The 50,108-nt window shown below is 63.4% G+C and carries 44 protein-coding genes and 1 pseudogene; 28 read left to right on the top strand and 17 right to left on the bottom strand.

The annotated features are described in order from the left end of the window. Positions 1 to 296 precede the first annotated feature (296 nt). Complete coding sequence (locus B2V21_RS11155) at positions 297 to 1,790, bottom strand: CoA-acylating methylmalonate-semialdehyde dehydrogenase (protein WP_282348471.1); 1,494 nt, start codon at positions 1,788 to 1,790, stop codon at positions 297 to 299. A 24-nt stretch (positions 1,791 to 1,814) separates the two neighbouring features. After that, positions 1,815 to 3,161, bottom strand: a complete 1,347-nt coding sequence (locus B2V21_RS11150; RefSeq protein ID WP_090356070.1) for an aspartate aminotransferase family protein — start codon at positions 3,159 to 3,161, stop codon at positions 1,815 to 1,817. A gap of 121 nt (positions 3,162 to 3,282) precedes the next feature. Here B2V21_RS11150 and B2V21_RS11145 point away from each other — a divergent pair, with 121 nt between their 5' ends. The 5 genes from B2V21_RS11145 to B2V21_RS11125 all read left to right on the top strand — a co-directional run bounded on the left by B2V21_RS11145 (position 3,283) and on the right by B2V21_RS11125 (position 7,834). Continuing rightward, entirely contained in the window at positions 3,283 to 4,200 is a 918-nt protein-coding gene (locus tag B2V21_RS11145; RefSeq protein WP_286916879.1) for a LysR family transcriptional regulator, read from the top strand. Between the two features lie 138 nt (positions 4,201 to 4,338). Then, positions 4,339 to 5,724, top strand: a complete 1,386-nt coding sequence (locus B2V21_RS11140) for a nucleobase:cation symporter-2 family protein (RefSeq protein ID WP_286916878.1) — start codon at positions 4,339 to 4,341, stop codon at positions 5,722 to 5,724. Between the two features lie 91 nt (positions 5,725 to 5,815). Beyond that, positions 5,816 to 6,478, top strand: a complete 663-nt coding sequence (locus B2V21_RS11135; protein ID WP_286916877.1) for a TetR/AcrR family transcriptional regulator — start codon at positions 5,816 to 5,818, stop codon at positions 6,476 to 6,478. Positions 6,479 to 6,503: 25 nt separating this feature from the next. Beyond that, complete coding sequence (locus B2V21_RS11130; RefSeq protein ID WP_286916876.1) at positions 6,504 to 7,094, top strand: IMPACT family protein; 591 nt, start codon at positions 6,504 to 6,506, stop codon at positions 7,092 to 7,094. Between the two features lie 56 nt (positions 7,095 to 7,150). Continuing rightward, entirely contained in the window at positions 7,151 to 7,834 is a 684-nt protein-coding gene (locus B2V21_RS11125) for an SDR family oxidoreductase (protein WP_286916875.1), read from the top strand. A 93-nt stretch (positions 7,835 to 7,927) separates the two neighbouring features. On the opposite strand, the gene B2V21_RS11120 is transcribed toward B2V21_RS11125, so the two are convergent. Together B2V21_RS11120 and B2V21_RS11115 are read right to left on the bottom strand one after the other, a co-directional pair. Continuing rightward, the gene (locus B2V21_RS11120; protein WP_049861939.1) at positions 7,928 to 9,019 is read right to left on the bottom strand and encodes a calcium:proton antiporter; all 1,092 of its coding nucleotides are present in this window, start codon (positions 9,017 to 9,019) and stop codon (positions 7,928 to 7,930) included. Positions 9,020 to 9,113: 94 nt separating this feature from the next. Then, on the bottom strand, positions 9,114 to 10,031 hold the full coding sequence (locus B2V21_RS11115; RefSeq protein WP_056844312.1) for a LysR substrate-binding domain-containing protein: 918 nt from the start codon (positions 10,029 to 10,031) through the stop codon (positions 9,114 to 9,116). Between the two features lie 102 nt (positions 10,032 to 10,133). Between B2V21_RS11115 and B2V21_RS11110 the strand changes: the two genes are divergently transcribed. From B2V21_RS11110 to B2V21_RS11085, 6 genes are all read left to right on the top strand, one after another. Further along, the gene (locus B2V21_RS11110) at positions 10,134 to 11,507 is read left to right on the top strand and encodes an L-serine ammonia-lyase (RefSeq protein WP_286916874.1); all 1,374 of its coding nucleotides are present in this window, start codon (positions 10,134 to 10,136) and stop codon (positions 11,505 to 11,507) included. Positions 11,508 to 11,623: 116 nt separating this feature from the next. Beyond that, complete coding sequence (locus B2V21_RS11105; protein ID WP_286916873.1) at positions 11,624 to 12,544, top strand: Fe(3+) dicitrate ABC transporter substrate-binding protein; 921 nt, start codon at positions 11,624 to 11,626, stop codon at positions 12,542 to 12,544. Further along, positions 12,545 to 13,534 (top strand): iron-dicitrate ABC transporter permease FecC, encoded by a 990-nt coding sequence (gene fecC / locus B2V21_RS11100; protein WP_286916872.1) that lies wholly within the window; start codon positions 12,545 to 12,547, stop codon positions 13,532 to 13,534. Beyond that, positions 13,531 to 14,499 carry an iron chelate uptake ABC transporter family permease subunit gene (locus B2V21_RS11095; RefSeq protein ID WP_286916871.1) on the top strand — a complete coding sequence of 323 codons (969 nt, stop codon included), beginning with the start codon at positions 13,531 to 13,533 and terminating at the stop codon, positions 14,497 to 14,499. The genes fecC and B2V21_RS11095 overlap by 4 nt, the downstream gene beginning before the upstream one ends. Positions 14,500 to 14,503: 4 nt before the next feature. Then, positions 14,504 to 15,295, top strand: a complete 792-nt coding sequence (gene fecE, locus B2V21_RS11090; RefSeq protein WP_286916870.1) for a Fe(3+) dicitrate ABC transporter ATP-binding protein FecE — start codon at positions 14,504 to 14,506, stop codon at positions 15,293 to 15,295. Positions 15,296 to 15,415: 120 nt separating this feature from the next. Continuing rightward, the gene (locus tag B2V21_RS11085) at positions 15,416 to 16,369 is read left to right on the top strand and encodes an adenosine deaminase (RefSeq protein ID WP_286916869.1); all 954 of its coding nucleotides are present in this window, start codon (positions 15,416 to 15,418) and stop codon (positions 16,367 to 16,369) included. A gap of 48 nt (positions 16,370 to 16,417) precedes the next feature. Here B2V21_RS11085 and B2V21_RS11080 read toward each other — a convergent pair whose 3' ends face one another. Then, on the bottom strand, positions 16,418 to 17,113 hold the full coding sequence (locus tag B2V21_RS11080) for an ArsR/SmtB family transcription factor (RefSeq protein ID WP_049861946.1): 696 nt from the start codon (positions 17,111 to 17,113) through the stop codon (positions 16,418 to 16,420). A 415-nt stretch (positions 17,114 to 17,528) separates the two neighbouring features. On the opposite strand from B2V21_RS11080, the gene B2V21_RS11075 reads away from it, so the two are divergent. Next, positions 17,529 to 17,708 (top strand): hypothetical protein, encoded by a 180-nt coding sequence (locus B2V21_RS11075; protein WP_049861947.1) that lies wholly within the window; start codon positions 17,529 to 17,531, stop codon positions 17,706 to 17,708. On the opposite strand, the gene B2V21_RS11070 is transcribed toward B2V21_RS11075, so the two are convergent. Together B2V21_RS11070 and B2V21_RS11065 are read right to left on the bottom strand one after the other, a co-directional pair. After that, positions 17,705 to 18,898 (bottom strand): multidrug effflux MFS transporter, encoded by a 1,194-nt coding sequence (locus B2V21_RS11070; RefSeq protein ID WP_286916868.1) that lies wholly within the window; start codon positions 18,896 to 18,898, stop codon positions 17,705 to 17,707. The genes B2V21_RS11075 and B2V21_RS11070 overlap by 4 nt on opposite strands. Before the next feature lie 201 nt (positions 18,899 to 19,099). Then, positions 19,100 to 19,297, bottom strand: a complete 198-nt coding sequence (locus B2V21_RS11065) for a heavy-metal-associated domain-containing protein (RefSeq protein ID WP_286916867.1) — start codon at positions 19,295 to 19,297, stop codon at positions 19,100 to 19,102. A gap of 144 nt (positions 19,298 to 19,441) precedes the next feature. Between B2V21_RS11065 and B2V21_RS11060 the strand changes: the two genes are divergently transcribed. Both B2V21_RS11060 and cueR read left to right on the top strand, forming a co-directional pair. Then, entirely contained in the window at positions 19,442 to 19,828 is a 387-nt protein-coding gene (locus tag B2V21_RS11060; protein ID WP_056844319.1) for a hypothetical protein, read from the top strand. A 57-nt stretch (positions 19,829 to 19,885) separates the two neighbouring features. Then, a complete protein-coding gene (gene cueR / locus B2V21_RS11055) occupies positions 19,886 to 20,287 on the top strand; it encodes a Cu(I)-responsive transcriptional regulator (RefSeq protein WP_282348737.1) in 402 nt (133 codons plus the stop codon). A gap of 36 nt (positions 20,288 to 20,323) precedes the next feature. Here cueR and B2V21_RS11050 read toward each other — a convergent pair whose 3' ends face one another. After that, a complete protein-coding gene (locus B2V21_RS11050; protein ID WP_049861951.1) occupies positions 20,324 to 21,217 on the bottom strand; it encodes a PA4780 family RIO1-like protein kinase in 894 nt (297 codons plus the stop codon). A gap of 165 nt (positions 21,218 to 21,382) precedes the next feature. Next, the gene (locus B2V21_RS11045) at positions 21,383 to 22,165 is read right to left on the bottom strand and encodes an AraC family transcriptional regulator (protein WP_286916866.1); all 783 of its coding nucleotides are present in this window, start codon (positions 22,163 to 22,165) and stop codon (positions 21,383 to 21,385) included. An 87-nt stretch (positions 22,166 to 22,252) separates the two neighbouring features. On the opposite strand from B2V21_RS11045, the gene B2V21_RS11040 reads away from it, so the two are divergent. Then, entirely contained in the window at positions 22,253 to 23,284 is a 1,032-nt protein-coding gene (locus B2V21_RS11040; RefSeq protein ID WP_134723009.1) for a bile acid:sodium symporter family protein, read from the top strand. Here B2V21_RS11040 and B2V21_RS11035 read toward each other — a convergent pair. Further along, positions 23,271 to 24,560, bottom strand: coding sequence for an acetyl-CoA C-acetyltransferase (locus B2V21_RS11035; RefSeq protein ID WP_286916865.1), 1,290 nt, complete (start codon positions 24,558 to 24,560; stop codon positions 23,271 to 23,273). The two genes, B2V21_RS11040 and B2V21_RS11035, sit on opposite strands and share 14 nt — an antisense overlap. Before the next feature lie 105 nt (positions 24,561 to 24,665). Here B2V21_RS11035 and B2V21_RS11030 point away from each other — a divergent pair, with 105 nt between their 5' ends. The 7 genes from B2V21_RS11030 to B2V21_RS11000 all read left to right on the top strand — a co-directional run bounded on the left by B2V21_RS11030 (position 24,666) and on the right by B2V21_RS11000 (position 29,796). Further along, positions 24,666 to 26,006, top strand: coding sequence for a 3-oxoacyl-ACP reductase (locus B2V21_RS11030; protein ID WP_286916864.1), 1,341 nt, complete (start codon positions 24,666 to 24,668; stop codon positions 26,004 to 26,006). A gap of 1 nt (position 26,007) precedes the next feature. Then, positions 26,008 to 26,874: a MaoC family dehydratase gene (locus tag B2V21_RS11025; RefSeq protein WP_286916863.1), complete on the top strand. Its 867-nt coding sequence runs from the start codon at positions 26,008 to 26,010 to the stop codon at positions 26,872 to 26,874. 54 nt (positions 26,875 to 26,928) lie between these two features. Further along, positions 26,929 to 27,234, top strand: coding sequence for a MazG-like family protein (locus B2V21_RS11020; protein WP_049861957.1), 306 nt, complete (start codon positions 26,929 to 26,931; stop codon positions 27,232 to 27,234). Then, positions 27,231 to 27,980, top strand: coding sequence for a methyltransferase domain-containing protein (locus tag B2V21_RS11015; RefSeq protein WP_056844327.1), 750 nt, complete (start codon positions 27,231 to 27,233; stop codon positions 27,978 to 27,980). The genes B2V21_RS11020 and B2V21_RS11015 overlap by 4 nt, the downstream gene beginning before the upstream one ends. 20 nt (positions 27,981 to 28,000) lie before the next feature. Further along, positions 28,001 to 28,618, top strand: coding sequence for a DUF4136 domain-containing protein (locus tag B2V21_RS11010; protein ID WP_286916862.1), 618 nt, complete (start codon positions 28,001 to 28,003; stop codon positions 28,616 to 28,618). Between the two features lie 18 nt (positions 28,619 to 28,636). Further along, the gene (locus tag B2V21_RS11005; protein WP_286916861.1) at positions 28,637 to 29,200 is read left to right on the top strand and encodes a DUF4136 domain-containing protein; all 564 of its coding nucleotides are present in this window, start codon (positions 28,637 to 28,639) and stop codon (positions 29,198 to 29,200) included. 125 nt (positions 29,201 to 29,325) lie between these two features. Continuing rightward, a complete protein-coding gene (locus B2V21_RS11000) occupies positions 29,326 to 29,796 on the top strand; it encodes a prepilin peptidase (RefSeq protein WP_056844329.1) in 471 nt (156 codons plus the stop codon). A 31-nt stretch (positions 29,797 to 29,827) separates the two neighbouring features. Here B2V21_RS11000 and pbpC read toward each other — a convergent pair whose 3' ends face one another. Continuing rightward, on the bottom strand, positions 29,828 to 32,140 hold the full coding sequence (pbpC, locus tag B2V21_RS10995; RefSeq protein WP_286916881.1) for a peptidoglycan glycosyltransferase PbpC: 2,313 nt from the start codon (positions 32,138 to 32,140) through the stop codon (positions 29,828 to 29,830). 149 nt (positions 32,141 to 32,289) lie between these two features. Between pbpC and B2V21_RS10990 the strand changes: the two genes are divergently transcribed. Next, the gene (locus tag B2V21_RS10990; protein WP_043190966.1) at positions 32,290 to 32,583 is read left to right on the top strand and encodes a hypothetical protein; all 294 of its coding nucleotides are present in this window, start codon (positions 32,290 to 32,292) and stop codon (positions 32,581 to 32,583) included. 48 nt (positions 32,584 to 32,631) lie between these two features. Here the strand turns inward: B2V21_RS10990 and B2V21_RS10985 are convergent, their stop codons facing one another. Next, positions 32,632 to 37,533 carry an alpha-2-macroglobulin family protein gene (locus tag B2V21_RS10985; RefSeq protein ID WP_286916860.1) on the bottom strand — a complete coding sequence of 1,634 codons (4,902 nt, stop codon included), beginning with the start codon at positions 37,531 to 37,533 and terminating at the stop codon, positions 32,632 to 32,634. A 144-nt stretch (positions 37,534 to 37,677) separates the two neighbouring features. On the opposite strand from B2V21_RS10985, the gene B2V21_RS10980 reads away from it, so the two are divergent. Both B2V21_RS10980 and B2V21_RS10975 read left to right on the top strand, forming a co-directional pair. Continuing rightward, on the top strand, positions 37,678 to 39,015 hold the full coding sequence (locus tag B2V21_RS10980) for an MATE family efflux transporter (protein ID WP_286916859.1): 1,338 nt from the start codon (positions 37,678 to 37,680) through the stop codon (positions 39,013 to 39,015). Between the two features lie 370 nt (positions 39,016 to 39,385). Further along, positions 39,386 to 39,808 carry a hypothetical protein gene (locus B2V21_RS10975; protein WP_286916858.1) on the top strand — a complete coding sequence of 141 codons (423 nt, stop codon included), beginning with the start codon at positions 39,386 to 39,388 and terminating at the stop codon, positions 39,806 to 39,808. A 228-nt stretch (positions 39,809 to 40,036) separates the two neighbouring features. Here the strand turns inward: B2V21_RS10975 and B2V21_RS10970 are convergent, their stop codons facing one another. The 5 genes from B2V21_RS10970 to B2V21_RS10950 form a co-directional block, all read right to left on the bottom strand. Next, on the bottom strand, positions 40,037 to 40,921 hold the full coding sequence (locus B2V21_RS10970; RefSeq protein WP_286916857.1) for an alpha/beta hydrolase: 885 nt from the start codon (positions 40,919 to 40,921) through the stop codon (positions 40,037 to 40,039). 3 nt (positions 40,922 to 40,924) lie between these two features. Further along, a complete protein-coding gene (speA, locus tag B2V21_RS10965) occupies positions 40,925 to 42,838 on the bottom strand; it encodes an arginine decarboxylase (RefSeq protein WP_049861967.1) in 1,914 nt (637 codons plus the stop codon). A 132-nt stretch (positions 42,839 to 42,970) separates the two neighbouring features. After that, the gene (locus tag B2V21_RS10960) at positions 42,971 to 43,342 is read right to left on the bottom strand and encodes a translation initiation factor Sui1 (protein ID WP_049862097.1); all 372 of its coding nucleotides are present in this window, start codon (positions 43,340 to 43,342) and stop codon (positions 42,971 to 42,973) included. A 205-nt stretch (positions 43,343 to 43,547) separates the two neighbouring features. Continuing rightward, positions 43,548 to 44,090 carry an NUDIX hydrolase gene (locus B2V21_RS10955; RefSeq protein ID WP_049861968.1) on the bottom strand — a complete coding sequence of 181 codons (543 nt, stop codon included), beginning with the start codon at positions 44,088 to 44,090 and terminating at the stop codon, positions 43,548 to 43,550. Positions 44,091 to 44,094: 4 nt separating this feature from the next. Next, on the bottom strand, positions 44,095 to 45,165 hold the full coding sequence (locus B2V21_RS10950; protein WP_286916856.1) for a DUF2333 family protein: 1,071 nt from the start codon (positions 45,163 to 45,165) through the stop codon (positions 44,095 to 44,097). A 282-nt stretch (positions 45,166 to 45,447) separates the two neighbouring features. Here B2V21_RS10950 and B2V21_RS10945 point away from each other — a divergent pair. The 3 genes and pseudogenes from B2V21_RS10945 (at position 45,448) to accB (ending at position 50,108) form a co-directional block, all read left to right on the top strand. Then, positions 45,448 to 47,354, top strand: a pseudogene (locus B2V21_RS10945) (methyl-accepting chemotaxis protein). A gap of 129 nt (positions 47,355 to 47,483) precedes the next feature. Then, complete coding sequence (locus tag B2V21_RS10940; RefSeq protein WP_286916855.1) at positions 47,484 to 49,265, top strand: protein-disulfide reductase DsbD; 1,782 nt, start codon at positions 47,484 to 47,486, stop codon at positions 49,263 to 49,265. Positions 49,266 to 49,652: 387 nt separating this feature from the next. After that, positions 49,653 to 50,108 carry an acetyl-CoA carboxylase biotin carboxyl carrier protein gene (gene accB / locus B2V21_RS10935; RefSeq protein ID WP_049861972.1) on the top strand — a complete coding sequence of 152 codons (456 nt, stop codon included), beginning with the start codon at positions 49,653 to 49,655 and terminating at the stop codon, positions 50,106 to 50,108.

The raw sequence follows: 50,108 nt of genomic DNA, 5'->3' as shown, positions 1-50,108 counted from the left end.
ACACTTGACTCGCTTCGATCACGCGTCAGCGGGAGGCGAATTCTACAGCGTTTCAAACCGCTGTCAACTGCCTTTTTCACCGCTTCCGAACTTGAAGATCGAAGCACTTCCTCACCATCTGAACGACTAACTCATTGATTAACAAGGCGTTTATCGTTTCGGCTGCGCCGGAAGTGGGGCGAATTATAGACAGATCTGGAGGGGCGTCAACAGGTAATTTCAAAAATCTGTCATATAAGGTCAAAAGCAAAGGGCGGGCCTGTCGGCCCGCCCTTTGTTACTGCAAGAATCGCAACTCAGAGACTCGGGAAAGCAAACTGCGAGGCTTCGTGGCTGGCGCGTTGCGGCCAGCGTTGAGTGATGGCTTTGCGGCGTGTGTAGAAACGTACGCCGTCTGGCCCATAGGCGTGCAGATCACCGAAGAGTGAACGCTTCCAGCCGCCGAAGCTGTGGTAGGCAACCGGTACGGGCAAGGGTACGTTGACGCCGACCATGCCGACTTCGATCTCGTCGCAGAACAGGCGCGCTGCTTCACCGTCGCGGGTGAAGATGCAGGTGCCGTTGCCATATTCGTGGTCGTTGATCAGTTGCATGGCTTGTTCGAGGCTGTCGACACGGACGATGCACAGTACTGGCCCGAAGATTTCCTCTTTATAGATGCGCATCTGCGGGGTGACGTGGTCGAACAGGCAACCGCCGAGGAAGAAGCCTTCTTCGTTGCCTGCCACACTCAGACCGCGGCCATCCACGACGAGTTTGGCACCGGCCTGCTCGCCGTCGTCGACGTAGCCCGACACCTTGTCACGTGCCTGGGCAGTCACGAGGGGGCCCATGTCCAGGCCGCAGGAGGTACCGGCGCCGATCTTCAGGGCCTTGACCTGCGGAGTCAGTTTGGCCACAAGAGCGTCGGCAACCTGGTCACCGACACAGACGGCGACCGAGATGGCCATGCAGCGCTCACCGCAGGAGCCATAGGCCGCACCCATCAGGGCGCTGACCGCGTTGTCCAGATCGGCGTCGGGCATCAGTACCGCATGGTTCTTCGCGCCACCCAGGGCCTGGACGCGCTTGCCCCGGCGAGTGCCCTCGCTATAAATGTACTCGGCGATGGGTGTGGAGCCGACGAAGCTCAACGCCTTGACCTCGGGTGCTTCGATCAGGGCATCCACCGCGACCTTGTCGCCGTGGACGACGTTGAGCACGCCGGCTGGCAGGCCTGCTTCCAGCAACAGTTGGGCTATATAGAGTGTGGAGCTGGGGTCGCGCTCGGACGGCTTGAGGATGAAGCAGTTGCCGCAGACGATGGCCAGCGGGTACATCCACAAGGGAACCATGGCCGGAAAGTTGAACGGTGTGATACCGGCGACGATACCCAAGGGCTGGAAGTCGGACCAGGCATCGATGTTCGGACCGACGTTGCGGCTGTACTCGCCCTTGAGCACTTCGGGGGCTGCGCAGGCGAATTCGACGTTTTCGATGCCGCGTTTGAGTTCGCCTGCGGCGTCCTCCAGGGTCTTGCCATGCTCTTCACTGATCATCTGAGCAATCTTGGCTTCGTTCTGCTCGAGCAGTTGCTTGAAGCGGAACATCACCTGGGCGCGCTTGGCCGCCGGGGTCTTGCGCCAGGCCGGGAAGGCGGCCTTGGCGGAGTCGATGGCCTGTTGCACGGTTTCGCGGCTGGCCAATTGGAGGGTGCGGATAGGTTGGCCGGTGGATGGGTTGAAGACGTCGGCCGTGCGGTCGCCACTGGAAACCAGATCGCCATTGATCAAGTGTTGGATAGTGCTCATGCAAAGGGCTCCTGATAAAAGGGGTCAGTCGATCTGGTTGAGGGCTTCGCCCACGGCGTCGAACAGGCGATCGAGGTCTTGTGGCTGGGCGTTGAAGGTAGGGCCGAACTGCAGGGTGTCGCCGCCGAAGCGGACATAGAAGCCGGCTTTCCACAGTTTCATGGACGCTTCGTAGGGGCGCACGATGGCGTCGCCATCCCGGGGCGCCAGCTGGATCGCACCGGCGAGGCCATAGTTGCGGATGTCGACGATGTTCTTCGCCCCCTTGACGCCGTGCAGCACGCTTTCGAAATGCGGTGCCAGTTCAGCGGCGCTCTGCACCAGGTTTTCGCGCTGCAGCAGGTCCAGTGCGGCAAGACCGGCGGCGCAGGCTACAGGGTGGGCCGAGTAGGTATAACCGTGGGGGAATTCCACGGCGTACTCGGGCGTCGCCTGGTTCATGAAGGTCTGGTAGATCTCGGTGCTGGCGATGACGGCGCCCATCGGGATGGCGCCGTTGGTGATCTGCTTGGCGATGCACATCAGATCCGGCGTTACGCCGAAGGTGTCGGCGCCGAACATGGCGCCGGTGCGACCGAAACCGGTGATGACTTCGTCGAAGATCAGCAGAATGTTGTGCTGGTCGCAGATCTCACGCAGTCGTTTGAGATAGCCCTTGGGCGGCGGTAGGACGCCTGCGGAACCGGCCATGGGCTCGACGATCAGGGCGGCGATGTTGGAGGCGTCGTGCAGCTCGATGACCTTGAGCATTTCGTCGGCCAGGGCGATGCCGCCCTCCTCCGGTGACCCTTTGGAGAAGGTATTGCCCGGCAGCAGGGTGTGGGGAATGTGGTCCACATCCATCAATTGACCGAACATCTTGCGGTTGCCGTTGACTCCGCCCAGGCTGGTGCCGGCCACGTTGACGCCGTGGTAGCCACGGGCGCGGCCGATCATCTTGGTCTTGGTGGCCTGGCCTTTCAGGCGCCAGTAGGCGCGAACCATTTTCACGGCCGTGTCGCAGCACTCGGAGCCGGAGTTGGTATAGAAGACGTGGTTGAGGGTGCCGGGGGTCAGGTCGGTGATCTTTTCCGCCAGCTGGAACGACAACGGATGGCCGTACTGAAACGCGGGCGAGTAGTCGAGCACGCCGAGTTGGCGCGACACCGCTTCCTGAATTTCCTTGCGCGTATGGCCTGCACCGCAGGTCCACAGACCGGAAAGGCTGTCGTAGATCTGGCGGCCCTTGTCATCGGTCAACCAACTGCCCTGGGCCGCGACGATGATGCGTGGATCACGTTGGAAGCTGCGGTTGGCGGTGTACGGCATCCAGTGAGCGTCCAGCTTGAGCTGGCTGGTCACGCCGACGGGGGCGTTCTCGGGCATATTCATGGGCACAAACCTCTTTGAGCGATTGAAGACGCGATGACAAGCGTGTTGCCCCTAAGGTGTCACGGCGATAAAGTCTGGAAAATTCAACTTTTGCGATCTTCAGTCAGGTAATCACTAAACTATGAGCCGCCGTCCCGATCCCCTCGCACAGGTCAGTGATTTCGATATTCGCCTGCTGCGCATCTTCCGTAGCGTAGTGGAGTGCGGCGGTTTCTCTGCGGCGGAGAACGTGCTCGGCATCGGTCGCTCAGCGATCAGTCAGCAGATGAGCGATCTGGAGCAGCGCCTGGGTCTGCGCCTGTGTCAGCGGGGGCGGGCCGGTTTTTCGCTGACCGAGGAAGGCCGTGAAGTCTATCAATCGGCCTTGCAGATGCTGGGTGCGGTGGAGAGTTTTCGCACCGAGGTCAATGGCCTGCATCGTCATTTGCGTGGTGAACTCAACATTGGCCTGACCGACAATCTGGTGACGCTGCCGCACATGCGCATCACCCATGCGTTGGCGCAGTTGAAGGATCGAGGACCGGACGTGCGCATTCAGATCCGCATGATTGCCCCGAGCCAGGTCGAACAAGGGGTGCTGGACGGCAGCTTGCACGTGGGTGTGGTGCCGCAGGCCAGTCCGCTGTCCGGGCTTGAATACCAGCCGTTGTACAGCGAGCGCTCGCTGCTGTACTGCGCGGTGGGCCATCCGCTGTTCTACGCCGACGATGCGCAACTGGACGATGCACGGCTCGATGCCCAGGAGGCGATCGCGCCGACCTTCCGCTTGCCGGCCGAGATTCAGGCGCGTTACCAGGCACTGAACTGCACGGCCAGCGCGTCGGATCGCGAGGGCATGGCGTTCCTGATTCTGACCGGGCGCTACATCGGCTATCTACCCGACCACTACGCGACGTTCTGGGTGCAGCAGGGACGACTGCGCGCACTCAAGGCGGCCGAGCGGTTCTATGACTTGAGCCTATCCTGGGTCACTCGCAAGGGGCGACGCCCGCATTTAGTGCTCGAAAGCTTTCTGGAAAGTTTGTACGAGACACGATGATTTCCTTATCTCGTTGATCTCTTTGGCGTTGTGAACCTGACACGATCAAAACCTGAGCAGTTGGACAGCTTTTTGCACGGCTGTTTTGCAAAGCGAGGGCTGAATCCAGTCCACCCACCGTGCCAAGAGTTCGACGCCATGCCCACCGATACTGCACTGCCCAGCGAATTGATCTACGGTCTGCACGACCGTCCGGCCCCCATGACTTCGATGCTGGCGGCGCTTCAGCACGTACTCGCTGCGTTCGTCGGGATCATCACGCCCCCGTTGATCATTGGCTCGGCGTTGGGCCTCGGCACGCATTTGCCGTACTTGATCAGCATGGCGCTGTTGGTGTCCGGCATCGGCACGTTCATCCAGGCTCGCCGTCCGTTCGGTATCGGCGCAGGCATGATCTGTCTGCAAGGCACCAGTTTCGCCTTTCTGGGGGCGGTGCTGTCGGCCGGCTTCATCGTCAAGCAACGCGGGGGCAGCCCGGAAGACATTCTGGCGATGATTTTTGGGGTGTGCTTTTTCGGCGCGTTGGTGCAGATCGTGCTGAGTCGCTTCATCGGTCAATTGCAACGGGTCATTACTCCGCTGGTGACAGGCATCGTCATTACGCTGATTGGCGTGAGCTTGATCAAGGTCGGTATCACCGACCTGGGTGGAGGCTTCAACGCACCGGACTTCGGTGCGCCGGGTAACCTCGCCCTGGGCGCGTTCGTGTTGGTGGTGATCATTCTGCTCAACCGCAGCGCCGCGACCTGGTTGCGGCTGTCGGCAATCATCATCGGCCTTGCGGTGGGCAGCCTGGCCGCCTGGTTCAGTGGCAAGCTGGTGATCCAACCGCTGCCCGACCTGCCGCTGATCAGTGTGCCGGTGCCTTTCAAGTTCGGTTTCGCTTTCGATTGGACGGCGTTTCTACCCGTGGCGCTGATCTATTTGATCAGCACCCTGGAGACGGTGGGCGACTTGACGGCCAATTGCATGCTGTCGCGACAACCCATCAGTGGGCCGAGCTATATAGAACGGCTCAAGGGTGGCGTGCTGGGCGACGGCGTGAGTTGCATGCTGGCCGCTACATTCAGCGCCTTTCCCAACACGACGTTCGCGCAAAACAACGGTGTGATCCAACTCACGGGCGTGGCCAGCCGCTACGTGGGGCTGTACATCGGCGTCGTGCTGATGCTGCTCGGGCTGTTGCCGATGATCGGTGCCGTGCTGCAGCAGATTCCCAAGCCGGTGCTGGGGGGTGCCACCCTGGTGATGTTCGGCAGCGTGGCGGCCGCCGGGGTACGGATTCTGGCGCAGTCGCCGCTGGATCGGCGCAACATGCTGATCATCGCCACCTCGTTCGGCGTGGGCCTGGGTGTGGCCGCGCAGCCCCAGCTGCTGCACCGCATGCCGCAACTGGTGCAGAACCTGTTCGACTCGGCGATCACCAGTGGCGGTGTCACTGCGCTGGTCATGTGTCTGTTGTTGCCGGAACCCAAGCACAGCGGTGAAGTGTCGACGCAGCAACTGGAAAACGAGCCGGTTTGAGGCGACATTTTCGCAACGACGCTTGTCGGATCCGGGCAGGTGCGTTATCAACGCATCTGCCTTACCCATACGATTTGCTCGGAACCGCCCCATGATGCTTGAAGTCCCCGCGCACAGCGCCTCGGCCAGTGGCAAGCCTGCCAGCCGCATCCGCCAGAAAAATGAGGAAGCGATTCTCAAGGCAGCCGAAGACGAATTCGCCCGGCACGGTTTCAAGGGCACGAGCATGAATACCATCGCGCTCAACGTCGGGCTGCCCAAAGCCAATCTGCATTATTACTTCACCAACAAACTGGGGCTGTACATCGCGGTGCTGAGCAACATCATCGAGCTGTGGGACAGCACCTTCAACACCTTGAGTGCCGAGGACGATCCGGCGCAGGCCTTGACCCGTTACATTCGCGCCAAGATGGAGTTTTCCCGACGTCAGCCACTGGCGTCGCGGATCTTCGCCATGGAGATCATCAGCGGTGGCGAGTGCTTGACCGAATACTTCAACCAGGACTATCGCAGCTGGTTCACGGGGCGCGCCGCCGTGTTCCAGGCGTGGATCGATGCCGGTAAAATGGACCCGGTCGACCCTGTGCACCTGATCTTCCTGCTGTGGGGCAGTACTCAGCATTACGCCGACTTTGCCACGCAGATCTGCCGGGTGACCGGACAGGCGCGGCTGACGCGAGAGGATTTCGAGCAAGCCGGTGACAACCTGATACGCATCATCCTAAAGGGATGCGGACTGACCCCTGCAGTGTGATCACTGCAACAGCCAAGAGATAGCGATGCCTTCCACCCTGCTGGGCCCTTGCGAGTTCCGCGAGGAGATTCGCAAGAGTCGATTCATCACCCTCGCCGCACCCATTGCCAGCGTGCAGGACGCCCAGGCGTTCATCGAACGGAACAGCGATCTGGCGGCCACTCACAATTGCTGGGCGTGGAAACTGGGCGACCAGTACCGCAGCAACGACGACGGCGAGCCGGGCGGTACGGCAGGCCGCCCCATTCTGGCGGCCATCGAGGCGCAGGATTGCGACCAGGTGGTGGTGCTGGTGATTCGCTGGTACGGCGGTATTCAGCTGGGCACCGGAGGATTGGCCCGCGCCTATGGCGGGGGGGCGAACAAGTGTCTGCAACAGGCCCCCAAGCGCCTGCTGATCGCGCGGGTGGCGGTGTCGTGTTCCTGCACGTTCAGCGAGCTGGCCCTGGTCAAGCTTCGCGTGGCCGAGGCTGAAGGGCTGGTGACTACGGAAGATTTCACCAGCAATGGTGTCGATCTGCAGTTGGCAGTGGCCAGTGAAGTCATCCCGACCCTGGCGCAGCAGTTGGCTGACCTTTCGCGGGGACGGATCGTGCTGCAAGACGCTGCTTCATGAACCTGCGGCCTGTCCACGCTGAGTGCTAGTCTGTTTCCTTTTTCAGGAGCGTCGCGATGACAACTGCAAAGAAAGCGCTGGTGATCGGTGCCTCCCGTGGCCTGGGCCTGGGGCTGGTGGAACGCTTGAGCGAGGATGGCTGGGAAGTGACGGCCACGGTTCGTGATCTGGGCAATGTCCCGGCAGGGCTGACGGCCACCGGGGCCACGGTGGAAGCACTGGAGATGACTCGGCTGGAATCGATGGATGCATTGGCCCAGCGTCTGCAGCAGCAGCGTTTCGATCTGCTGTTCATCAATGCCGGGGTGTCCGGGCCGGCGGGCTACAACACCGATCAGGCCAGCGATGCGGAAATCGGCGAGCTGTTCGTCATCAATGCCGTGGCGCCGATCCGCTTGGCCCAGCGACTGGCAGGCAATGTCGCCGACGGCGGTGCGATTGCGTTCATGAGTTCGGTGCTCGGTAGCGTGGCGATGCCCGAAGGGTCGTCCATGGCGTTGTACAAGGCGAGCAAGGCGGCCTTGAATTCGATGACCAATACGTTCGTGACCGAGCTGGCGCGGCCTGCGCTGACGGTACTGGCGATGCACCCGGGATGGGTGAAGACCGACATGGGCGGTGAAGGGGCCAGTCTGGACGTTGCCACCAGTACCCGGGGATTGGTGGATGTGATCACCGGGCAGTTGGGCAAGGGTGGGTTGCAGTTTCTGGATTACCGGGGGGAGCGGATTGAGTGGTGAGGGGCTTGCAGGGGTACAGGGGTATCAGAGGAGGCCTCTTCGCGGGCAGAGCCCGCTCCCACAAGTTTGCTGCCGCAAGGTGCAGGATGTTGGTTAGAGGCCCAGGATCGATAGCATGATGAAGGTGGCGAACAGTACGAAGTGAGTCATGCCTTCAATGGCGTTGGTTTCGCCATCGTTGAGGTTGATGGCGCAGATCAGCAGGGTGATGAAGATCATCACGGTCTGGACCGGGGTCATGGCCATCTGGAAGGGCTGGCCGCTGTACAAGGCCAGGCCTTCCATCACCGGTACGGTAAGGATCACCGTCGACAGCGAAGCGCCCAGCGCGATGTTGACCACCGACTGCATGCGGTTGGCCAACGCTGCGCGCAAGGCGGTGAGAATTTCCGGTGCGGCGGAAATGGCGGCCACCAGAATGGCCGTTACCACGGGTGGCGCGCCGGTGCCTTCCAGACCCAGGTCGATGGTCTTGGACATGACTTCGGCCAGCGCACCGATGATGACGATACCGAACACCAGCGTCCCCACCGACCAGCCCAGGTGAACCGGCTTTTCCGGTTCAGTGGTCACGCCTTTGCGCTTCTTCTTTTCCGGGTAGTTGTAGCTGAAGAAGTAGCTGTGCGGGCCGACCTGCATGCGCAGGAACAACGCGTAGAGCACCAGCATGGCGCCGATGGTGAAGCCCGAATAGACCTTCCAGTTGCCCTCGGGGATGAACTCGGGGACCACCATGGACACGCCCATGGCAGTGAGAATCATGACGCTGTAGCTGCGCGCCGAATCGTCGTTGTAGGACTGCTCGCCGTGCTTGAGGCCACCCATCAGTGCGGCAAGGCCGAGGATGCCGTTGATGTCGAGCATTACCGCCGAATAGATAGTGTCGCGCACCAAAGTCGGTGACGGCTCGTTGCTCATCATGATGCCCAGTACCACCACTTCGACCAGTACCGCCGAGAGGGTGAGGATCATGGTGCCGTAGGGGTCGCCGAATTTTTCGGCAAGCAATTCGGCATGTCCCGCCACGCGCACCGAGGCGAAGATGATCGCCACGACCAGGGCGATGCCTGCGCCCAATGCCACGCCTTGGCCGTGGCTGAGCAGGTAGTGCTCGGCCGGAAAGGCGACGCATGCGGCGATCACCGCCAGAAGTAGAAATTTTTCCTGCTTGAGTAACGCGATCATGGCCTGCCTTCGCTGATTGCTGCGACCTGTGCCGCGGTAAGTAACTGGATGTAACAAGAATCAGCGGATCAGAGTGTGCGATCACGGCAAAGGTTCAGGGCCGGGCCTGTGCCTGGGCCACCAGCCAGTCATGGATGGCGCGTCGGGTGGGGGTATTGAGGGCGCCTTCGCGGTACGCCAGCACGTATTTCTTGCGCGCCTGGATGGGCCACCCGAACGGCACGATCAGCGAGCCTTGTTCCAGTTCGTCGGTGATCAGTGCCCGGCGCGCGATGGCCACGCCCATGCCCATGCGCGCGGCGTCGATGGTCAGGTGGTTGCGATTGAAGGTGTGCCCACGGCGCACGTCGATGCCTTCGGCGCCGATGGCCGAGAGGTAGAACTCCCACTCCGCGTATTCATAGCTGCCACGCCAGGCGGTGATGTCGTGCAGCAACGGGAAGTGAACCAGTTGGCCTGGGCTGTCCAAAGGCGGCCGACCTTCGAGCAGCAGTGGCGAGCAGACCGGGAACAACTCTTCCTCCAGCAAGGGCGTGGTGACCAGGCCGGGGTAGCTGCCATCGTTGAGGTCGATGGCCAGATCGAAGTCATCGTCGCGCAGGGAGCCGCTGCTGTCTTCGGCGATCACGCGCAACTGCAGCTCGGGAAATGCCCGTTCCAGGCTGGGTAGCCGTGGCATCAGCCACTTGCTCAAAAAGGAGGGAATGCTGCGCAGCTTGAACACCCCGCCGATCGCTCCGGAATGCAACAGCCGCAATTCTTCGTCGATGCGGCTGTGCACTTCGTTGGCAACCACGGCAAGCCGCTGGCCCTGTGCAGTCAGTTGCAGACCGCGACCCACGCGGTGGAACAGTGGAAAGCCGAGCCGATCTTCCAATTGCTTCATCTGCTGGCTGATGGCACCGGGGGTGACATGCAGTTCATCGGCGCAGCGGGTGAAGGACAAATGCCGCGCGGCGCAGGCGAACACTTGCAGCCAGGCGTGCATTTGGGCATTGAGGATTTTGCTCATCGGTGAGCCCCGCTAAACAATGACTTAGTAAGTATCGTTTGTCTGAAATGTCTGTCAGCTCAAAGATAAGGCACGAGTGTATAGAGAGAGAATGGGGCAGACATGGCTATCAGCGTATTCGACATGTTCAAGATCGGCATCGGGCCCTCCAGTTCCCATACGGTGGGTCCGATGCGCGCCGCTGCCCTGTTTGCCAAACACCTGACCGGACGCGGCATGGCGCCGCTGGTGGAGCGTATCGAAGTCCGCCTGTATGGCTCGCTATCGGCGACCGGCGTGGGCCATGGCAGCGACCGCGCCACCCTGATGGGCTTGATGGGTGAATGGCCGGACCGAGTCGACCCGCAAACCGTAGGGCCACGGGTGGACGAGGTGATCCAGCGGCAGTGCCTGCACCTGGGCGAGCACGCGATCCACTTCGACTGGCAACGCGACATGCTGCTGCTCGATGAGAGCCTGCCCTACCACCCCAATGGCATGACCTTGCTGGCGCATCTGCAGAACGGCGAGGTGCACGAGCAGACCTACTACTCGGTCGGCGGCGGTTTCGTGATCGATGCCGAGCAGGCTGCCAGCGGTGTGCTGGACAACGACACCACGGCCCTGCCCTACGATTTCTCGTCGGCGGCGCAGTTGTTGAGTTTGTGCAAACGCACCGGCCTGAGCATCTCGGCGCTGATGATGGAGAACGAAAAAGCCTGGCGCTCCGAAGAGCAGATCCGCGAACAGCTGGCGGTGATCTGGCAGGCGATGCAGGCCTGCGTGGACAAGGGGCTGACCGGGCAAGGCATTCTGCCCGGTGGGCTGAATGTGCGGCGCCGCGCCTATCGGTTGCACCAGAACCTGCAGGAGATCGGCAAGCCCAACGTCATCGGTTCGACCTTGAGTGCCATGGAGTGGGTGAACGTCTTCGCCCTGGCGGTGAACGAGGAGAATGCCGCCGGCGGGCGCATGGTGACTGCTCCTACCAATGGCGCGGCCGGTATCATTCCGGCGGTGCTGCACTACTACATGAAGTTCTGCCCTGAAGCGTCGGCCGACGACGTGGTGCGCTTCTTCCTGGCCGCCGCTGCGGTGGGCATTCTGTGCAAGAAGAACGCTTCGATTTCCGGTGCCGAGGTGGGCTGCCAGGGCGAGGTCGGTTCGGCCTGCGCGATGGCCGCCGCAGGCCTGGCCGAAGTGCTGGGAGCCACACCGGAGCAGGTCGAGAACGCGGCGGAAATCGGTCTGGAGCACAACCTCGGGCTGACTTGCGATCCGGTCGGCGGCCTGGTTCAGGTGCCATGCATCGAGCGCAATGCGATTGCCGCGGTCAAGGCGATCAACGCCGCGCAAATGGCGCTGCGCGGTGATGGCGAGCACTTCATCTCCCTGGATCACGCCATCCGCACCATGCGTGACACTGGCGCCGACATGCACGACAAGTACAAGGAAACCTCGCGCGGGGGTTTGGCGGTCAATCTGGTGGAATGTTGAGCTGCCTGTTGTGTAAAAGAGAATGTTTTTTGATCGCAACAGCCTGATATGGAATAGTACCCGCCGTTTTTGCGCGCCTGCCCAGCGCGCAGGTTTCACAGCGAAGGTATTTGTCCATGCGCAGTTCCCGCCTCATCTCCATGATCGCCATCGGTGCCCTGGCCCTGTGCGCCAGGCTGGCCGTCGCCGCACCCATCGATATCGATGACGGTCAGCACACCGTCCATCTGCCCCAGGCGCCACAACGTGTGGTGGTGCTGGAGTTTTCCTTTCTCGACAGCCTTGCGGCGGTGGGTGTCACGCCAGTGGGGGCTGCCGATGATGGCGATGCCAACCGCGTATTGCCACGAGTACGTCAGGCCATCGGCCAATGGACGTCGGTGGGCTTGCGCGCGCAGCCCAGCATCGAGCAGATCGCACGGCTCAAGCCCGACCTGATCATCGCCGACCTCAACCGTCACCAGGCGCTGTACAACGACCTGGCGAGCCTGGCACCGACCCTGCTGCTGCCATCGCGTGGGGAAGACTACGAAGGCAGCCTGAAGTCTGCCGAACTGATCGGCCAGGCGCTGGGCAAGCGCGAGGCGATGCAGGCGCGGATCGCCCAGAACCGTCGCAGCCTCGCCGACATCGCCGGGCAGGTGCCAGCCGGCACCAAAGTGCTGTTCGGTGTGGCTCGGGAAGACAGCTTTTCCGTGCACGGCCCCCATTCCTATGCGGGCAGCGTATTGGCGGCCATCGGTTTGCAGGTTCCGCCGGTGCGCAGTCATGCGGCACCGACCGAGTTCGTCAGCCTGGAGCAATTGCTGGCGCTGGACCCTGCCTGGCTGCTGGTCGGCCACTACCGGCATCCGAGCCTGGTCGACACCTGGAGCCAGCAGCCACTGTGGCAAGTGCTGGGCGCAGTACGCAATCACCAGGTCGCGGAAGTCGACGGTGACACCTGGGCACGCAACCGTGGGGTGATGGCGTCCGAGCAGATTGCCGAGGATGCATTGGCCATTCTCAAGGGCGGCAAAGCCGCCATGACGCCCTGAATGAGGCGTGGATGGGCGACGGCGCTGGGCGTGGTGACCGTCGCCGGGCTGTTCTGGATCTCTCTTTATGCCTGGTCGCCGTTCACGATCAGTCAGGTTGATGTGTTCAACGGTTTGTTCAGTCAAGGCCGCGAGGGCGGCAACATGGCCTATATCGTCGCCCAACTGCGGGTGCCGCGAGCACTGTGTGCGGCCTTGGTCGGTGCCTGCCTGGGGCTGGCGGGCGCATTGATGCAGGGCATTACCCGCAATCGCCTGGCGTCGCCGTCACTGTTCGGCGTCACGGCCGGTGCTGCGCTGGGGCTGGCGTTGTTCTCCACGGGGCTGGTGGCCCTGCCGTTTGCCGGTGGTGCGCTGCTGATGACGTGTCTGGGGGGCGCCTTGGCCTGGGTGATCGTCTTCAGCCTGGGCGGCGCCTGGTCGCCGACGGCTGCGCAAGGCCGACTGGTGCTGGCCGGCGTCACGGTGGCGGCACTGTGTGCGGCGCTGACGCGGTTGACCGTGATACTGGTCGAGACGCAGGCACAGAGCGTGCTCAACTGGCTGGCCGGATCACTGGCCAATGTGGGTGCCGCGCAACTGCAATTGCTATGGCCGTGCACCTTGGTGGGCGCCGTGTGGGCCATGTTCTGTGCGCCGCGTCTGAACCTGGTGAATCTGGGCGAGGATGCGGCGCGCTCGCTGGGGGTCGGCATCGCCAGCCTGCGCCTGCAGGTGTTCTTCGTCAGCCTGCTGCTGGTGGGTGCAAGCGTCTGTGCGGTTGGCCCGATCGGTTTCGTGGGGCTGATCGCGCCGAACATCGCTCGACAATACCTAGGCAACGACTATCGCTGGCTGATGCCGGCCAGCGCCCTGCTGGGAGCGGCGATCGTGCTGGCGGCCGACCTTGTCAGCCGCGCCGTGGCGTTCCCGGCGGAAACCCCGGCCGGGGTGGTGACCGCCCTGATCGGCGCACCGTTCTTCCTGTACCTTGCCAGGCGCACGCAATGACTCGGCCCTACCCTCGCCTGCTGATCCTGCTTGCGCTGGTGCTGGCGGCCCTGTGGCTGAGCCTGAGCGCCGGCACGTCCTGGCTGGCGCCGGGCACGGTATTCGATCGTCTGATGGCGCACGATGCGCTGGACTTCGAGGTATGGAACCACCGCCTTCCACGCGCACTGATCGCCATCCTCACCGGCAGCGCCCTGGGCCTGGCCGGTGCCCTGGTGCAGGGGGTGATCCGCAACCCGCTGGCCTCGCCGGAGATTCTGGGGGTGACCCAGGGTGCCGGGCTGGCCCTGACCATCGCCATCATCGCTTTTCCGCAGTTGCCCTTCACCTGGCTGCCTCTGGTTGCAGGGGTGGGCGGCGCTGGCGGCGCGCTGCTGCTGGCGCTGTACAACAGCGGCGTGAGCTTTTCCGGCGTGCGCTTTGCATTGTCCGGGGTGGCGATCGCCGTCACTTTGTCCAGCGTCACTGAGTTTCTGATCCTGTCCCACCCGCTGGACATCAACACCGCCTTGCTCGCCCTGACCGGCAGCCTGTGGAGTCGCAATTGGCATCACGTCGAGCTGGCGCTGCCGTTTCTGCTGCTGATTCCGTTGGCACTGGGCCTGGCAAAACCGCTGAACCTGATCGGCCTGGGCGACGAAGCGGCGCACAGCCTGGGCACGGCGCTTGCGCGCACGCGCTGGCTGGCGATGGGCATGGCGGTGCTGTTGAGCAGCCTGGGCGTGGGTATCATCGGGCCGGTGGGTTTTCTAGGGCTGGTGGCTCCGCACATGGCACGGCGACTGGTGGGTGGGCATCATCAGCACCTGCTGCCGGCTGCCATGCTGGTCGGCGCACTGCTGCTGGTGCTGGCCGACACTTTGGGACGCACGCTGATCGCGCCCAGCGAGATCCCGGCGGGCATCTTGACCGCGGTGATCGGCGCTCCCTACTTTCTCTGGCTGCTGGCACGCTTCAAGGGCTGACATCATGAGCATCATCAAGGCCGACGGCGTCGACATCGGCTACGGCGCCAAGCCTATCGTTCGCAACCTCTCGTTCACCCCGCCCGCCGGGCAGGTCACTGCGCTGATCGGCCCCAACGGCTGCGGCAAATCGACCTTGCTCAAGGCGCTGGCACGCATCATCACGCCGCAGTCGGGCACCGTGAGCCTGGACGGCCAGGCGTACGCGCAACTTTCGTCGCGGACGCTGGCGCGACAGGTCGCGTTTCTGCCGCAGGTGCTGCCCATCCCCGAAGGGGTCAGCGTGGCCCAATTGGTGGCTTATGGACGCAGCCCGCACAACAGCTTCTGGGGGCGCCTGAGCGGGGCGGACCGTGGCGCCGTGGATCAGGCCCTGCAGCGCATGGGCCTGGAAGCGCTCGCCGATACTGCCCTGGCGGACCTCTCCGGTGGCCAGCGGCAACGGGCCTGGCTGGCCATGGTGCTGGCGCAGAATACCCCGGTGGTGCTGCTCGACGAGCCCACGACCTATCTGGACATCAGCCATCAAGTCGAGCTGCTCGATCTGATGCGCGAGCTGGCGGCCGAAGGCAAGACCGTGGTCACCGTGCTGCACGACATCAACCAGGCGTGCCGCTACGCCGATCATCTGGCGGTGATGCATCAAGGTCGCCTGGTGGCTGATGGCACGCCTGCGCAGGTCGTCGATGCCGAGTTGATGCAGCGGGTGTTCGAGGTGCAGGTGCAGGTCATCCGCGAACCGGTGGCAGGCACGCCGATGTGTGTGGTGGAAAAGAGCACCCGCACGCCAACCTGAACCGACCCGGCCTGGCCGAGCGTCGGCGCGAAGGTGTCGTCCGGCCCTGCGCGGCTGCGGGTGGGGGGCAATACCTGTAGAATCGTCCAGGATTGCACCTGATGAGAGAATGAAGACACCATGTACGACTGGCTCAATGCCTTGCCCAAGGCCGAACTGCACATGCACCTGGAAGGCTCGCTGGAACCCGAGCTGCTGTTCGCCCTGGCCGAGCGCAACAAGATCGCATTGCCCTGGAATGATGTAGAGGCGCTGCGCGGAGCCTATGCGTTCAACAACCTGCAGGAGTTTCTCGACCTGTATTACCGCGGTGCCGATGTGCTGCGCACCGAGCAGGATTTTTACGACCTGACCTGGGCCTACCTGCTGCGTTGCCAGGCCCAGAACGTCGTGCACACCGAACCGTTCTTCGACCCGCAGACCCATACCGACCGTGGCATTGCCTTCGAGACCGTGCTGGGCGGCATCACCGCTGCACTCAATGATGGCCGCACCCGGCTGGGTGTCGACAGCGGTCTGATCCTGAGCTTCCTGCGCCACCTGAGCGAAGACGAAGCACAGAAGACCCTGGACCAGGCACTGCCCTTCCGCGATGCCTTCGTGGCCGTGGGTCTGGACAGCTCCGAGATGGGCCATCCGCCGAGCAAGTTCCAGCGTGTGTTCGACCGTGCCCGCGACGAGGGCTTCCTGACCGTGGCCCACGCGGGCGAGGAAGGTCCACCGGAGTACATCTGGGAAGCCCTGGACCTGCTCAAGATCCAGCGCATCGACCACGGCGTGCGGGCCATCGAGGATGAGCGGCTGATGCAGCGCATCATCGACGAGCAGATCCCGCTGACCGTGTGCCCGCTTTCCAACACCAAACTGTGCGTGTTCGATCACATGGGCCAGCACAACATTCTCGACATGCTCGAGCGTGGCGTGAAGGTCACGGTGAATTCCGATGACCCGGCCTACTTCGGTGGCTACGTCACCGAGAACTACCATGCGTTGCACACCCATCTGGGCATGACCGAGGATCAGGCCCGGCGCCTGGCGCAGAACAGCATGGATGCACGCCTGATCAAGCAGTGAGGCTGGTGGCGTCGAAACGACGCCCATTGTCATCGGTGAAATGCGCTGTCAGGTGCCCAGGCGGCCGATCTCGATCATGCCCAGCCGCGTCACCTGCAATGAGCGGCTGTCTTCATTGAGCTTGAGCCAACCCGACTGCAGAAACAGGGTCAGCAACCCTGCACCCAGCGCGCCACCGAGGTGCGGGCGCTGGGTGCTCCAGTCGCAGCAGCTGTTCAGCGGCTGGCGCTCGCGGTTGACCAGTGCCTGGGTGTAGATGCCTCGACTGGCTAGGCGGCTGCTGCCGAGCGCGGTGACTTCCAGACGTTGCTCATAGTGTTCGAGCCAGCCGTTTTCGACCATGCGCTGGAACAGGTCGGCCGCCAGCACGCCCCCCAGATGATCGCCACACAGACGTACTTGATGCAGCGCCCTGGGCGAGCATGGCTTAGGTACGCTGATCGGCGCCGCCGTTCCTGTCTTGGCCTGCACCAGCGATACGCTGGCCAGCGCTTCCACGGCGGCCCCCACTTCTGGCTTGGCCAGGCGGAAGAAGCGCTTGCGCCCGCGGGCTTCGAACGTCAGCAGACCGCCGGCCGACAGCCGCGCCAGATGCGCGCCGGCCGAAGATGCCGACACACCTGCCAGCGATGCCAGCTCATCGGCGCCCCGCGTGGTACCGTCGATGAGGGCCCAGAGCATCGCGCTACGTTTGGGGTCGGCCAGCAATGTGGCGATCCTGCTGATGCAAGGTGTTGGTGGCATGTATTCACTCCCTGTGGAAACGTTCGTCAATCTGGCAATGGTTGCCGGGGTGATTATATGCACCCTTCCGTTGTACGGAATTGGGTGAAATCGTCGAGGCTGACCCTTGAATGCGAGGGATATGCAATACCCCGTACTTGTATTTACCGTGGTTACCGGCGGCAATTTCCAAGACATTTGCTCAAGTGCCCGCAACGTATCGCTCGTTTGCCGAAACGGCGATCGAAGACAGGGCTTAGGGCAGGCAAGACCCCACACCCCACACGGACTTTTCCCGCAATGTCCGTCCTTGCAGACCTACATGATTGTCTTGAGTGGAGTGCCCCACCGTCAGTCCGACGGGCAGCCGGGCCATGCTCGCATGCTCCGAATGAGGATTACACTGGGCCCTCATCTCGAACCCGAGGACATCACAATGAACGTTCTTCTTTCTGAGTTGAAGCAGCCACGTGGCACCCGCTGGCAAGTGAGCATGGACCAGCACGTGGTGTCTTTTCGCAGCGAAGCCGAGGCACGAGCGTTCATCGCCACGCTCGAAGCTCGCCTGCAGGCGCCCCACGGCCTGCCGCAGGTGCGGCAGGCCAGTACCGGCTAGGCGGCTGTCTGCTGGTCGCGGCGCTGCTGGCAGCGGCGAGTCAGTAACGCCGCGCAAACGGCAAGCAGGCCGCAGCCGGCGATCACCCAGGCCATGGGCATGGCGGTGCCGTCGTGCAGTACGCCCACCAAAGAAGCAGTGGCGGCAGCAAGGCTGAACTGCAGGCAGCCCAACAGGGCCGATGCGCTGCCGGCGCGTGAACCCTGGCCGCTCATGGCGCAGGCGGAGGCATTAGGGATGATCCCGCCCAGGCTCGCCAGACAGACGAACAGCGGAATCAACAGCGGCCATAGTGCCGCTGGCTTCAGCGCGCTGAGGGCGAGGAGCACGGCGCCTGCCGCCATGTAGATCCACACGGTGCGTGACAGCAGCCACGCCGGGCCGCGACGAGAGAGCAGACGGGCGTTGACCTGCGCCATCAGGATGAAGCCGGCTGCGTTGCTGCCAAACAGCCAGCCGTAGTGTTCGGCCGGTACGCCGTAGAGCTTGATGAACACGAAGGGTGAACCGGCGATGTAGGCGAACATGCCGGCCATGGCGATCCCGCCGGTCAGCGCATGGCCCATGAACACCGGATCCATGAGCAATCCACCGTACAGCTTCGGCGCGCCGCTGAGCGGGCGTCTCGGCCTGTCCGCCGGCATGCTTTCGGGCAGGCCGAGGGCGACGGCCAGGGTGCAGGCGGCGCTGAACAGGGTGAGCACGATGAAGATCCACTGCCAGCCCCAACCGTTCACCAGAACACCCCCGAGCAGAGGTGCCAGGATGGGCGCCAGACCCATGACCAGCATCAGTTGCGAGAAGACCTTGGCCGATCCGACCGCATCGCATTTGTCGCTGACGATGGCACGGGCCAGCACCATGCCTGCGCAACCACCCAGAGCCTGGACGAATCGGGCGGCGATCAGCCACTCCAGAGTGGGTGCGAAAGCGCATGCCAGCGAGGCCAGGGTGAACAGCGAGACGCCCACGAGCAACGGGACCCGGCGACCGAAGCGGTCGGCCACGGGGCCGTAGATTAGTTGGCCGATCGACAGCCCCAGGAAGTAGGCCGCCAGGGTGGTCTGGATGTGTTTTTCGTCGGTGGCGAAGGCCAGCGCCATGGCAGGGAAGCCAGGCAGGTAGAAGTCGATCGCCAGGGGCCCGAACGCGCTGAGCGCCCCCAGGATCAGGATGGTTTTGAAGTTCATCGGGTATTCTTTATGTCCAGGCAATACAGGCGACCTAGTCTAACCGGGTTGCGCGGGGATCGGGGTGAAGGTTCCGTCTGGGAGATTGCCCATGGGTGACAGCGGTTGGGGTGGGTCAGGGGGACCGCGGTGCGGGCGGACGCGGCTTGCACCGCTGCTACAGGGGACGGTTTCGCCCGTAGTTGCGGTGCGTGCGGTGGGTTATGCGGAGGTTGCGCTGTAGCCTTCTTCGGCGATCAGTTGGATGATTCTATCGGGCGGCAGCTGGGTGTTGGTTTCGACCTTGCCCGCTGCCAGGTCTATCTGAACCTCGGCACCCGGGTCTTGGGCGGTGATCGCTTGGGTTACGGCGCGTACGCAATGGCCGCAAGTCATGCCTTGCACGTTGAACTGTTGCATGGGTGGTACCTCGCTGAACGGGATTGCAGTCATTCTCAACCTTGCCATCGGGGCAAGGTCAAGTTTCGGCCGGTCCGGCCGGGCTGGAATTCCTCAGATCACTCGTCCAAGCTGGACGCTGACCCTACTGGCAGGAGAGATTCGATGCGCCCGATGATTCCATGGCTGTTCGGGATGTGTGCCCTGGCGGCACAAAGCTGTTGGGCCGGTGCGGGTACCGGGCAGCCGTACGGCATTCTGATCGTTTCCCGGGAGCGACTGGAAGTCGCCACGTCCTGCGAGATCGGGGTCTACCTGCAGGATCAACTGGTCGGCCGACTGTTTCAAGAACAGGCCACCTCCTTCAACCTGCCGCCCGGCCCTGTGTCGGTGGGTCTGCGTCAGTTGCCTGGACAGATGCCCGGGTGCGCGCCGGGCATGACCGAATACAAACCGGTGATTGTGACCCTGCAGGCCGGACAGATCCAGAAATTCCGCATTGCAGCAGGCAGTGCCGGCCTGTACCTCAAGCCCGAGCCGCTGGAGTATTGACCTTGTCCAGTGGGCAAGGTTGATACTGGCGCAAACGCTACCGAGGGCATTCCAATCATGAACATTGGCCAGGCCGCCCGTGAAAGCGGCCTCAGCGCAAAAATGATCCGCTATTACGAGTCTATCGGGCTGCTCGCGCCAGCACTGCGCAGCGACAGCGGATACCGCCTGTATCAGGCCGCAGACCTGCACACGCTCGGCTTCATCAAGCGCTCGCGCGACCTTGGATTTTCACTGGAAGAAGTGGCCCGGCTGCTGACGCTGTGGCAGGACCGGGAGCGCGCCAGCGCCGATGTGAAGCAATTGGCACGCAAGCACATCGACGAGCTGGACCGTCGCATCAGTGAGCTGAGCCAGCTGCGCGATACGCTAGTCCATCTGGTAGACCATTGCCACGGCGACGACCGCCCAGAGTGCCCGATCCTTCAGGAGCTGGCATCCGGGGGCTGTTGCAACTGACACGGGAGAAGGCGCCCGTAGCCTATGGCCGTGTGCCTACTGCAACCAGGGCGGTGGCGGCTCTTCCGTAGTCTTGGTCGGCTGCTCGTCGGCTTCGCGCGCGGCACGTCGACGAATGTCGTCCAGGCGCGCGGCCTCGATTTCCCGCATCACGCCGCCGACATCGGCCTCCACTTCCTCTTCGACGAACTCGCCCGTCAGCACGCTGGCCGGGTGCAGTTTGCCTTCCTCGTACAACGCCCACATTTCCTTGGCGTAGCGGGTCTGGCGCAGCTCGGGAGCGAACCGGCCGAAATAGCTGGCCATGTTCCCGACATCACGTTCCAACATGCTGAAGGCGTGGTTGTTGCCTGCAGCATCTACGGCCTGAGGCAGATCGATGATCACCGGGCCGTCGGGCGTGAGCAGCACGTTGAACTCGGAAAGGTCACCGTGCACCAGACCCGTGCAGAGCATCAGCACGATCTGGTGGATGAGGAACGCGTGGTATTCGCGCGCCTGATCGGGTTCCAGCTCGACGTCATTGAGACGCGGCGCCGCATCGCCGTACTCGTCGCAGATCATCTCCATGAGCAGCACGCCCTCGAGAAAATCGTACGGCTTGGGCACACGTACACCGGCGCTGGCCAACTTGAACAGCGCCGCGACTTCGGCGTTCTGCCAGGCGTCCTCGGTTTCCTTGCGGCCGAACTTGGAGCCCTTGGCCATCGCCCGAGCCTGTCGGCTGTTGCGCACCTTGCGGCCTTCCTGGTATTCGGCCGCCTGGCGGAAGCTTCGTTTGTTCGCCTCCTTGTAGACCTTGGCGCAGCGCAATTCCTTGCCGCAGCGCACCACATAGACAGCTGCTTCTTTACCGCTCATGAGCGGTCGCAGCACCTCGTCCACCAGACCGTCCTCGATCAGCGGTTCAATGCGTTTTGGAGTCTTCATCAGCTTTTATTCTGGGTCCTTCGTAGCCAAACACGCGAATTCTGACGGCATCCTCTCACAGCGAGCGCGGCTTGCCGACCCGAGCCTGTAAAAGGATGCAAACTACTCGCCAAGCGGTGGCCGATCATAGCGCTTTCCCGGCGCAGCGACAGCGGCGCCTGGGCATCAAAGCTCGCCCGGGGTGAAACCGAACAACCCCTTGAAAGCGGCGATGAAGGCCGAGGTGGACTCATAGCCGTGGTTCAGCGCCGCCGTTGTGACGCTGTCACCCTGCTCCAAGGCCTGCAGCGACGACAGCAGCCGCATGCGCTGGCGCCAGGCGCGAAAGCTCAGGCCGGTTTCGCGCTGGAACAGGCGCATCAGGGTTTTTTCCGAGGTGCCGAGGCGGCTTGCCCACTGGCTCAGCGTGGTGGCCTGATCGGGCGTCGCGATCAGCTGATTGCACAAGGCCAACAGCCGATGCTCCCTGGGCAGGGGCAAGGAGAACGCCACTTCAGGCAACACTGCAAGCTGGTCCAGCAACACCTGCACCAGACGCGCCTGCGCGGTGTCCCCTGCCGGGTACTCATGGGGCAACTCGCAGAAGCCCTTGATCAACTCACGTGCCAGCGGCGTGACTTCGAGCACCTTGCAGTGCTCGGTGAGCCAGGGAGACTCGTCGCGGCGCACGTACAGACTGCGCATCTCGGCGCGCATCGAGGTGACGACCTTGTGCTCGACACCGGCTGGAATCCAGATGCCCCACTGTGGCGGCGCGAAGAAATTGCCTTCGTCGGTATGGACGCCGAGCACGCCGCTGATGGCGTAGGAAAACTGCGCCCAGTCGTGCCGATGGGCTGGAGTCCACGAACCTGCGCCCAGACTTTCGGCACGGGCGTACAACGGGCGTGGCAGGCTGACCAGATCGGGAATGGAGCGGGGTGGCGGAGCGTGTCCGTTTATCGGCATTGGTTGGCTCTCTATCGCGAGACGGTAACAGAGTGCCTGAGTTAGCCTGTCGGTCTCAATGTTCATCGACGCACAGGCGATTCTTTCATGCACATTTTCAAACACCTCAAGCGCGTGGTAACCGACTGGTTCCTCTGCGGCATGGTGCTGGCCGTTCTGCTGGCTTGGCTGTTTCCCCGCTTCGGCGCCACCGGCGGCGCGATGCATGCCGGCCTGGTGACCAATATCGGCGTGTTCGTGGTGTTCTTTCTGCACGGCATGAACCTGTCCAGCGAGCAGATCCGCCACGGCTTGAAGAACTGGCGGCTGCACCTGATGGTGCAGGCCTTCACCTTCGTGGTGTTCCCACTGCTGTGGCTGGCCTGCGACAAGACCCTGGGTGCGTTCATTCCCGGCACCTTGATGGTGGGCTTCCTGTACCTGGCCGCTTTGCCGTCGACCATTTCCTCGTCGGTGGCCCTGACCGGCAGTGCGGGCGGCAACGTGCCGGCGGCGATTCTCAACGCCAGCCTGTCGAGCGTGCTGGGCATCTTCATCACGCCGTTCCTCTGCGCTTTGGTGGTCGGCGGGGGCTCGGGCGGCATCGACCTGGGGGAAACTCTGCTGGACCTGTGCGCCATGCTGCTGTTGCCGCTGGTGCTGGGCCAATTGTTGCGCCCCCTGTTCGGCAAGTTCTTCGGGAAGCACAAGCGCTACACCAACCTGATCGACAAGGCGGTGATCCTGCTGCTGGTGTATGCCGCCTTCTGCAACTCGATGATGTCGGGGCTGTGGGAACAGCAAGGCGCGTCGGTCCTGGCCATCGCGGTGGGCGGCAGTGCGCTGCTGCTGGCGCTGATCCTGCTGCTGACCACGCGCACGGCCAAATGGCTGGGCTTCAACCACGCCGACAAGGTCGCTGCGGTGTTCTGCGCCAGCAAGAAATCGCTGGCGGCCGGTGCGCCGATGGCTGCGTTGATCTTCGGCAGCAACCCGGGCCTGGGCCTGATCCTGCTGCCGATCATGATCTACCACCCGCTGCAGTTGATCGTGTGTTCGATCATGGCGGAAAACTATGCCAATCAGCTGCGCCTGGAAGCGGCCGTGGCACCCGTGGGAGACCCTGTCATCGCTCGATGATTGCGGTGACGCCCTGCCCGCCGGCGGCGCAGATGGAAATCAGCCCGCGGCCGCCGCCGGCCTTGTCCAGCAGCTTGCTCAGGTTGCCGAGGATGCGGCCACCGGTGGCGGCAAACGGATGCCCTGCCGCCAGGGAGCTGCCCTTGACGTTGAGGCGAGTACGATCGATCGCTCCCAACGGCGCCTCCAGGCCCAGGCGTGTGCGGCAGTAGTCCGCGTCCTCCCAGGCCTTGAGCGTGCAGAGCACCTGCGCGGCAAAGGCTTCATGGATTTCGTAGTAGTCGAAATCCTGCAGGCTCAGGCCGTTGCGGGCGAGCAAGCGCGGCACGGCGTAGACCGGCGCCATCAATAGGCCTTCCTGGCCGCCGACGAAGTCGACCGCTGCGGCCTCGCCGTCACGCCAATACGCCAGCACCGGCAGTCCGCGTTCCCGTGCCCAGGCTTCACTGGCCAGCAGCACCACCGAGGCGCCGTCCGTCAACGGCGTGGAGTTGCCTGCCGTCAGCGTGCCCTGAGGATTCTTCTCGAACACCGGCTTGAGCGCTGCCAGTTTTTCCAGGGTCAGGTCGGGACGCAGATTATGGTCGCGAACCAGGCCACCGAACGGGGTGCTGAGATCGTCCTGCCATCCCTCGGCATAGGCCGCCGCGAGGTTGTGATGGCTGCGCAGGGCCAGTTCATCCTGCTCCTGGCGGGGAATGTTCCAATGTTGCGCCATCAGCTCGCAGTGTTGCCCCATCGACAGCCCGGTTCTCGGCTCGCCGTTGCGCGGCAGTTCGGGTTTCAAATGCCGAGGTCGCAGTTGCAGCAACGCCTTGGCGCGCTCGCCGAGGAATTTGGCGCGGTGGGTCTGCAACAGAATCTGACGCAGCCCTTCATCGACAGCGATCGGGGCGTCGGAAGCACTGTCGACGCCACCGGCGATGCCGCATTCGATCTGGCCCAGGGCGATCTTGTTGGCCACCAGCAGCGCAGCCTCAAGGCCTGTGCCACAGGCCTGCTGCACATCGTAGGCCGGAGTCTGCGCAGACAGCCGCGAGCCCAGCACGCATTCACGGGTCAGATTGAAATCCCGGGAGTGCTTGAGCACGGCGCCTGCCGCGACTTCGCCCAGCCGCAGGCCATGCAGTGCATAGCGCTCGATCAGGCCTTCGAGCGCAGCCGTGAGCATTGCCTGATTGCCGATCCGCGCGTAGGGCCCGTTGGCTCGCGCGAAAGGAATGCGGTTGCTGCCGATGATGGCAACCCGGCGCACCGGATTCGTGTCAAGGTTCATGGCGGACATCCTGGGTTGGAAGAATCGTGCTGCAAAGGGCCCAGGCGAACGACGCGGGCCTTGCCGTGGTCCACACTTTGAACCCTTTGACCCGGAGCCTGTTCCATGTCCGATCGATATATCGACTTCGTCAACTCCGACCTTGGTCGCCGCTTGGTAAGTGCCGTCGGCCTGCCAGCGCCGGCACGCCTGGAGCGCTGGCAAGGTGGACGCATGCGACCGGTGGAAGGCGCCCTGCTGCTGGGCGGCGGCGCGCTGGCCGACAAGGTTGCCGGCTTCGCCCAGCGCCTCACCGATACGGCCTTCGGTGCCACCGGCCTGCCGGACTGGACCGCAGGGTTGGGTCCTCGCATCAAGGCGGTGGTGTTCGATGCCAGTGGAATCGTCGACAGCATTCAGCTGGCGCGCTTGCGCGAGTTCTTCCAGCCAGTGATCAAGAGCCTGGATCACAACGCGCATATCGTCATCCTGGGGCGCGAGCCTCGCGATCTGGATGACCCCGAAGCGCACATTGCCCAGCGCGCCGTGGAAGGTTTCAGCCGATCGCTGGCCAAGGAACTGCGCAACGGCGGCACCTTGCAGTTGCTCCACGTGGCTCCCGAAGCGGACGAACAACTGGAAGGCGCCCTGCGCTTCTTTCTCTCGCCAAAAAGTGCGTTCGTGTCGGGCCAGGTGCTGTCGTTGCGGGCGAGCACGCGTCAGGTCAGCGACTGGACCCGACCGTTGGCAGGCCGCAAAGCCTTGGTCACAGGCGCTGCGCGCGGCATCGGTGCTTCGATCGCCGAAACCCTGGCCCGCGACGGCGCCGACGTGGTCCTGCTCGACGTGCCCCAGGCGCGTGCCGATCTGGAAGCGCTGGCGGCGCGACTGGGAGGCCGTACGATCGATCTGGACATCTGCGCCAGTGACGCGGCCGAGCGGCTGATCGAGGCGCTGCCGGAAGGGATCGATATCGTCGTGCATAACGCGGGTATCACGCGCGACAAGACCTTGGTCAACATGACGCCCGAGTACTGGGACTCGGTGCTCGCCGTCAATCTGCTTGCGCCGCAACGCCTGACCCAGGCGCTGTTCGATCGCGGCACGTTGCGTGACGACGGTCGAGTGATACTGCTCTCTTCGACTTCGGGCATTGCCGGCAACCGCGGGCAAAGCAACTACGCGGTAAGCAAGGCCGGACTGATCGGCCTGGCCGAGGCATTCGCGCCCAAGCTGGCCACCCGAGGTGCGACCATCAATGCCGTGGCGCCCGGCTTCATCGAAACCGGCATGACCGCACAGATGCCCTTCGCCCTGCGCGAGGCGGGTCGACGCATGAGCTCGCTGGGCCAGGGCGGACAGCCGCAGGACGTCGCCGAAGCCGTCGCCTGGCTGGCGCAGCCAGGCAGTGGTGCCGTGAATGGGCAAGTGCTGCGCGTATGCGGCCAAAGCATCCTGGGGGCCTGACATGGCGATCCATTGGCAGACCTTGCCACGCAACGCTGACCTGCCCCGCGCCTATCTGAAAGCTGCGCTCAATCGCAAGATCACCGGCGAGCGCCTGCCCGATCTGGGCCTGCGCTGCAATCTATCGGCCGACCCAAGGCATCTGGCGGCCTATCGCGAGCTGTGCGGGTTCGGCGAAGGCGGCATGCTCCCCGCCACTTACCCGCATGTCCTGGCGTTCGCCCTGCAGATGCGCCTGCTGACCGACAAGCGTTTTCCGTTTCCAGTGCTGGGTCTGGTGCATCTGCGCAATCGCATCCAGGTGTTGCGCCCACTGGGCGGCGTCGCCGGCGTGCGGGTCAGCGTACACGCGCAGAATCTGCAGGCCCACGAGAAAGGCGTGACATTCGATCTGGTGACCCAGGTCGATGACCCCCTGGGCCCGCTCTGGCAGGAACACAGCACGATGCTATGTCGCCAGGCAAAGATCGACGGTTTGCCAAACCCTGTGCAGACGGATGCCCAGGAGCCCCAATCCGCATTGGTCGCGGTGCATCGCTGGTACGCCGCCGCCGACACCGGGCGGCGCTATGCGCGGGTCTCGGGGGACTACAACCCGATTCACCTAAGTGCGCTGAGCGCACGCCTGTTCGGCTTTCCCACCGCCATCGCCCATGGCATGTGGAGCCTGGCGCAGAGCGTGGCCGCGCTGCGTGAGCGCTTGCCGCAGAGCAACTACCAACTGGAGTTGGCGTTTCACAAGCCGGTACGCCTGCCCAGCGAGCTTATTCTCAGTGCCAGCGCGGCGGGCCCGAGTGGAGAGCTGGCGTTGCACGGTCGCGACGATCTGTTGCACATGAGCGGAACCTGGGGCCCGGCGACCCTGTAGCTATTGCGTTCGGCAAAGTTCGGCTTGAAGCTATGCGCCTTCAGGAGCTTTGCAATGAACCTAGACGCACTTACCCAACGCCTGCACCAGATTCGCGAAAACAACGATTGGCGGCGTTTTCACAGCCCGAAAAACCTGGCCATGGCGGCCAGCGTCGAGATGTCCGAACTGCTGGAGATCTTCCAGTGGCTGACCGAAGACCAGTCGCGACACCTGTCGGCCGAGCAACTTGAACACGCAGGCCAGGAAGTCGGCGATGTGGTGCTGTACCTGTTGCTGTTGTGCAGCGAACTGGGTCTGGACATGGATCAGGTGGTGCGCGCCAAGCTGGCCGACAGCGAGCGGCGGTTCGCGCGATGAACGATCGCCATTTCGATCAACTGGCGACCCGTTTCGCCGAAAAGATCTATGGCGGTGCCAAGGGTGCGATCCGACTCGCCGTACTTCAGGCCGACCTGCGCGAGGCCTTGCCGCAGCGTCCTCTGCGGGTGCTGGATGTCGGCGGTGGCCTGGGACACATGGCGTTGTGGCTGGCCGAGCAAGGTCACCAGGTCACCCTGAGCGAACCGGCCGAACCGATGCTCGATGGCGCCCGCGAGCGTTTCGCCGCCGCAGGCCAGGACGCCACCTTCATCCAGGCGTCCTGGCAGCAGTTGCCCGAACTGGGGCTGCCTGCCTTCGACCTGGTGATCTGTCATGCGGTGCTGGAGTGGCTGGCCGAACCGCACGCCATTCTGCCGGTGCTGCATTCGCTGACCGCCGCCCATGGCTGGCTGTCGCTGGCGTTCTACAATCGCGACGCGCTGGTCTACCGCAACCTGCTCAAAGGCCACTTCCGCAAGCTGCACAGCAACGAGCTGGCGGGCGAGAAGCAGAGCCTGACGCCCCAGCAGCCGCTGGACCCGCGCGAACTGGCTGCGCAACTTGGAGGCGCGTGGCATGTCGAATCCATGAGTGGTGTGCGCGTGTTTCACGACTACATGCCCATCGACTTCCAGAAGCGCGCCGACCTGGAACAACTGGTGGAAATGGAGCTTGCCCATCGGCGGCATCCGGCGTTTGCCGGCCTGGGCCGTTACCTGCACTGGATCTGCCGCCCCGCTTGATCGGTATTTCGGAGACTGCCATGCGTCGCCTGTCACTTTGCGCTGTTTGCCTGGCCCTGGCGGCCTGCCAGAGCCCCAATCCCTATGTGGCCAGTTCCAGACCGTTGCCGCCGGCACCGGCGCAGGCCGCGCAGACCTTCGACGCCAGCGCCTATCCCGCGCCTGCGCGCGACTATGCCCAGTACCGCAACTGGGCCTGGGTCAATGGGCAGTTGCCGGCCGGGACCAGCTGGGCAGATTCGGCGCAGATCGCCGAGGCTGTGAGCAATGCGCTCGACCAGCGCGGCCTGCGCCCGCAACGCAGTGGCGGCACTGCCGATCTGCGGGTCGGCACCAGCCTGCGCATGGAGACGCGCCTGCAACAGACCCGTGACGACGTTGGCTACGGCGCCGGGTATGGGCGTGGTTACGGGCCGTACGATCGCTATGATCGCTTCGGCGGTTACGGCAGTTATCCGGTGGTACGCACCTACCAGATCCAGGTCATGGTGGTGCGCATCGACCTGTTCGACGGCAAGAGCGGCCAGCCTGTCTGGAGCGCGAGTGCTGAAACCAGCAGCCAGGGCAGCCTGAGCGATCGTAACGAGGCGTTACGCAACGCGGTACAAAAGGCGCTCACGGCTTATCCTCCTTCCTGATCCACAGGAGATTTCATCATGTTGCGTCGTCTTGCCGTTCTACCCTTGGCGTTGTTGCTGGCCGCGTGCCAAACGCCTCGGGTCAATCATGATTTCGATGCCAGCCGCGACTTTGCGGCCTACCGCAGCTGGGCCTGGAAAGAACCGGCCGTGCAATACCGGCCGGACGATCCGCGGGTGCGCAGCGACCTGACCGAGCAGCGCATTCGCCAAGCCGTCAGCAGTCAGCTCGACCAGCGAGGTCTGCGGCCGGCCGCCGCCGGTGGCCGTGCCGACGTGACCGTGCAGGCGTACCTGATTGTCGATAACCGTCAGCAGCAGGTCACCACCAACTATGGAGGTGGCTGGGGCGGTGGCTACTGGGGGCCGTACTGGGCCACGCCAGCGATGAATGAAACCCGCAGCATCGATTACAAGGTCGCGACCTTGCAGTTGGACATGCTCGATGGACGCGACGGCAAGCTGGTCTGGCGCGGGAGCACCGAGCAACTGGTCAACGACAGTGCCGTGTCGCCGAGTGAACGCAACAGTGTCATCCAGAAAGCGGTGAGCGACATCCTCTCCACCTACCCGCCCCGCTGAGCGACTCAGCCTGCCAGAGAAAAAAAGTCCTGCAGTCACCCCTTCGTCGTGCGCGAGGCGTCTAATCTGAAAGCAGAAGGCCTGTTTCAGAAGTGATCCACTGTCGTACTCAAGCGGGTGCTGCCATGCCAAGTCTCGTTCTTCTCCTCTGGTTTACCCTGTGCGCCGAGCAGGATATTCGGCACAGGCGCATCGCCGATACGTTGACCGTCGGCGCGGGGGTGCTGGCGCTGGCGTGCCTGTTTTCCACCGGGCACACCTGGATCGGATCGAGCATGGTGGAAGCGGCAGCGGCGCTGGTGCTGAGCATGGCGTTGACGTTGCCCGGCTACCTCAACGGTCGGCTGAGCTGTGGTGAGGTCAAGCTGCTCTGGGCCCTGGCTCTGGCTTCGGACAGCAGCCATCTGGTCGGAACCCTCATCGGCGGCATCGTGGCCCTGGTGCTGTGGGTGTTCGTCACGCCGCTGATCTGGCAGCGCCTGAGCATTCGCTACCGGCGCAAGGCGGTCTATCTGGACCCCAATGCAGCGACCGTGCTGCCCCTTACGCCCTTCTTGCTCGCCGGTTTCGTGATGACGCTGTTCTGGCTGAGCTGATTGCTTTTTCAAAAGCCCTGATCCGACACGGTTAGTTCGACACGGTCAGTTCGACTTTGGCCGTTTGCCCTGCTTCATCCAGCACACTGACCTGATAACTGCCCGGCCGCTCGAACACGGCGTTCAGGCTGCCGTCTTCGGCGACACTGCCTTGAGGCTTGCCATTGATGAACCACCAATACGGCCCCTGCCCGCCGAGCGTGGAGAGCTGGAGCCGCAGGGGACCGCCGTTGGGCGTCGGCTGGCGCAGGCGGTCGCCGTTGCGGGCACCGACGATGGACATTGCTGCCAAAGACGGCAATGGAGGTGCCGGGCATTGCGGGTCTTCCTGGGGCAAACGCATTTCCCGGCGCTCGGCTTTGGGCAACCAGGGTTCGAGAGCGGCAGGCCACAATGCGATGGATCGCGCCTGGGCATCCGGGCAAGAGGCGCTGGTTCGCAGCCCCTGCGGCGAGAGCCAGACCTGTTGCAGCAAACCGGTCCCAAGGGGCTGATCCAATGCCTGCAGGGTAGGCGGGACGGTGTTGTCCAGGATCCAGGCAAAGCGTTGGCGGCGGCAGTTGGGGTCGCCTCGATCCAGGGGTTGCCCCTGAGGCCAGCAGATCGCGGCGACGCCGACGCTGGCGGGCATGGGCTGGACCGGCGCGGCAATGGCCCGCTGTGCATCGCGATTGCTCAGCACATCGTGGACCTGCAGCATCAATGGCGCGGCCGAGGCCAGACCGAACTGACCGGGTACCGGGGTGCCATCCGGCCGACCGATCCACACGCCGATCAGATAGCGCGGCCCGACGCCGATCGACCAGGCATCGCGAAAGCCGTAGCTGGTGCCTGTCTTCCAGGCCAGCGCGGGACGCTGGACCAGGTCGGCGTGCCGGTCCTGATCCGGTCGGGCTTGACCGCTGAGGATACTCCGCACGATCCAGGCGGCACCTGCCGACATCATGGGTCGCTCGCGCAATGCATCCTGTGGCTGCCAGCGCAGGACGGCGCTGTTGCCGCTACGCGCGAAGGCGCTGTAGGCGGCGACCAGATCGTCGAGCCGACTGCCCACGCCGCCCAGGACCATGGCCAGATTGGGCACGGCGGCCAGCGGCCAGCTCAGGTTCAGGCCACCGTTGCGCAACTGCGCGGCAAAGCGTTTGGGGCCCAATGCTTCGAGCAACTGCACGGCGGGCAGGTTGAGCGAGAGGGCCAACGCCGAGCTGGCCGCGACCGGACCGCTGAACCCCGCAGAGAAGTTGCCGGGCCGGTAGTCCCCGTACCGTCGCGGGACATCCTGCAACAGCGATTCGGAGTGAATCAGTCCGGCATCCAGGGCCATGCCATAGAGAAACGGCTTGAGCGTGGAGCCTGGCGAGCGGATGGCGCTGACCATGTCGACATGGCCAAAGCGCCGGGTATCGGCGAGGTCCACTGAGCCCAGGTAGGCACGCACGGCCATGGTCTGGGCATCCACTACCAGAATCGCCGCCGACGTACGCTCCGGCAGGCGCGCACGCCAGCCCAGCAGCAGGTCTTCGAGACGCCGCTGCAGGCTGGCGTCGATCAGGGTGTGGATGAGCGGCGGGCTGTCGCTGCGGTTCAGGCGCCGGGCCAGCAACGGGGCCAATGCCGGCTCCTGCCGAGGGGCCAGCAACAAGGGCTCCTGTTGTGCTTCGCGCACTTGAGCGACGGGCCACACGCCTTGGTCGGCCATGCGTTGCAGCACTTTATCGCGAGCGGCCTGCGCCAGCTGCGGATGCCGGTCAGGACGCAGGCGGCTCGGCGCCTGGGGCAGCACCGCCAGCAAGGCGGCTTCGCTGCGGGTGAGCTGCGCGGGCGGCTTGCCCAGATACGCCCAACTGGCTGCCGCCACGCCTTGCAGGGTGCCACCGAACGGTGCGCGATCCAGGTACAGCGTCAGGATCTGCCTCTTGCTCAGGTGCCACTCCAATTGCGCGGTTCGCCATAACTGGTGCAGCTTGCCGGAGAAGGTCCGCGAATGCGGATCGAGCAGCCGCGCCACCTGCATCGATAACGTACTGCCGCCCGAAAGCACTCGCCCACCGCTGAGGTTGAGCCAGGCCGCGCGGACCAGCGCCAGCGGATTGATACCTGGATGTTCGTAGAACCAGCGGTCTTCGTAGGTCAGCAAGGCTTCCAGATAATAGGGCGACACCTGCTCCACGCTGGTCGGATAGCGCCACACGCCCTCGGCATCGGCGAAGCGCCACAGCGGTGTACCGTCCTCGGCCAGCACCACGCGCGCCAGGTCATCCTGTGGCAACGGCAGCGGCCAGAGCCGATCGGCCAGCCATAGGAGCACCATCGGTACACCAAGCGCCAACAGCGCGTGGCGAATGAATCTACGTCGAGGCGACTTCGGAAAAACGAGAATGCTGCGGATCAAGTGCGCCAACCTTGCTGGCGCTGTCGGGAACTTGGTTCGCTGGCGCATGGCCAAAGGGGGCACAATGGCGTGAATGCCACTAACCGAATCAGGACGCAGCTATGCATGTAGAAGGCTTTTTCGAGTGGTTGGGACAGGCCCTGGGCGCCATCATCCGCTGGGTGGTCGACAGCCTGAGCTGGCTGTTCAGCCTGCTCGGCAACGCAGGAGGCAACTTCGTCGACGGCCTGTCGCGGACCTTGGGCATGGACACGAACATCGTCACCATCGCGGCCCTGATCGTGGGCCTGCTGTTTCTGTATTCCGCTGTCCGAGCGTTCATGCGTGCGTCGATCATCATGGGTGTCATCTGGGCCGTGCTGGGCCTTTGGTTGCTGAGCTGGATCATTCAGTAAACCCTCTGGCGAATGGCAAAGGCAGCCAGCGGCTGCCCTTGCACATGGTTACCTGGGCCGAACCGTAAGGTCCGCTGGCGTAGCGCCGACCGCATGCCAGCCTGGCCGGTACATCGATTCCACCTGCGGCGGCGGGACCTTGTAGGTACCGGGGGTCACTGCACGAGCCAGGTACAGCAGGTGCGTGCTGCCATAACCATCGAGTTTGAGTGCCGCCACGTAGCGGTCATCGCGAAACTCCTGATGCTGCAGGCTGGCGTTCTGCATCGATTCGCGCCACTGCCTGACGTTGCTGCTGGCGTCGTCCAGGCTGGCGGCACTTTGCGCCAGATTCTGATTCTCGATTTCCAGGCCGGCAGGCAGCAGATCCACCACCAATGCATCCGCTACACGCTGCTTGGCGCCCACGACCAGATGCACCAGCACCAGATCGCCGCTCTTGAGGGCGTCGAGCTTGAGCGGCTCGCCGTCCAGGCTCAGGTATTGGCGACGGATCGACAGATTGTCTGCAGAGGGCGCCGGTGGCTGTGCCGGATAGCCCGACAAGGTCAACTGCTGGTACAGCGGCTGTTGCGTCTGGCTGGTGACGGTGAGCGCCTCGGACAGCGCGCCGTCGGCCAGCTTCAGCGCCGGCTGGGCGTCAGTCAGCGCGTGGCTGGTGCCGGCACTTTGCAGCTGGGCGGCCCAGGGTTGCTGAGGCGAAGCCAGTGCCGTGCGACCGGCCAGATACAGGGCGTTGCGCTCTTGGGTGGAGAGCCAGCTGCTGCTGGCGAGCAGATCAGAAAGAGTGAACAGACGCTCTTCGAGCGTCGCTTTGCTCAGGTCATTCTCCTGCAGCAAGGCGAGTACCAGGGCCTGGTCGCGCAGCGGGCTACCGTAGTCGCCGAGCCAGTCAGCATCGCTGCGACTGGCCGCCAGACCGGCCTGCAGCGCCTGGTCGGCGCGCGGCTGGTCGCCCATCTTCCGCAGGGCGATCGCCAACTGCACCAGGGGCAAACCCGAGCGTGCATCGCTGCGCCGGTCGAACAGGCTGCGCAGCGCGCCCAACGGCGCCTGTTGGCTGCGCGCGAGCACCAGACCGGCATACGCCTGAACCGCGAAGCGGGTGTGTTCCAGGTTGTCGCTGTAGTCGGCCTCGATCAGGTCGCGCTCCTGCAGGTAGCGCAGCAGCCGCTCATTGGCCTTCTTCAACGGCTCCGGGGGTACGGCATAGCCTTGATCGCGGGCGCGCAGCAGGAAGTCGGTCACATAGGCCGTCAGCCAGTACTCCTCCTCGCCATCCGCGCCCCACAGCCCGAAGCTGCCGTTGTAGCGCTGCATGCCCAGCAGCCGTTCGATGCCGATGTCCATCTTGCGTTTGCGCTCGGCATCCGTATCACTCTCCACTCCCAGCTTCTTCAGGCTGGCGGCATCGGAATACAGCGACGGGTACAGGCCACTGACGGTCTGCTCCAGGCAGCCGTAGGGATATGCCCTGAGCGCCTTGATCTGCTCGCCGATGTTCAGCGGCGGCCGACTCGACAGAGTCAGCAGCGCCTCTCGTCCTGCGGGTTCGAAGGGTGACAGGGCACCGGTCGGCAGCGTCCAGGGTTGATCCTTGAGCACGCTGCGCAGATGCCTGACCAGGGCGGGATAGGCAGGACGCACGCCCAGGGTCCAGTCCCGAGTGATGGGCGGCAAGGTTTCACCAGGCAGGTCGAGGCCCTCGATCAGCACTTTGATGTGCCCCTGGCCCAACCCGCCCGAGGCTTGCACCGGCACGTACAGCGTCTGCCGCTCGCCCTTGGCCAACTGCAGCTGCTTGCGGGGGGCGTCCAGCAGGGTCAACGGGCCTTCGGTGTTCAACTGCACGGTCAGGGTCTGTGATCGTTCGGTCAGGTTGGTGATGTCGAGTGCAACGCGCGCCTGGTCGCCGCCGGCAAGGAAGCGCGGCGCGGACAGTTCTGCGACCAGGGGCGCGGCGACCACGGTCTTGGCCTCGGCCATGCCGAAGCGATCTTCGGTCCAGGCTTGCGCCATCACCCGCAGCTCGCCGTTGAAGTCGGGGATATCGAGGGTCAGCTGCCCTTCGCCTTGCTCGTTCAGCGTCAAGGGGGCACTTTGCAGGGCCACGATGTTGACGCTGGTCTGTGGACGCTTGCCGCCCTTGGCCAGGTTGGCGGCATCGCCACCGAAAGCCAGACTGGCGAGCCGCCCCTGCCCCGCCTCGATCAGTTGGCCGTAGACGTCCAACTGGTCGGCACCGTAGCCCTTGCGACCGAACAAGGCGGTGAAAGGATCCGGCGTGGCGTACTGGGTGATATTGAGGATACCCACGTCCACCGCGGCCAGCAGCACGTGAGCCTGACGCGGGATACTGCCGTCGCTGTTGCGTGCCTGCACCTTGACCGTGAGCGGCTGCTGGGGACGCATGGTCGAGGGCGCGTCGAGGCTCAGCACCAACTTGCGCGCAGCGCGATCGAGCGGCAGGTGCAGCAGGCCGACCGCACGCTTGGGGGTGACGTTGGCCTTGCGTTCGCCGGGGCGAATCACCAGCGCGCTGATGTAGAGATCATGCCGGGCCCATTTCGGATCGACCTTGATGTCGAAGGTCTTGCCCTCGGCGGGCACGTCGATTTCCTGCCAGAACAAGGGGCCCTCTGCAGATTCCACCAACAGATAGCCGTTGCCGGCGGCCGGTGGTGTCACCGTCACCCTGGCGGTGTCGCCATCGCCGTAGTGAGGCTTGTCCAGCGCCAGCTTGACCTGATCCGGGCGTACCGCGCCGCCCTCGGTATTGTCCTGCCAGCTGTAGCCAGCCCAGAAACGCAGGCTGCTGACCAGGCCGGTTTGTGGGTCTTCGACCTCGACGCGATAGGGCCCCCACTCCACGGGGAAACTGACCTTGGTCGTACCGCCTTCGGCGACCGAGACAGTCTCCTCGCTGAGGTTCAGGTATTTCTCGTTGTAGTTGTAGCTCCAACCGTCGCTCTCGGAGTAATTCCAGTAATAGTCGCGGCGCTCGCGCACCAGCCGTACCTTGAGCCCATCGGCCGCGAGCTTGTGGCCTTGGGCGTCGGCGACCAGCAACTCGAACTCGGCCGGCCCGTCGCCGTCGACGTTCTCGCCGTCGAACCTGCCGCGCACGCCGGGCAGCCGTTCAGCGGGCCAGACCGGCTGCACCAGCCGGCGCGTGATGGGACGACCACCGGACTCCTGCAGGCTGGCTTGCAGCACCAGTTGCAGGGGCGACTTGGCGTCACTCCAGCGGCTGTCGATGGCGAGGTTGGCCTTGCCCTGCGCATCGAGGGGGGTTTCATCAAGCTCCAGATCCTGACTGAGTTCGCCTTCGGTCAAAGAGCCGAACTGGAAACCCGGCAGCGCAGGCACCGCCTCGCGCAGCGGACGCACGTACAACTGGCCGCTGAGCCGATTGCCCGAGGCCGGAGCGCCGTACAGATAGCGGCCGGTTACGTCGACATCCAGCGTATCGGCAGGTGCGATAGGCGTGTCCTGGCCCTTGAGGTCCAGGGCCAGGCGCTCGGGGAGGAAGTCCTCCACCTGGAATTCATAGGCCTGAGGCTTGCCGTCCCCCAGGTCGAACAGCAGTTGCCAGCGCCCGGTTGGGGCTTCGCCCGCCAGTGGCAGCTGATAGCGATAGAAGCCCGCATCGTCCGGTTGCCAGACGAATTTGCGGCTGAGCTGGTCGTCCGGGCGGCGGACCTCGACGCTCACCGGTTGCGGCTTGACCAGGTGGCCGTCGTTGTCGCGCAGCAATGCGTTGAGCAATACGGTTTCGCCAGGGCGATACAGGTCGCGCGGACCGAAAACGAAAAACTGCAACGGATGTGCCTTGGGACCGGCGATGTCGAACTCGGCCAGATCCAGGGCAGCAGTATTCAGCCGCAGCAGGCTGGTCTGCTCGCCGCGATGGGCCAGCAGCACCTCGGCTTTGACCGGAGAAGCCATTTCGGTATGGCCTGCAGCGTCGGTCTTGCTCTCACCGATGACACGGCCCTGAGCGTCCAGCAACTGCAGGCTGACGTCGGCCAGCGCCTGACCGCCTTCAAGGGCTTGGGTGAAGACGTCCAGGCGGTCGGCGTAGCGATGCACGGACAGCCCGATGTCACTCAGCGTGAACAGCGTCGTCGGTTGGGCATAATCGTAGGTGCCCGAGGCACGCATCACCGCCAGATAGACGCCCGGCTGCTGCAACGGCTTGATACCGCCGATGGGCAGCAGCAGGGTCTCGCGGGTATTGGCCGCCGGATCGAGATTGAAGCGACCGCCGTAGACCAGCTCGGCCATGGGCAACAGCTCGCGGGATTCATAGCTTTGCAGGCTGCTGTTGCGGCCCCAGCGACTGAGAAAGGCCGGCAGTTGCTCGGGCCGTATGCGGAAGAATTCGACATCGACCTTGTCGACGTTCAGCGCAATCACCGGCAAGCCTTCGGCCAGTCGGGTAGGCAACAGCGAGCCGCGGCTGGCGAAGCCCACGGTGGGCTGCAAGTCCTGGGTTTCCAGGCGACTGCTGTACGCACTGGCCAAGGTGCCCTGGTTCACCGAAAGCAGGCCGGCATCGACCGTCAGCGCCAGTTTGCGCTTGGGCTCCAGATGGCGGAAGCGCAGCTCCATCAGGTTGTCGGACAGTTCCCAGGCGCCGTCCAGTGTGCCTCGGGTGCTGTCGACTAGGTGAACCTTGTCGGCGAAGTTCTGCTTGGGATCCAGCGGTGCGGTGAAGGTCACCGAGAGGGTGCTGGCGCCATCAAGCTGAATTTCCGAGGCATCGGCGACGGTCAGCTCACGGCCTTCGTAGCGCTTCGCCAGGACAGGCAGATCGACGCTGGCCGCAGGTTTGGGCGCAGCCGTTGCTGCGACAGGTGGCGCGGGTTCGACGGGTTTTTCCGAGGTCGATGAATCGCACCCGCCGAGCAGGGCCAGTGCGCAGGCCAGAAACAGTCCTTTGTTCAATGTGAGGTACCTGGGGCAGTGAAAAGCAAGGCTGAGAATATATATCAATATTGACGTTTTCGTAGGCAGGGTTACCGGTTGAGACAACTGTGCCGTGGTGTTGCGAGTGTGGGCTACAATCCCCGCCCCGAATGCGGAGCTTGCATGTCTACCCTACTGACCGACTGGCGCCATCGCCTCACCCACAAGCACGTCTGGACCCTGGCCGCGCCGATGATTCTGTCCAACCTGTCGGTCCCGCTGGTGACGCTGGTGGACAGCGCCGTGATCGGCCATCTGCCCCACGCTCACCAGTTGGGCGCAGTGGCCGTGGGCGGCAGCCTGTTTACGTTCATGGTGTCGCTGATGAGTTTCCTGCGCATGGGCACCACCGGTTTCGCCGCGCAGGCGGCCGGGCGCCGCGACGGTGACGCGCTGCGCCAGATCCTCGTGCAGGGCCTGAGCCTGGGGCTGCTGTTTTCCCTGCTGCTGTCGATGCTGGCCCTGCCCTTCAGCCACCTCGCCCTGAGCTTCATGTCGCCGTCCGCGGCACTGCAGCAAGCCACCCATGACTTTTTCCAGACGCGCCTGTTGGGGCTACCTGCGGCCCTGGTCAGCTACGCCCTGATCGGCTGGTTCCTTGGTACCCAGAACGCCCGCGCGCCGTTGCAACTGCTGCTGACCACCAACGTGGTCAACATCGCCCTGAACCTGTGGTTCGTGCTCGGCCTGGACTGGGGCGTCCTGGGCTCGGCGCGCGCGTCAGTGATTGCCGAATGGGTTGGCGCCCTGCTCGGCCTGGCCCTCACCCGTCCCTCCCTGCGCGCCTATCCGGGGCATCTGGTGTGGACAGCACTGCAGTCGTGGCGCAACTGGCAGCCGCTGCTGGGCGTCAACCGCGATATCTTTCTGCGCAGCCTGGCGCTGTCCGGGGTCTTTCTGCTGATCACCATTCAGGGCGCACGCTTGGGCGACGCTACCGTGGCCGCCAATGCCCTACTGCTCAACGGTCTGCTCATCACCGCCTACGCGCTGGACGGCCTGGCCCATGCGGTCGAAGCGTTGTGCGGGCACGCCATCGGTGCGCGCGATCGGCAAACGCTGCGCCGTTCGCTGGTGGTGTCCTTTGGCTGGTCGTTGATCGCCAGCAGCGGGTTTGCCGTGCTGTTTCTGCTCGGTGGACATGTGTTCGTCAATCTGCAGACCGATATTCCCAGTGTCCGTGAGGCGGCCTATCCGTTCCTGCCCTACCAGGCCGTGCTGCCGCTGATTGCGGTGGGGAGCTATCTGTTGGACGGCCTGTTCATTGGTGCAACGCGGGCGCGGGAGATGCGCAATGCGATGCTGGTCAGTGTGGTGGTGATGTTGCCGATCGGCTGGTGGAGCACCGGGTTCGGGAATCATGGCCTGTGGATCAGTTTCCTGCTGTTCATGATGCTGCGGGCGGTGACGCTGGGGTGGATTGCTTGGCGGTTGCAGCGCAGGGATGAGTGGGTATCGTAACGGATGGGTGTGAACGAGGTTTCACACTTCGTTCACAGCGTCTATACCCCGAACAGCACTCATACATCCCTACGGCAAGAATTTCAATACGATAAACTGACAATCAATCAGCTAAACCTTATTAGCTAACGCGGACACTTTCGTGTGACAGGAAGAGTCAACATCCAACCTGTATAGAACACAGCAAAACTTCGCGAGATCATTACTAGAAGTAACAAGGTCTTCTTTGCACTATCACGACTCCGCCTCCAGCCAAATGTAACCATTAGTTAAAATCACGTTAACAAGCGATACATATCCATATCCCGTCTATAGACTACGCCGCCTTCCACTTCACTATCGATTGGAAATCCGTAAATAAGGAATAGGGATGTCTACACTTCGCACTTTGTTTGCCGTCACGCTCATCGTATTGACCACTGGCTGCGCGAGCGGACTCAACTCCGCCCAGCAATCCGAACTTGCCATGCTCCGCGCGAAAAACCTCGCTGTGGAAGTCAAACAACCCGTCCTCGGTGCCGGCCTTGGCCTGTTGCCTGGCGGTGGGTCGTTTTATGGCCGCGCCTATGGTTGGGGCGTGGTCAACCTGCTTCTGTGGCCAGCGTCCATTCTATGGGACCCGGTCAGCGGCTACGACGCTGCCGAAACTTTGAACTATCATGCCAGCAGAGAGCATGTCGCCAACTTGAGAAAACGTGACATAAACGAGCTTGACTCCAAACTCACCACCAATGAGATCGATCTGAAAGCCTACACCCTGGAAAAGCGCAAGATCGAAGATAAATACCAGTGAGCCTTTGACCTCATAGAAAAAGCCTGCAATTAAGCGGGCTTTTTCCTACAAGGACTTTGACACTAGCAGAGTGCCTGGATGCCGCTTCCAAAGCTATTGCAACTGTACACTTCCATCCCCACCCTGAACGCGTCGAACACCTGCTTCGATGACCTCTGCACGCAGTACGTACAGCACCTACTCAAATAAAATCCAAGAATAGTGTCTGCGGTGACTGGCAAGATTGATCTATTTACGCAAACGAACTTCCGCTGTTTCGGGCTTGCCCTCGACGAACCGCACAACGTCATCCAGCACGGGCGCCAACCAGCGCAGGGGCCAGGCGAATGAGGCAACCAAGGTGCGGTGGTCCAGTCGGCGGTAATAGCGTTCCTGCACCAGGACGCCAGCGGCGCGCAGTCGGTGCGCCAGGCCTTCGCTGTTGCGTACCGGGTCCACGGTCGAGTCATGGGTCGCGGCGATGAGCAACGCCGGAGGTGAGTCGGCCAGAGGCTGGTTGATGGGTTGCGATTGGGGCGGTGAATCGGGGAAGAAGAATACCGGCTTGGCCTCGGGATTCTCGATCGGCAGGAAATCATAGGGGCCGGCCAGGCCGATCCAGCCGCGCAGCGCATGGGCGGGGACCCCGGCTTTACGCAGCCACTGCGGATCGAGGGCAAGCATGGCCGCGTTGTAGCCGCCGGAGCTGTGGCCCATCACGAACAGACGGCGAACGTCGCCACCGTACCGAGCGATGTTTCGATAGGTCCAGGCAACGGCATCGGCGCCGTCTTCGATGAAGCTGGGATAGCGCACCTGCGGGTAGAGACGGTAGTCGGCGACCACCACCAGAATGCCGCGAGCAGCCAGCGCCTGGGCGACGAAACGATAGTCGCCTCGCTCGCCGCTGTTCCAGGTGCCCCCATAGAAAAAAACCACCACCGGTGTGGCCGGCAGTGGTCGAGTGGGACGATAGACGTCCAGCTTCTGACGCGGATCGACGCCGTAGGCCACCCCCTCAGTGAGCTGGTAGCCACTGGACGGCGTCACGACATCCAGGGTGCACAACCCGGAGCAGCCGCCCAGCAGCCCCAGCAGGGCAGCGAGGGCGAGCAACCGGGCAGCCAGGCCCATGCGTTACGAGGACAGGTACGAAGAACGGGTCAGGCCCAGGCGCAGGGCGTCCAGGTACTGGGTGCGTTCGCGCGCAGTGATCTTGGCACTGGCGACCTTGTCGCGGTAATGGGTCATCAGCTCTTCGGGGGACAGGTGCACATAGCGCAGCATGTCTTCGATGGTGTCATGGGTTTCGATACCGGCGCTGTACACGCTGCCATCCTGACGCTGATAGATGTTCACCGAATCGGTGTCACCGAACAGGTTGTGCATGTCGCCGAGGATTTCCTGGTACGCGCCGACCAGGAAGATGCCCAGCAGGTAATCCTCACCCTGGTTGACGGCGTGTACCGGCAGGCTGGTCTCGATGCTTTGCTCATCCACGTACTGCTTGATCTTGCCGTCGGAGTCGCAGGTCAGGTCCTGCAGCACGGCGCGACGCAGCGGTTCTTCGTCGAGACGATGCAGCGGCAGGATCGGCAGCACCTGGCCGATGGCCCAGGTATCGGGCAGGCTTTGGAACACCGAGAAGTTGCAGATGTACTTGTCGGCGAGCTTGTCGTTGAGCTCGTCCAGTACTTGGCGATGGGAACGCTGGCGGGCCTTGAGCGAGTTGTGCAGGCGACGGCACACGGCGAAGTAGCACTGTTCGGCCAGCGCCTTCTGCGCCAGGGTCACCTTGCCGTCGGCGTACTGCGCAGCGATGTCGCTGATGTAGTGCGTGGCGCGCCAGTAGTTCTCGGTGACCATCTCGATATCGGTCGGGCCGAGCAGGTCGACGAGCCACTGCAGGGTTTCGGGCAGGCTCTGCTTGTCGACGATCTCGGGGACTTCGTCGTTGTGACGTTCGACGTCGGTGACCTGCACCACCAGCATGGCATGGTGCGCGGTCAGTGAGCGGCCGCTTTCCGAGAAGATGTGCGGATGCGGCATGCCTTGGGCATCGCAGAACTCCTTGAGCATGCCCACCACGACACCGGCGTAGTCGTCCATGTCGTAGTTGATCGAGCTGGCGTTGCGCGAATGGGTACCGTCGTAGTCGACTCCCAGACCGCCGCCCACGTCGATGTGATCGACCGGCAGGCCGAGCGCGCGCAGCTCGCCGTAGTAGCGGATCGCTTCCTTGAAGCCATGCTGGTAGTCCGCCAGGTTGGCGATCTGCGAACCCATGTGGAAATGCAGCAGGCGAATGCCTTGATCGACCCCGGCTTCGCGGAAGCGCTCGACCACCGACAGCAGTTGCGCAGCGGACAGGCCGAACTTGGATTTTTCTCCGCCGGTGTCGGCCCACTTGCTCGAAGCCAGGGACGAGAGACGCACGCGCAGGCCGATCTGCGGCTTGACCTTGAGGTCGGCCGCTTCCTCGATGACCAGCGCCACTTCGGACTCTTTTTCGATGACGATGAAGACGTTGTGGCCCAGCTTCTGGCCGATCAGGGCCAGACGGATGAACTCACGGTCCTTGTAGCCGTTGCAGACGATGGTTCCACCTTTCGGCGCCAGAGCCAGCACGGCCAGCAGCTCGGGCTTGGAACCGGCTTCCAGGCCGATCGAGACGTCCTGGGTGGCGATGATGTTTTCCACCACCGCTTCCTGCTGGTTGACCTTGATCGGGTACAGCGCGGTATAGCGATTCTGGTATTCCAGGCGGGCGATGTTGGCATCGAAGGCCCCGGTCAGCTGGCGCACGCGGTCTTGCAGGATGTCGGGGAAGCGCACCAGCAGCGGCAGCGACAGGCCGCTCTTGCGCAGGTGGTCGACCTGTTCGTAAAGATCGATCGGCGAGCTGTCCGGGCCGTTGGGACGAACCTCGACACGGCCGGCCTCGTTGATGGCGAAATAGCCCGCGCCCCAGTGGCGGATGCCATAAACGCTGCGGCTGTCGGCCACGGTCCATTGGCTGCCATCGTCTTTGCGTGTGCGTCGTACGGACATCGAGGTCCCCTATGAAAAAAGTCGGTTGTCACGGGCCGTCAGGCCCTGCGCAGTGTAGAGGGTAAAGATGACGGTTGCTGCGCCTGCAGGGGTAGACCCCGGCGAGTACCTCAAGTTTGCAAGGCGTGTGGCTCAGCCACCGGATTTGCGGGCCTTGAAGCCCTGCTTGACCAGCTCGGCAAGCAGCAGCTCGACGTGATCGCCCTGGATCTCGATGACACCCTCTTTGAGCGCGCCACCCGTGCCGCAGCGGCGCTTGAGGGTGGTCGCCAATTCCTTGAGGGCATCGGCTGGCAGCGGCACGCCGGTGATGGTGGTCACGGTCTTGCCGCCACGCCCTTTGCTTTCCCGCCGCACGCGAGCGATGCCGTCGCCTTCGGGTACGGCCGCTTGCTTGCAGGTACAGGCGTCGATGGGCTGACGGCAGTCGGGACAATGCCGACCGCTGTCGGTAGAGAACACCAGGCCGCCCAGGGCGGCGAAGGATGCGGCTTTCTTGGCCACCGGCATGCCTCATGTGAAGTGGATCAGGCCGCGCAGTTTAGCGGGAAACGCGGTGTGTGCTAAGGGCCTGAAGGAAGCAATTGCCGAGGTTGTGCGGATTTCATGGAAGAGTGCGGGGTGTCAGGGAGTGCGCGGTGTTTTTTCGCGGCCGGTGACCGCTCCTACGTGGAATAAGCGCGCTCGGGGCTCGGTGCGGTACGGCTTATCAGGCGTTGTCGCGGCAAGCCAGGTAACGCAGCAACGCCGCCACCGAGTCGGGGCAATACGGTTCCGTGGCGCTCTCGTCGAGGGCCTGCTGTACAGGCATGAAGCGCGCCTCGAGGACCTCTTCGGGTTGCAGCTCCAGCGGTCCATCCCAGACGGCCGAGAACACCGCACACCACACGCGGTTGCCCGGCTGGTCGAAGAAAAACTGCTCGTGGGCGGTCAACTCGACACCGCTCACGCCCAGTTCCTCTTCGAGCTCGCGTGCAGCCGATTCAGCATAGGTTTCATCGCCCTGCACCATGCCACCGGCAGCCACGTCCCAGTAGCCTGGATAGATCGCCTTGCTCAACGTACGCCGGTGAACACAGAGTTCGCCTTCGCTGTTGAACAAGAGGATATAGGTCCCGCGCCCGATCAGCCCACGGTCACGCAACTCCGCTCTGGGCAGGGTTCCCAACAAGCGGTCGGACTCATCGACCCAGGCAATCGACTCGGCATCGGACGCTGCGCGATGTTCGACCTCCTGGGTCGAGATCGGCATGTTCTCAGCCCTGCGACAGCAGCTGGCGCAGGTCGATCACTGCAGCGTTGGCCCGCGAGATGTAGTTGGCCATGACCAGCGAGTGGTTGGCCCACATGCCGAAACCGCTGCCGTTGAGAATCATCGGGCTCCAGACCGGTGCCTGGGAAGCTTCCAGCTCGCGGATGATCTGGCGTACGCTCACGGTTGCGTTCTTCTTGGCCAGCACGTCGGCGAAATCGACTTCGATGGCGCGCAGCAGGTGCGACAGCGCCCAGGCCTGACCGCGGGCTTCGTAGAAGACGTTATCGATCTGCATCCACGGGGTTTCGACGATTTCCTCGTCCACCTGCGGTGCCTGACCAGCGATCACGCTTTCGGTCTTGAGGGTCGTGTTCAGTTTGACGCGACCAACGCTGGCCGACAGCCGTTGCGACAGCGAACCCAGTCGGGTACCGACGTCGCCCAGCCAGTTGTTCAGGTTGTCGGCGCGGGTGTAGAACAGCGCGTTGGTCTGGCTTGGATCGGACAGACGATTCTGGTAGCGCGTCAGCAGGTTGATGCCTTCCTGAAACTCCGATTCGCTGGAGGGCAGCACCCAGCTCTTGTTGTCGAAGTTGAAACGCGGCTCGGCACGCGCCAAGTCACCGTCTTCGGCCGACTGCGACTGCGAACGGGCGAAGTCCTTGCGCAGGGCGCGGCTCAGGTCACGCACCTGTACCAGCACGCCGTATTCCCAGCTGGGCATGTTGTCCATCCACAGGCCGGGTGGAAAACGGTCGTTGGAAATGTAGCCACCGGGCTTGTTCAGCAGGGTGGAGGCCACGGCCTTGAGGGTTTCCACCGTGGTATAGCCCACTACCATCTGACGTCCGTCACGCTGCGCTGCGGCCTGTGCGTTCTGCTGCACCGGGAACAGTTCGGGCTCTTCACTCCAGTACCAACCCAGCAACAGGGTCACGACCAGATAGACAGCCAATGCGCCCAGTAGCGCTTTGCTCAGCAACAGGCTCTTCACAGAGCTGCGTGTTCTGCCACTGGTGTCGGCACGCTCGCGCGCATCGCCTGTGCCCGCACGATTCTTCCAGTCCAGCATGGCTTATGTCCTTTCTATCGCGGAATTCATGGGTTCTGACCTCGTCACTTGGCTAACGTGCCTCCTACGGGCAAAGTTTTCCAGGTGAGATAGCGCAACGGCACTATAAAGGATGCACAAGCAGGCTGCAGCCGCGGCAAAGGCATCCGGATGTGTCAGACCAGGACGAGGTGCCGATCGACGATGAAAGCCATGTGCCATCTTTTTAACATTCACGTCACGAGCCTGTAACAGATCGGCCATACCTTCACGCACTGACCATTTCGCTGTTGGTAGTGCCCCATGCGCCTGAAACTGCTCACCAATCTGAACACGTTGTTGCTGGTCGCCGTGTGCACTGCACTGGCGGCGACCCTGTGGTGGTCGCAAAGGGCCTTGGAGCAGCCTTATCTGCTGATGGAGCGCTACCTGCAACTCTCACGTCAGTTCCAGGATGAAGTCGTGCGCAACGTTCAGGATTACCTGAACAGTGGTGACGCGCTGCGCCATGCCGAAGCCACCCAGGCCTTGACCCGGCTGCGTGAAGGCATCACCGGGCTGCCGGCAGAGCTCACCGGCCCCCTGCTGCAGGAAGTGGATGCGCTGGTGACGTTCACTGCCGAGCAACTGCTGGCGGCCGGCAAGCTGGCGGGCGACCCTCAGGCCCTGCTGGTGCAGGCCGAACGCGAACTGGGCGGCACGCTGGAACAGCTGGCCCGGTATGCACAGGGTGATAGCGCTTATCAGGCGGCGCTGCTGAGCGCCAGCCAGCAATTGGCCAAGCTGACCCTGGCGCGGGAGAAGATGGTCAGCAGCGGACACAGTGAGCTGGCCGCCGACGTGGAGCGCGAACTGGCCGGCATCAGGACCCAAGCCACCACCTTGCAAGGCTTGCCGCTGCTGGGGGTTTCCAGCACCAGCGCATCGAGTGCCGATGATTTCGCTTCTTTGATGGGTTTGCAGAATGAGAACACCACGACTACTCAGGACGACGGCGTGGACCTCAAACGCGAGTTGGCCAGCCTGTTGACGCGGTACCCGGCCGAATTGAGCCGCACCCGTGAACTGATCCAGCGTCGGACGGAACTGGCCGAGGCCGCGCAGCAACGCATCGGCGCGGTCCAGCAGGGCCTGGGAGCGCTGGAACCCGGCGTACGCAGCCAGCACGCTCGAATCCAGAGCGAAGTACGGCTTCTACAAGGTGCCATGATCGGCCTGATTCTGTTGATCGCACTGCTGATCGACGTCTTGCAGCGGCGCCTCGCCGGCGTGCTGACGCGCCTGGATCCGGCCCTCTCGACCTGGGCCGAGGGTGACTTTGCCCGGCCCATTGCCCTGGGCCGGACCAATCATGAATTGCAGGCCATTGAAGCGTCCCTCAATCGCCTGCGCCTGTATCTGGTCGAGTTGGTCGGCACCATTCGCCAGAACGCCGAGCAGGTGGCCGGGAGCAGCCATCAACTGGCCGAGCTCAGTGGTGGCCTGCATCAAGGGGCGCTGCGCCAGGCTGGCGATACTGCGCAGATTCGCGATGCACTGGGCGAGCTGGAAGCGACCATCGGCCAAGTGGCCGGTGACGCCAGTCAGGCTGCGGCGGCCAGCCGCCTGGCGGGTGATGCGGTGGAGCATGGTCAGCAGGTCATCGGGCAGAGCCTGAGAGGACTGCATGCGCTGGTGGGTGAGGTGCAGGGCAACGCGCAGATGATCGAACAGCTCGCCGAGGAATCGGCCACCATCGGCGAGGTGCTGACCGTGATTCGCTCGATCGCCGACCAGACCAACCTGCTNNGGGTCGCGGTTTCGCGGTGGTGGCCGAAGAGGTGCGTTCGCTGGCGTCGCGCACGACCGGGGCGACCCATCAGATTCAGACCTTGATTGCCGGCCTGCAGACGGTTGCGCGCGATTCCGTGCAGGGTATCCGCGCGCAGGTGGTTCATGCCCAGGCCACGGCGAGTCAGGCCGAGGCGGCGGACGGCGCGCTGGCGCAGATCGTCACGGCGATCCAGACCATCTCCGACACCGCCGTGCGCATCGCCGACTCGACTGCACAGCAAAGTGGCGCGGTAGGCGAGATTCGCGAGCACGGCGAGCGCATTCATGGCCTGGGTGAAGACAACCTGCAACTCATTGACCAGGGACGGGCTCAAGGCGAGCACCTGTTGCAACTGGGGGGCGAGCTGCGCATGGCGGTGCAGGCGTTCAGGGTCTAGCGCGGGCGACCCTGTCCAGGCGACCCTATCCGGGCGACCCATCCTGTTACATGAAATTGCCCCCTGCCGATTCGGCAGTACCGCACGGCTCCAGTATGATGCGCGCTCAGTTGCTGTTCGAGAAACGTCATGCGCCGCCTGCTCTGCCTCCTGTTGTTGGTTTTCGCACTGCCCGTCGCGGCTTCCGGCCTGCTCGACACACGGCCCAGCGCCACCCTGGGAGGCGCATCGCTGAACAACAGCGCCGACTTCCTTCCGGTCGGCCAGGCGTTCCAGCTCGAACAAGTGCAGTCGTCGGCGCAAGACATCACCCTGCGCTTCGTCATCGCCGAAGGCTACTACCTCTATCGCCACCGCTTCGAATTCAAGGCCGAACCCACCGACATCGCGTTGGGAACGGCACAACTGCCGCCTGGCGAGGCGAAACATGACGAGTACTTCGGCGATGTCGAGGTGTACCACGGCATTCTCGATGTGCACATTCCTCGCCCCAGCGGTGATCAGCGGGCCTTCACTCTAGCGGTGACCTTCCAGGGTTGTGCGGACAAGGGCTTGTGCTATCCGCCGGAAACCCAGCGCCTGTCCGTGGCGGGTATCGGTCAGGCTGCGCCGGTGGTCAGCCAGACGCCGGTCACGGATGGCTGGCAATGGCATGAACTGGCGTTGTTCTTTCTCGCCGGCATCGGCCTGACCTTCACACCCTGCGTGTTGCCGATGCTGCCGATCCTGTCCGGCGTGGTCCTGCGCGGGCAGGTCGGCGGGTGGCGCGGCTTCAGTCTGTCGCTCGCCTATGTGCTGCCCATGGCAGTCTGTTTCGCCTTGCTGGGTGCGCTGATGGGCAAGTTCGGCGCCGAACTCAATCTGCAGGCACGCTTGCAGTCGGTCTGGGTGCTGGTGCCCTTCGCCCTGTTCTTCGTGATTTTCGCCCTGGCCATGTTCGGTTTGTTCGAGCTCAAGCTGCCAGCGGCCGTGAGCCAGCGCCTCGATCGCGTGGCCGGCAATGCCAAGGGCGGCTCGCTGTGGGGCGCCGCGGTGCTGGGCGTGGTGTCGAGCCTGTTGGTGTCACCGTGCGTATCGGCGCCGCTGGCCGGGGCACTGCTCTATATCAGCGCCAGCGGCGATGCCTTGGGAGGCGGATTGAAACTCTTCGCCCTGGGCCTGGGCATGGGCGCGCCGCTGCTGTTGGTCGCCACCGGCGGCGCGGCCTGGCTGCCCAAGAGCGGCCCTTGGCTGGTGACCGTCAAGAATGCCATCGGCGTGCTGCTGCTGGGCCTGGCGATCGCCCTGCTCGCCCGGGTATTGCCGGGCAGTGTGACCCTGCTGTTGATCGGTCTGCTGGCCGCCGGCGTCGGTGTGTTCATGGGTGCTCTGGAGTGGGTGGTGAAACCGGCACGGCAACGCTTGCAACAGGTGCTGGGGCTGGGCTTTGTGTTCTACGCCCTGGCTTGCTGGCACGGAGCCCTGAGCGGCCAATCCGATCCTTTCCAGCCGCTGGCACGTCCTACCGTCAGCGCTTCGAATCCTGCCCTGCCGAGTACAACAGCCGATGCGTGGCAGACGGTCACCACCGGCGAAGGCTTCGAGCTGGCCCTGCAACAGGCCAAGGCCGCTGGTCAGCCTCTGATACTGGACTGGTATGCCGACTGGTGCATCAGCTGCAAGGTTATCGAGCATGAAGTACTGACCGATCCGCAGGTCATCGCGCGGCTGGCGGGGTATCGCAAGGTGCGCTTGGACATCACCCAGAGCAATGCCGAACAGCGCGCCCTGCTCGATCGCTTCAAGCTGTTCGGGCCACCGGCCTTGCTGTTCTTCGACGCCAACGGCATCGAACAGGTCGCCTCGCGGGTCGTTGGCGAAATCGATGCGGCAGGGTTCGTCGGGAAAATACCGTCATCAGGCGATGAATGATCGTCGGCAGTGACCGAAATCGACAAGCGAGTCACAAATTTTGCGCAAACATCGGACAACGTGCGGGCTATTGCGCTTAACTGGACAGACGCCTGGGCTTTCCGGCATAGTTCGCCCGCTCCGCATGTGAACCCGACGGTGAGAGGTCACTGAGAATGGACATGACCCGACAGCTTTTGCCGGCAGATGTCACCACCGACGTGACGCGCCGCTGTCGATGAGCATCCCACTGTTCGACGTGCGTATTTTTCACCGGCACGTTCAAGAATTTTCGCCGTCACTCGGCCCTTTTCAACGGCACATGAGTGTTCGCAGCCTTCTTTGAAAGGCGCTTGGCATAGAACACCTACTGAACGCCCCTGACCGACCCTTGGGAGTTGATGATTAATGGATATTCGTAAAGTCAAGAAACTGATCGAGCTGCTGGAAGAGTCCGGCATCGACGAGCTGGAAATCAAGGAAGGCGAAGAATCCGTACGGATCAGCCGTCACAGCAAGACCCCGGCCCAGCAGTACTATGCGCCCGCGCCGATGGCAGCCCCTGCCGCCGCGCCCGTGGCCGCCGCACCTGCTGCCGCAGCCGCCGAACCCGCTGCTGCCAAGTTGAACGGCACCGTGGCTCGCTCGCCAATGGTCGGCACCTTCTACCGCAAGGCGTCGCCAGCGTCGCCGGCATTCGTCGAAGTGGGCCAGACCGTGAAGAAGGGCGATACCCTGTGCATCGTCGAAGCAATGAAAATGATGAACCACATCGAAGCTGAAACCAGCGGTGTGATCGAATCGATCCTGGTAGAAGACGGTCAGCCGGTTGAGTACGACCAGCCGCTGTTCACCATCGTTTGA

Origin of the sequence: Pseudomonas sp. UBA6276 (assembly GCF_002438365.1) — a bacterium.
GTDB lineage: Bacteria > Pseudomonadota > Gammaproteobacteria > Pseudomonadales > Pseudomonadaceae > Aquipseudomonas > Aquipseudomonas coleopterorum.
Note: the sequence above shows the minus strand (reverse complement) of the source record. Positions and strands in the feature narration are given on the sequence as shown.

What these genes read in the sequence shown, in the direction of transcription:
- B2V21_RS11075 (WP_049861947.1), top strand. Translation starts at nt 17,529, where the DNA reads ATGAACGTTCTTCTTTCTGAGTTGAAGCAGCCACGTGGCACCCGCTGG.
- B2V21_RS11095 (WP_286916871.1), top strand. Translation starts at nt 13,531, where the DNA reads ATGACTCGGCCCTACCCTCGCCTGCTGATCCTGCTTGCGCTGGTGCTG.
- fecE (WP_286916870.1), top strand. Translation starts at nt 14,504, where the DNA reads ATGAGCATCATCAAGGCCGACGGCGTCGACATCGGCTACGGCGCCAAG.
- accB (WP_049861972.1), top strand. Translation starts at nt 49,653, where the DNA reads ATGGATATTCGTAAAGTCAAGAAACTGATCGAGCTGCTGGAAGAGTCC.
- B2V21_RS11045 (WP_286916866.1), bottom strand. Translation starts at nt 22,165, where the DNA reads ATGCCGATAAACGGACACGCTCCGCCACCCCGCTCCATTCCCGATCTG.
- B2V21_RS11150 (WP_090356070.1), bottom strand. Translation starts at nt 3,161, where the DNA reads ATGAATATGCCCGAGAACGCCCCCGTCGGCGTGACCAGCCAGCTCAAG.
- B2V21_RS10955 (WP_049861968.1), bottom strand. Translation starts at nt 44,090, where the DNA reads ATGCCGATCTCGACCCAGGAGGTCGAACATCGCGCAGCGTCCGATGCC.
- B2V21_RS11105 (WP_286916873.1), top strand. Translation starts at nt 11,624, where the DNA reads ATGCGCAGTTCCCGCCTCATCTCCATGATCGCCATCGGTGCCCTGGCC.
- B2V21_RS11140 (WP_286916878.1), top strand. Translation starts at nt 4,339, where the DNA reads ATGCCCACCGATACTGCACTGCCCAGCGAATTGATCTACGGTCTGCAC.
- B2V21_RS11030 (WP_286916864.1), top strand. Translation starts at nt 24,666, where the DNA reads ATGTCCGATCGATATATCGACTTCGTCAACTCCGACCTTGGTCGCCGC.
- B2V21_RS11130 (WP_286916876.1), top strand. Translation starts at nt 6,504, where the DNA reads ATGCCTTCCACCCTGCTGGGCCCTTGCGAGTTCCGCGAGGAGATTCGC.
- B2V21_RS11040 (WP_134723009.1), top strand. Translation starts at nt 22,253, where the DNA reads ATGCACATTTTCAAACACCTCAAGCGCGTGGTAACCGACTGGTTCCTC.
- fecC (WP_286916872.1), top strand. Translation starts at nt 12,545, where the DNA reads ATGAGGCGTGGATGGGCGACGGCGCTGGGCGTGGTGACCGTCGCCGGG.
- B2V21_RS11080 (WP_049861946.1), bottom strand. Translation starts at nt 17,113, where the DNA reads ATGCCACCAACACCTTGCATCAGCAGGATCGCCACATTGCTGGCCGAC.
- B2V21_RS11125 (WP_286916875.1), top strand. Translation starts at nt 7,151, where the DNA reads ATGACAACTGCAAAGAAAGCGCTGGTGATCGGTGCCTCCCGTGGCCTG.
- B2V21_RS11145 (WP_286916879.1), top strand. Translation starts at nt 3,283, where the DNA reads ATGAGCCGCCGTCCCGATCCCCTCGCACAGGTCAGTGATTTCGATATT.
- B2V21_RS11060 (WP_056844319.1), top strand. Translation starts at nt 19,442, where the DNA reads ATGCGCCCGATGATTCCATGGCTGTTCGGGATGTGTGCCCTGGCGGCA.
- B2V21_RS11000 (WP_056844329.1), top strand. Translation starts at nt 29,326, where the DNA reads ATGCCAAGTCTCGTTCTTCTCCTCTGGTTTACCCTGTGCGCCGAGCAG.
- B2V21_RS11085 (WP_286916869.1), top strand. Translation starts at nt 15,416, where the DNA reads ATGTACGACTGGCTCAATGCCTTGCCCAAGGCCGAACTGCACATGCAC.
- B2V21_RS11025 (WP_286916863.1), top strand. Translation starts at nt 26,008, where the DNA reads ATGGCGATCCATTGGCAGACCTTGCCACGCAACGCTGACCTGCCCCGC.
- cueR (WP_282348737.1), top strand. Translation starts at nt 19,886, where the DNA reads ATGAACATTGGCCAGGCCGCCCGTGAAAGCGGCCTCAGCGCAAAAATG.
- B2V21_RS11035 (WP_286916865.1), bottom strand. Translation starts at nt 24,560, where the DNA reads ATGAACCTTGACACGAATCCGGTGCGCCGGGTTGCCATCATCGGCAGC.
- B2V21_RS11120 (WP_049861939.1), bottom strand. Translation starts at nt 9,019, where the DNA reads ATGATCGCGTTACTCAAGCAGGAAAAATTTCTACTTCTGGCGGTGATC.
- B2V21_RS11005 (WP_286916861.1), top strand. Translation starts at nt 28,637, where the DNA reads ATGTTGCGTCGTCTTGCCGTTCTACCCTTGGCGTTGTTGCTGGCCGCG.
- B2V21_RS10980 (WP_286916859.1), top strand. Translation starts at nt 37,678, where the DNA reads ATGTCTACCCTACTGACCGACTGGCGCCATCGCCTCACCCACAAGCAC.
- B2V21_RS11110 (WP_286916874.1), top strand. Translation starts at nt 10,134, where the DNA reads ATGGCTATCAGCGTATTCGACATGTTCAAGATCGGCATCGGGCCCTCC.
- B2V21_RS11020 (WP_049861957.1), top strand. Translation starts at nt 26,929, where the DNA reads ATGAACCTAGACGCACTTACCCAACGCCTGCACCAGATTCGCGAAAAC.
- B2V21_RS11155 (WP_282348471.1), bottom strand. Translation starts at nt 1,790, where the DNA reads ATGAGCACTATCCAACACTTGATCAATGGCGATCTGGTTTCCAGTGGC.
- B2V21_RS10975 (WP_286916858.1), top strand. Translation starts at nt 39,386, where the DNA reads ATGTCTACACTTCGCACTTTGTTTGCCGTCACGCTCATCGTATTGACC.
- B2V21_RS10970 (WP_286916857.1), bottom strand. Translation starts at nt 40,921, where the DNA reads ATGGGCCTGGCTGCCCGGTTGCTCGCCCTCGCTGCCCTGCTGGGGCTG.
- B2V21_RS11135 (WP_286916877.1), top strand. Translation starts at nt 5,816, where the DNA reads ATGATGCTTGAAGTCCCCGCGCACAGCGCCTCGGCCAGTGGCAAGCCT.
- speA (WP_049861967.1), bottom strand. Translation starts at nt 42,838, where the DNA reads ATGTCCGTACGACGCACACGCAAAGACGATGGCAGCCAATGGACCGTG.
- B2V21_RS11015 (WP_056844327.1), top strand. Translation starts at nt 27,231, where the DNA reads ATGAACGATCGCCATTTCGATCAACTGGCGACCCGTTTCGCCGAAAAG.
- B2V21_RS10940 (WP_286916855.1), top strand. Translation starts at nt 47,484, where the DNA reads ATGCGCCGCCTGCTCTGCCTCCTGTTGTTGGTTTTCGCACTGCCCGTC.
- B2V21_RS11010 (WP_286916862.1), top strand. Translation starts at nt 28,001, where the DNA reads ATGCGTCGCCTGTCACTTTGCGCTGTTTGCCTGGCCCTGGCGGCCTGC.
- B2V21_RS11065 (WP_286916867.1), bottom strand. Translation starts at nt 19,297, where the DNA reads ATGCAACAGTTCAACGTGCAAGGCATGACTTGCGGCCATTGCGTACGC.
- B2V21_RS10950 (WP_286916856.1), bottom strand. Translation starts at nt 45,165, where the DNA reads ATGCTGGACTGGAAGAATCGTGCGGGCACAGGCGATGCGCGCGAGCGT.
- B2V21_RS10990 (WP_043190966.1), top strand. Translation starts at nt 32,290, where the DNA reads ATGCATGTAGAAGGCTTTTTCGAGTGGTTGGGACAGGCCCTGGGCGCC.
- B2V21_RS11070 (WP_286916868.1), bottom strand. Translation starts at nt 18,898, where the DNA reads ATGAACTTCAAAACCATCCTGATCCTGGGGGCGCTCAGCGCGTTCGGG.
- B2V21_RS11115 (WP_056844312.1), bottom strand. Translation starts at nt 10,031, where the DNA reads ATGAGCAAAATCCTCAATGCCCAAATGCACGCCTGGCTGCAAGTGTTC.
- B2V21_RS11050 (WP_049861951.1), bottom strand. Translation starts at nt 21,217, where the DNA reads ATGAAGACTCCAAAACGCATTGAACCGCTGATCGAGGACGGTCTGGTG.